This is a genomic window from Herbiconiux sp., assembly GCF_023264895.1.
Taxonomy (GTDB): domain Bacteria; phylum Actinomycetota; class Actinomycetes; order Actinomycetales; family Microbacteriaceae; genus Herbiconiux.
Genome location: NZ_JAHFUY010000016.1, coordinates 57,672 through 102,692 on the forward strand (window position 1 = coordinate 57,672; position 45,021 = coordinate 102,692).

Annotated in this window: 43 protein-coding genes and 1 pseudogene (1 of these 44 cut by a window edge); 22 read left to right on the forward strand and 22 right to left on the reverse strand. The window is 69.7% G+C overall.

Annotation, left to right across the window (positions count from 1 at the left end; all coding sequences use genetic code 11):
• Positions 1-903: the 5' portion of a sodium:proton antiporter gene (locus tag Q0D57_RS01650; RefSeq protein WP_291037084.1), read on the reverse strand. Its footprint begins 780 nt before the window's first position; the window shows 903 of its 1,683 coding nt (coding positions 1-903); its start codon is at positions 901-903; its stop codon lies off the left edge, out of view.
• A 28-nt stretch (positions 904-931) separates the two neighbouring features.
• Between Q0D57_RS01650 and Q0D57_RS01655 the strand changes: the two genes are divergently transcribed.
• Both Q0D57_RS01655 and Q0D57_RS01660 read left to right on the forward strand, forming a co-directional pair.
• Positions 932-1,387 carry a hypothetical protein gene (locus tag Q0D57_RS01655; protein ID WP_291037087.1) on the forward strand — a complete coding sequence of 152 codons (456 nt, stop codon included), beginning with the start codon at positions 932-934 and terminating at the stop codon, positions 1,385-1,387.
• Entirely contained in the window at positions 1,384-2,589 is a 1,206-nt protein-coding gene (locus Q0D57_RS01660) for a low temperature requirement protein A (protein WP_291037090.1), read from the forward strand. Before Q0D57_RS01655 ends, Q0D57_RS01660 begins: the two co-directional genes overlap by 4 nt.
• 30 nt (positions 2,590-2,619) lie before the next feature.
• On the opposite strand, the gene Q0D57_RS01665 is transcribed toward Q0D57_RS01660, so the two are convergent.
• Positions 2,620-4,296 (reverse strand): AMP-binding protein, encoded by a 1,677-nt coding sequence (locus tag Q0D57_RS01665; RefSeq protein ID WP_291037093.1) that lies wholly within the window; start codon positions 4,294-4,296, stop codon positions 2,620-2,622.
• Positions 4,297-4,356: 60 nt separating this feature from the next.
• Between Q0D57_RS01665 and Q0D57_RS01670 the strand changes: the two genes are divergently transcribed.
• Positions 4,357-4,506, forward strand: coding sequence for a hypothetical protein (locus tag Q0D57_RS01670; protein WP_259524926.1), 150 nt, complete (start codon positions 4,357-4,359; stop codon positions 4,504-4,506).
• Positions 4,507-4,512: 6 nt separating this feature from the next.
• Here the strand turns inward: Q0D57_RS01670 and Q0D57_RS01675 are convergent, their stop codons facing one another.
• From Q0D57_RS01675 to Q0D57_RS01690, 4 genes are all read right to left on the reverse strand, one after another.
• Positions 4,513-4,704, reverse strand: coding sequence for a hypothetical protein (locus tag Q0D57_RS01675; RefSeq protein WP_259524927.1), 192 nt, complete (start codon positions 4,702-4,704; stop codon positions 4,513-4,515).
• 27 nt (positions 4,705-4,731) lie between these two features.
• A complete protein-coding gene (locus Q0D57_RS01680; protein ID WP_291037099.1) occupies positions 4,732-5,460 on the reverse strand; it encodes a hypothetical protein in 729 nt (242 codons plus the stop codon).
• Positions 5,461-5,538: 78 nt separating this feature from the next.
• Positions 5,539-6,804, reverse strand: a complete 1,266-nt coding sequence (locus Q0D57_RS01685) for an FAD-dependent oxidoreductase (protein ID WP_291037104.1) — start codon at positions 6,802-6,804, stop codon at positions 5,539-5,541.
• Between the two features lie 75 nt (positions 6,805-6,879).
• Positions 6,880-8,448, reverse strand: a complete 1,569-nt coding sequence (locus tag Q0D57_RS01690; protein ID WP_291037107.1) for a methyltransferase — start codon at positions 8,446-8,448, stop codon at positions 6,880-6,882.
• Between the two features lie 28 nt (positions 8,449-8,476).
• Here Q0D57_RS01690 and Q0D57_RS01695 point away from each other — a divergent pair, with 28 nt between their 5' ends.
• From Q0D57_RS01695 to Q0D57_RS01715, 5 genes are all read left to right on the forward strand, one after another.
• Positions 8,477-10,150: a carboxylesterase/lipase family protein gene (locus Q0D57_RS01695; RefSeq protein ID WP_291037110.1), complete on the forward strand. Its 1,674-nt coding sequence runs from the start codon at positions 8,477-8,479 to the stop codon at positions 10,148-10,150.
• A gap of 172 nt (positions 10,151-10,322) precedes the next feature.
• Complete coding sequence (locus tag Q0D57_RS01700; protein ID WP_291037113.1) at positions 10,323-10,844, forward strand: alternate-type signal peptide domain-containing protein; 522 nt, start codon at positions 10,323-10,325, stop codon at positions 10,842-10,844.
• A 2-nt stretch (positions 10,845-10,846) separates the two neighbouring features.
• Positions 10,847-11,392, forward strand: a complete 546-nt coding sequence (locus Q0D57_RS01705) for a signal peptidase I (protein ID WP_291037116.1) — start codon at positions 10,847-10,849, stop codon at positions 11,390-11,392.
• Positions 11,389-12,012 carry a hypothetical protein gene (locus Q0D57_RS01710; RefSeq protein WP_291037119.1) on the forward strand — a complete coding sequence of 208 codons (624 nt, stop codon included), beginning with the start codon at positions 11,389-11,391 and terminating at the stop codon, positions 12,010-12,012. The genes Q0D57_RS01705 and Q0D57_RS01710 overlap by 4 nt, the downstream gene beginning before the upstream one ends.
• The gene (locus tag Q0D57_RS01715; RefSeq protein WP_291037122.1) at positions 12,005-12,757 is read left to right on the forward strand and encodes an HAD-IIB family hydrolase; all 753 of its coding nucleotides are present in this window, start codon (positions 12,005-12,007) and stop codon (positions 12,755-12,757) included. Before Q0D57_RS01710 ends, Q0D57_RS01715 begins: the two co-directional genes overlap by 8 nt.
• Here Q0D57_RS01715 and Q0D57_RS01720 read toward each other — a convergent pair.
• The 6 genes from Q0D57_RS01720 to Q0D57_RS01745 all read right to left on the reverse strand — a co-directional run bounded on the left by Q0D57_RS01720 (position 12,754) and on the right by Q0D57_RS01745 (position 20,823).
• Positions 12,754-14,370 (reverse strand): cation:proton antiporter, encoded by a 1,617-nt coding sequence (locus tag Q0D57_RS01720; protein WP_291037124.1) that lies wholly within the window; start codon positions 14,368-14,370, stop codon positions 12,754-12,756. The genes Q0D57_RS01715 and Q0D57_RS01720 overlap by 4 nt on opposite strands.
• 39 nt (positions 14,371-14,409) lie before the next feature.
• The gene (locus Q0D57_RS01725; RefSeq protein ID WP_291037127.1) at positions 14,410-15,453 is read right to left on the reverse strand and encodes a LacI family DNA-binding transcriptional regulator; all 1,044 of its coding nucleotides are present in this window, start codon (positions 15,451-15,453) and stop codon (positions 14,410-14,412) included.
• Between the two features lie 40 nt (positions 15,454-15,493).
• A complete protein-coding gene (locus Q0D57_RS01730; RefSeq protein ID WP_291037129.1) occupies positions 15,494-16,339 on the reverse strand; it encodes a carbohydrate ABC transporter permease in 846 nt (281 codons plus the stop codon).
• The gene (locus tag Q0D57_RS01735) at positions 16,339-17,277 is read right to left on the reverse strand and encodes a sugar ABC transporter permease (RefSeq protein WP_291037132.1); all 939 of its coding nucleotides are present in this window, start codon (positions 17,275-17,277) and stop codon (positions 16,339-16,341) included. Before Q0D57_RS01735 ends, Q0D57_RS01730 begins: the two co-directional genes overlap by 1 nt.
• 59 nt (positions 17,278-17,336) lie before the next feature.
• Complete coding sequence (locus tag Q0D57_RS01740; RefSeq protein WP_291037135.1) at positions 17,337-18,650, reverse strand: extracellular solute-binding protein; 1,314 nt, start codon at positions 18,648-18,650, stop codon at positions 17,337-17,339.
• A 61-nt stretch (positions 18,651-18,711) separates the two neighbouring features.
• Positions 18,712-20,823 carry a glycoside hydrolase family 36 protein gene (locus Q0D57_RS01745; RefSeq protein WP_291037138.1) on the reverse strand — a complete coding sequence of 704 codons (2,112 nt, stop codon included), beginning with the start codon at positions 20,821-20,823 and terminating at the stop codon, positions 18,712-18,714.
• A gap of 220 nt (positions 20,824-21,043) precedes the next feature.
• Here Q0D57_RS01745 and Q0D57_RS01750 point away from each other — a divergent pair, with 220 nt between their 5' ends.
• On the forward strand, positions 21,044-24,649 hold the full coding sequence (locus Q0D57_RS01750) for a cell wall-binding repeat-containing protein (RefSeq protein ID WP_291037141.1): 3,606 nt from the start codon (positions 21,044-21,046) through the stop codon (positions 24,647-24,649).
• Positions 24,650-24,732: 83 nt separating this feature from the next.
• Here the strand turns inward: Q0D57_RS01750 and Q0D57_RS01755 are convergent, their stop codons facing one another.
• A complete protein-coding gene (locus Q0D57_RS01755; protein WP_291037144.1) occupies positions 24,733-25,689 on the reverse strand; it encodes a helix-turn-helix domain-containing protein in 957 nt (318 codons plus the stop codon).
• A 145-nt stretch (positions 25,690-25,834) separates the two neighbouring features.
• Here Q0D57_RS01755 and Q0D57_RS01760 point away from each other — a divergent pair, with 145 nt between their 5' ends.
• The gene (locus tag Q0D57_RS01760; protein WP_291037147.1) at positions 25,835-26,464 is read left to right on the forward strand and encodes an isochorismatase family protein; all 630 of its coding nucleotides are present in this window, start codon (positions 25,835-25,837) and stop codon (positions 26,462-26,464) included.
• A gap of 28 nt (positions 26,465-26,492) precedes the next feature.
• Here Q0D57_RS01760 and Q0D57_RS01765 read toward each other — a convergent pair whose 3' ends face one another.
• Entirely contained in the window at positions 26,493-26,828 is a 336-nt protein-coding gene (locus tag Q0D57_RS01765; protein WP_291037149.1) for a helix-turn-helix domain-containing protein, read from the reverse strand.
• Between the two features lie 58 nt (positions 26,829-26,886).
• On the opposite strand from Q0D57_RS01765, the gene Q0D57_RS01770 reads away from it, so the two are divergent.
• The 4 genes from Q0D57_RS01770 (at position 26,887) to Q0D57_RS01785 (ending at position 30,817) form a co-directional block, all read left to right on the forward strand.
• Positions 26,887-27,735 (forward strand): NAD(P)H-binding protein, encoded by an 849-nt coding sequence (locus Q0D57_RS01770; protein ID WP_291037152.1) that lies wholly within the window; start codon positions 26,887-26,889, stop codon positions 27,733-27,735.
• A gap of 56 nt (positions 27,736-27,791) precedes the next feature.
• On the forward strand, positions 27,792-28,823 hold the full coding sequence (locus Q0D57_RS01775) for a LacI family DNA-binding transcriptional regulator (protein WP_291037154.1): 1,032 nt from the start codon (positions 27,792-27,794) through the stop codon (positions 28,821-28,823).
• Between the two features lie 119 nt (positions 28,824-28,942).
• On the forward strand, positions 28,943-29,446 hold the full coding sequence (locus Q0D57_RS01780) for an RpiB/LacA/LacB family sugar-phosphate isomerase (protein WP_291037157.1): 504 nt from the start codon (positions 28,943-28,945) through the stop codon (positions 29,444-29,446).
• A 36-nt stretch (positions 29,447-29,482) separates the two neighbouring features.
• Entirely contained in the window at positions 29,483-30,817 is a 1,335-nt protein-coding gene (locus tag Q0D57_RS01785; protein WP_291037160.1) for an MFS transporter, read from the forward strand.
• A 123-nt stretch (positions 30,818-30,940) separates the two neighbouring features.
• Here the strand turns inward: Q0D57_RS01785 and aceB are convergent, their stop codons facing one another.
• Positions 30,941-32,587, reverse strand: coding sequence for a malate synthase A (gene aceB / locus Q0D57_RS01790; protein ID WP_291037163.1), 1,647 nt, complete (start codon positions 32,585-32,587; stop codon positions 30,941-30,943).
• 173 nt (positions 32,588-32,760) lie between these two features.
• Positions 32,761-33,240: a MarR family transcriptional regulator gene (locus Q0D57_RS01795; protein ID WP_291037166.1), complete on the reverse strand. Its 480-nt coding sequence runs from the start codon at positions 33,238-33,240 to the stop codon at positions 32,761-32,763.
• A 98-nt stretch (positions 33,241-33,338) separates the two neighbouring features.
• On the opposite strand from Q0D57_RS01795, the gene Q0D57_RS01800 reads away from it, so the two are divergent.
• The gene (locus tag Q0D57_RS01800) at positions 33,339-34,337 is read left to right on the forward strand and encodes an alpha/beta hydrolase (RefSeq protein ID WP_291037169.1); all 999 of its coding nucleotides are present in this window, start codon (positions 33,339-33,341) and stop codon (positions 34,335-34,337) included.
• Here the strand turns inward: Q0D57_RS01800 and Q0D57_RS01805 are convergent.
• Positions 34,320-35,594, reverse strand: a complete 1,275-nt coding sequence (locus Q0D57_RS01805; protein WP_291037172.1) for a GNAT family N-acetyltransferase — start codon at positions 35,592-35,594, stop codon at positions 34,320-34,322. The genes Q0D57_RS01800 and Q0D57_RS01805 overlap by 18 nt on opposite strands.
• Positions 35,595-35,778: 184 nt before the next feature.
• On the opposite strand from Q0D57_RS01805, the gene Q0D57_RS01810 reads away from it, so the two are divergent.
• On the forward strand, positions 35,779-37,212 hold the full coding sequence (locus Q0D57_RS01810) for an XRE family transcriptional regulator (protein ID WP_291037175.1): 1,434 nt from the start codon (positions 35,779-35,781) through the stop codon (positions 37,210-37,212).
• Between the two features lie 95 nt (positions 37,213-37,307).
• Here the strand turns inward: Q0D57_RS01810 and Q0D57_RS01815 are convergent, their stop codons facing one another.
• Genes Q0D57_RS01815 through Q0D57_RS01825 form a run of 3 tightly spaced genes read right to left on the reverse strand, consistent with a single transcriptional unit; the run spans position 37,308 to position 38,669 of the window.
• Positions 37,308-37,652 (reverse strand): hypothetical protein, encoded by a 345-nt coding sequence (locus Q0D57_RS01815; protein ID WP_291037178.1) that lies wholly within the window; start codon positions 37,650-37,652, stop codon positions 37,308-37,310.
• Positions 37,652-38,086, reverse strand: a complete 435-nt coding sequence (locus Q0D57_RS01820) for a prevent-host-death protein (RefSeq protein ID WP_291037209.1) — start codon at positions 38,084-38,086, stop codon at positions 37,652-37,654. Before Q0D57_RS01820 ends, Q0D57_RS01815 begins: the two co-directional genes overlap by 1 nt.
• A 58-nt stretch (positions 38,087-38,144) precedes the next feature.
• Complete coding sequence (locus Q0D57_RS01825; RefSeq protein WP_291037181.1) at positions 38,145-38,669, reverse strand: hypothetical protein; 525 nt, start codon at positions 38,667-38,669, stop codon at positions 38,145-38,147.
• A gap of 233 nt (positions 38,670-38,902) precedes the next feature.
• On the opposite strand from Q0D57_RS01825, the gene Q0D57_RS01830 reads away from it, so the two are divergent.
• The gene (locus tag Q0D57_RS01830; protein WP_291037184.1) at positions 38,903-39,175 is read left to right on the forward strand and encodes a hypothetical protein; all 273 of its coding nucleotides are present in this window, start codon (positions 38,903-38,905) and stop codon (positions 39,173-39,175) included.
• A 20-nt stretch (positions 39,176-39,195) separates the two neighbouring features.
• Here the strand turns inward: Q0D57_RS01830 and Q0D57_RS01835 are convergent, their stop codons facing one another.
• Positions 39,196-40,218 (reverse strand): aldo/keto reductase, encoded by a 1,023-nt coding sequence (locus tag Q0D57_RS01835; protein WP_291037187.1) that lies wholly within the window; start codon positions 40,216-40,218, stop codon positions 39,196-39,198.
• Between the two features lie 91 nt (positions 40,219-40,309).
• Between Q0D57_RS01835 and Q0D57_RS01840 the strand changes: the two genes are divergently transcribed.
• Positions 40,310-40,876: a helix-turn-helix domain-containing protein gene (locus Q0D57_RS01840; RefSeq protein WP_291037191.1), complete on the forward strand. Its 567-nt coding sequence runs from the start codon at positions 40,310-40,312 to the stop codon at positions 40,874-40,876.
• A gap of 59 nt (positions 40,877-40,935) precedes the next feature.
• Complete coding sequence (locus tag Q0D57_RS01845; protein WP_291037194.1) at positions 40,936-41,439, forward strand: DinB family protein; 504 nt, start codon at positions 40,936-40,938, stop codon at positions 41,437-41,439.
• Here the strand turns inward: Q0D57_RS01845 and Q0D57_RS19390 are convergent.
• Positions 41,363-41,848, reverse strand: coding sequence for an MFS transporter (locus Q0D57_RS19390; protein ID WP_366518569.1), 486 nt, complete (start codon positions 41,846-41,848; stop codon positions 41,363-41,365). The two genes, Q0D57_RS01845 and Q0D57_RS19390, sit on opposite strands and share 77 nt — an antisense overlap.
• Before the next feature lie 507 nt (positions 41,849-42,355).
• Here Q0D57_RS19390 and Q0D57_RS01850 point away from each other — a divergent pair.
• The 3 genes and pseudogenes from Q0D57_RS01850 to Q0D57_RS01855 all read left to right on the forward strand — a co-directional run.
• Complete coding sequence (locus Q0D57_RS01850) at positions 42,356-44,239, forward strand: P-loop NTPase fold protein (protein ID WP_291037197.1); 1,884 nt, start codon at positions 42,356-42,358, stop codon at positions 44,237-44,239.
• 61 nt (positions 44,240-44,300) lie between these two features.
• Positions 44,301-44,444 (forward strand): annotated as a pseudogene (locus Q0D57_RS19395) (hypothetical protein); the annotation flags it as partial.
• Between the two features lie 42 nt (positions 44,445-44,486).
• Positions 44,487-45,021: helix-turn-helix domain-containing protein (locus Q0D57_RS01855; RefSeq protein WP_291037200.1), on the forward strand; the 535-nt coding region annotated here is incomplete at its 3' end.

A 45,021-nucleotide genomic window follows, 5' to 3' on the forward strand; every position in this document is an offset into this window, starting at 1 on the left:
GAAGACGGCCCAGACCGAGTCGCCGGCGTCGCTGATGTCCTGGATGACGAAGCGCAGCTGCAGCCCCATGTAGGCGAACACGAACGCCTCGAGCAGCACGTCGAGCGACGACCAGACCTGCCGCTCCTGCAGCCGCGTCTCGTAGCCCGTGCGCGCCGACGAGGTGCCCACCGCGAACCCGGCGGCCACCACGGCGAGCACGCCCGAGGCCTCGAACTGCTCCGCGAGGAGGTAGGCCGCGAACGGCACGATCAGCCCGAGCACCGTCTCGAGCCCCGAGTCCTGCAGCAGGCGCCGGATGGCGACGGCCACGACCGCGAGCACGACCCCCACCGCGATCCCCACCACCGATCCGTAGCCGAACAGCAGCAGCGGGTTCTCGAGGAAGGTGTGGGTGCCGGCGACGGCCGCCACCGTGATGCTGAAGAGCGTGAGCGCCGCGGCGTCGTTGACGAGGCTCTCGCCCGTGAGGATCGACATGACCCGCTTGGGGAGGCCGAGCTTGCGGCCGATGGCCACGGCCGTGACGGCATCCGGTGGCGCCACGATGGCGCCGAGCACGAGCGCGGCCCCGAGGGTCAGGGCCGGCACGACCCACGCCGAGAACACCCCCACCACGAGCGCGGTGACCACCACGAGCCCCACACCGAGGCCGAGGATGGGGCGGAGGTTGCGCACGAAGGAGCCGAAGGAGAACTGCAGGGCCGCCGAATAGAGCAGGGGCGGCAGCACGACGCCGAGGATGATCTCGGAGTCGAGCTCGAGCCGGGTGAAGCCCGGGATGAAGGAGGCGGCGAAGCCCACCAGGGTGATGACGAGGGCGGGCTGGAGGCCGCGGCGCTGGGCGAGCCCGGTGACCGCGATGGCCCCGACGATCACGAGGAGGAGCTGCACGCCGTTCACGCCGCCCAGCCTAGCTAGAGTTCTCATCATGGAGCAGGTGACCGGCACAGTGCAGGCGACCGGCACAGTGCAGGCGACCGGCACCGTGGAGTCGATGGACGCCCTCATGCTCATCACCGAGCTCTTCGGCTGGATCGGCATCGGCGCCGGCGTGCTCATGCTCGTGGTGGGCTACGTGCGGGGCGCGTTCTTCCGCGGCTGGCGCGAGACCCTCGGCGTGGTCGTGCTCGACGACGCCGGCCACCGTGCCTACCGCTGGCTCGGCGACGACAACGTGCTCTACCAGGCGCCCGCCCACGAGGACGAGACGCAGTCGCTCGAGCCGGGCGACGAGCTCACGGTCTACGTGAACCCCCGCGACCCCGCGGTGGGCCGCGCCGACGAGCCCACCCACGAGGGCCGCGCCTTCCGCACCACGGGCTGGATCCTCCTCGGCGCCGGCCTCCTGGCGATCGTGCTGCAGATCGTGCTGCTGTTCCTATGACGCGGCAGCTGATCCCGTTCGTGCGCATGCGCGGCCGCGACGTCGACGAGCCCGGCCGGGTGTCGAGCCCGCTCGAGCTGCTCTTCGACCTCACCTTCGTGGTGGCGATCGCCTCGATCGTCACCCAGCTCGCCCACGCCATCGCCGAGGACCACATCGCCACGGCGCTCCCGAACTTCCTGATGGTGTTCTTCGCCATCTGGTGGGCGTGGCTGAACTTCACCTGGTTCGCGTCGGCCTACGACACCGACGACGTGCCCTACCGGCTCCTCACGATGCTGCAGATGGGCGGTGTGCTCGTGCTCGCGGCCGGAGTGCCGAGCGCGTTCGAGCACGGCGACTACCTGCTCATCACCACGGGCTACTTCATCATGCGCATCGCCCTCGTCGTGCAGTGGCTCCGGGCGGCCGCCCAGGATCCGGAAGGCCGGTCGACGGCGCTCCGCTACGCGCTCGGCATCACAGTGGTGCAGGCGCTCTGGATCGTGCGGGTGTTCACCATCGGGGACTGGCCGTTCGCGGCCCAGGTGGCGGTGTTCGCTCTGCTCGCGGTGTGCGAGATGGCCGTGCCGATCTGGGCCGAGCGTCCGCGGACCACGGCGTGGCATCCGCACCACGTCGCCGAGCGCTACGCGCTGTTCACGATCATCCTGCTCGGCGAATCGGTGCTCGCCGCCACCTCCGGCGTGCAGTCGATCATCTCGGCCGGCGCCTCGAGCGGGGAGTTCGTGCTGCTCGCGGCGGCCGGCCTCGCGCTGCTATTCGGGCTCTGGTGGGTGTACTTCCTCGAACCGGCGCACGAGGGGCTCGAGGACAACCGCCGCTGGTCGTACTACTGGGGCTACGGCCACTACCTGATCTTCGTGGCGCTCGCCGCCGTCGGGGCCGGCCTCGAGGTGAGCGTGGAGGCGCTCGCGCACCACGCCGAGACGCCCGTCGTGACGATCGGCTACACGGTCGCCGTGCCGGTCGCGCTGTTCCTCGTGATGATGCGGGTGCTCTACCGGCCGCTGATCGGGCCCACCGTCGTGCCGCCCGCGCTGTCGCTCGGGGGTGCTGCGGTCGTGCTGCTCGTGCCGCTGATCGCGCCCGCCACCTCGCTCGCGGTCGTCGTGCTCGCGATCACGGTGGTGGTGGCCCTCGTCGTGGCGCTCACGATCGTGGTGCGGCGCCCGCGACCGGAGGCGGCGCGGGCCTCCTAGAGCTTCGGGCAGACACCCGGGCGGCCGCTTCTAGAGCAGGTCGCGCAGCTCCCGCCGCAGCACCTTGCCCACGTTCGACTTCGGCAGTTCGTCGCGGAACAGGATGCGGGTGGGCCGCTTGTAGCCGGCGAGCTCGGTCTTGAGGTAGGCGCGCAGCTCGTCCTCGCTGAGCGAGTCGTCGGCCTTCACCGCGAAGAGCACGACGGTCTCCCCGGAGCGGTCGTCGGGCACACCGATCACGCCGGCATCCCGGATCTTGTCGTGGGCCATCGCGACCTCCTCGACCTCGCTCGGGTAGACGTTGAAGCCCGAGACCACCACCATGTCCTTCTTGCGGTCGACGATCGTGATGTAGCCGTCGTCCGACATCGTCGCGACGTCGCCGGTGAGCAGCCAGCCGTCCTTCAGCACCTCGGCCGAGGTCTCGGGCTGGTTCCAGTAGCCCGACATCACCTGGGGGCCGCGCACGCAGAGCTCGCCTCGCTCGCCGAGCGCCACGGGCACGCCCTCCTCGTCGCGCAGCTCGATGTCGGTCGAGGGCAGCGGCAGGCCGATCGTGCCGACGCGGGGCGTGGTCCAGGTGGGGTTCACCGACACCACGGGCGAGGCCTCGGTGAGGCCGTAGCCCTCGAGCACGTCGTTGCCGGTCGCCTCGCGCCAGGCCTTGGCGGTCGCGCCGCGCACGGCCATCCCGCCCGCCACCGCGAGCTTGACGCCCGAGAAGTCGAGCGCACGGAAGCCGGGGTTCTCGAGCAGGGCGCCGGCGAGGGTGCTGACGAGGATGAGCACGCTCGGCTTCGTCTTGCCGAGGGTCTTCACGAGGTCGTCGGTCTCGCGCGGGTTCGTGATGAGCACGTTGTGCGAGCCGTAGGAGAAGAACGCGAGCGCATTCACCGTGAGACTGAAGATGTGGTACAGCGGCAGGGCCGCGATCACGGTCTCCTGCCCCTCGTGCAGCCGCAGGCGCATGGGCGCGAGCATCTGCGCCTGGTTGGCCACGAGGTTGTGGTGCGAGATGACCGCGGCCTTCGTGCCACCGGTGGTGCCGCCGGTGTACTGCAGCAGGGCGGTGTCGGATGCGGCCACGTCCGGACGCGCCAGGTCGGCGTGCCGGGCGCCGGCGGCGAGCGCCGCCCGGAACGAGGTGGCGCCGGTGAGACCGTGCCGGGGCACGAGCTTCTTGACGTGCTTGACCACGAAGTTCGTGACGAGTCGCTGCGCCCCGGGGAGGAGGTCGCCGACATCCGTGAGCACGACGTGCTTGATCGACGTCTCCTCGATCACGGCCGCGAGCTTGTCGGCGAAGTTCTGCAGCACCACGATCGCCGTGGCGCCCGAGTCGATGAACACCTTGCGCATCTCGTGCGCGGTGTAGAGCGGATTGGCGTTGACCACCACGAGACCGGCCTTGAGGGCCCCGTAGAGGGCCACCGGGTACTGCAGCAGATTGGGCATCTGCAGAACGATGCGGTCGCCCTTGCCGAGACCGAGCTCGCCGAGCAGGAAGCCGGCGAACCGGTCGGAGAGCTCGTCGATCTCCTGGAACGACAGCGTCGCCCCCATGTTGGAGAAGGCGGTGGACTCGGCGTGCTTCGCGCACGTCTTGGAGACCAGCTCACCGACCGACCGAAACGGCGGCTCCTCGACGGTGGGGGCCAGCTCGCTCGAGTAGCTCTGCAGCCACGGACGGCTCTCGTATGGATTCATCGCTTCTTCGCTGTCGTACGGGGGTGGGCTGGCCCTTACGCTACCCGCTATCGTCGACCCATGATGAACGACGACGACTACGACGAGCGCCCGAGCGGATTCATCGGCCGGCTCGGCAAGGCGAGAGCGCTGACCTGGATCGTGATCATCGGCCTGGTCGCCCTCAGCATCGGCGCGATCTCCGTGGTGATCGTGCTGCAGAACGCCTGAAAGGCGCTACTGCACGCCGGGCTCGGCGTCGTCGATGAGTTCCTGGTCCCAGTCGCGCTGGGCCTGCTCGGCCTCCTCGCGGGTGGGGAAGGGGCCGAGGTTCGGAGCGTCCGGGAAATCGTCCGGGTTGAGGTCGGTGGTCACGTAGTAGGTGATCACGTCGTCCTGTTCGTGCTCCACGATGCGCAGATCTGACATGCTGCCGACTCTACCGACACCCGCGGGTCAGAAGTCGAAGCCCCCGCCGAAGTCGCCTCCACCGAAGTCGCCTCCGCCGCCGAAGTCGCCGAACCCGCCGCCGTCGGCGTAGCCGCCGTCTGCGCTCACGTCGCCGGCACCCGCATCCGCACTGCCCGCATCCGCACTGCCCGCATCCGCGGCACCGGCGTCGCCGCCCGCGTCCGCTCCACCGTCACCGGAGTCGGCACCCGCCTCGTTGCCGCCCTCGGCACCCATCGGCGGCAGGAACGCGCTCACGAGCGCCGAGCCGATGACGTAGCCGGCCACGGTGCCGAGCAGCGACGAGGCGACCATGCCGCCGAAGCCCATCCCGCCGCCCTGCCCGCCCTGTCCACCCTGGGCGCCGGCGCCGTTGAAGGCGCGTTCCATGGTGCCGGGGTTGCGGATCTCGGAGCGCGTCGCCGACTGCGCGAGCGAGTGCGGGTCGTCGCCGCGCGGGGCGTCGCCGGGCGCGGCATCCTGCGACAGCTGCGTGAAGAGGATCTTGCGCTGCTCGGGCGTGAGCTTCATGAACGCCTCCTCGTGCACCTGCTCGATGGTCTCGGGCGGTGCTGTGCGGAGGAGGTAGCGGTAGCGCTCGACCGCGATCTCGTCGTCGGTGCGCTGCGGCGCCTTCTGCTGCGGCACGGTGTAGCGCGGGTCGTGCTGCTGGGGGCTCTGCGAGGTGCCCTCCTGCGGTTCTTCGCGGCCCAGAAGTCGGTCGAGGAATCCCATGCTGATCGCTCCGATCTCAGGCGCCCTCTGCGCACTGGATCCCAGTCTGACCACCGGGACTGGAGAACGGCTGGATGCTCACCGCGAGCGCGCTATGACCTCGTCGATGCGCTCGGGCCGGAGCCCGTGGCCGATCACGCGCGGCCCGGCACCGCGCACGGCGGGCACGATGAGGTTGAGGGCGGCGCGCTGCACGGCGGTGGGCGGATTCGACAGCAGCGGCCGGTCGAGCGGCCTTGCGATGGCGCGGTGCAGCTGCAGCTGGATCGCCTGCATCGCCTTCACGGCCGGCAGCCGGCGCCGCTGGATGGCCGCGAGGTCGCGGGGAGTCACCCCGAGCGCCGAGCCCGGTCCGCCGATGGCCCGGAGCAGCAGCGGCTCGGCGAGGCGGTTGGCCGTGGCGACGGCATCCTGGATCGCGTACTCGACCCCCACGCCGAACGCGGGCGACATGGCGTGCGCCGCGTCGCCGATGCAGAGCAGCCCCGGCCGGTGCCAGGTCTCCAGCCGCGACAGGCGCACCGAGAGCAGCTTCACGCTCTCCCAGTCGTCGAGCGCGTCCACGACGGGCGCGAGCGGCTTCGCAGCACGCGCGAGCGACTCCTTGAAGGCGCCGAGGCCCTCGGCCCGGATCTCGTCGAAGCGCCCCTTCGCGATGATGCAGCCCGTCTGCAGGCGGTCGCCCCGGTCGATCGTGACCACCGACACCCCGCGGTCGAGGTAGGCCAGGGTGGGCCGGACCACGGCGGGCGGCTTGGGCAGGTCGAACCACAGCACGTCGACCCCCACCCCGAACTCGCGCGGTTCGAGCCCCGTGGCGGCCCGCACGGTGGAGGCGCGGCCGTCGGCGGCCACGGTGAGCCTGGCCACGATCTGGAGCTCGCCCTCGGCATCGACCGCGGTCACGCCCGTGACCGCGGACCCGGCACGCCGCACACCCGTGGCCGCCGCGCCCCTGCGCAGCCGGAAGCTCGGCAGCCGGGCGGCGTGCCCGGCCAGGAAGTCGAGGAAGTCCCACTGCGGCATGAAGGCGAGGAAGTCGTTCGGCGGAGGCAGCTGGGAGAAGTCCATGGCCTTCACGCGGATGCCGTTGACCACCACGTCGAGCGAGCGCACCTCGCTGTGCGGCAGCGTGAGGAACTCCTCGCGGAGCCCGAGGTCGCCGAGCAGCTCGAGGGTCGAGGGGTGCACGGTGTCGCCGCGGAAGTCTCGCAGGAAGTCGTCGTGCTTCTCCAGCACGAGCACGTCGATGCCGATCCGCGCGAGCAGGTAGCCGAGCATGAGGCCGGCCGGGCCCCCGCCCACGATGCAGACCTCGGCGTGCAGGGTGCGCGTGGCGGCCATGCCCCCACCCTAGGGCGACGGGCGGCGTCCAGCGCGGGCACGGATGCAGCCGACACGAACCCAGCAGGCTCAGGCTCAAGCGGGCAGCAGGAACCCGTCGTCGACGAGCGAGCGGATGCGCGGCACGAGCTCGGCCCGCAGCGCCCCGGCATCGACGCTCAGCACGTCGGCGATCGCGTCGACGATCGGGCCCACGGCGAGGTCGCCGTCGCACGCGCCCACGAAGGCGGCGAGGCCGGTGTCGAGCGCCACCCGCCGGCCGAACCCGCCGCCCTGCAGGAGGGCCATCACCACCGGATCCTCGTGGCCCGGCCAGTAGTGCCGCTCCTCGGTGACGTCGGAGGCGTAGACGAGGGTCGACCGGAGCAGCGCGTCGAGGTCGCGGTGCACCTCCCAGTCGTGGCCGGCGAGGCAGCGGGCGAGGTGGTCGCCGAGCCCCGCGGGGTTGTCGCCGAGCCCAGACTCGAGCCGCTCGTAGCGGGCGAGGGTGGGGCTGCTCTCGCGCGGTCGGCGGAGCAGGAGGTAGCCGAAGCCGACCGCGCCCACGCCTCGCGCCTCGAAGTCGTCGAGCCAGGCGGCGTAGAGCTCCTCGAAGCGCTCGCTGCCGGGCTTCGTGCCGCCGTCGCGGATCCACGTCTCGGCGTAGAGGGCCGCGCTCTGCTGCTCGCGCTCGATCACCCAGGCGTCGAGCCCCGAGCCGCCCTCGACCCACGAGCGCACCCGCGCGAGGCCGTCGATCGCGTCGCCGTCCCGCCCCTCGCGATACTCCCAGTTGCCGAGCATCTGCAGGATGCCGCCCGGAGCGAGGTGCTCCGCGGCACCGCGCACGACGGTCTCCACAATCGCGTCGCCCTCGAGCCCGCCGTCGCGGTACTCGTAGAGCGGCACCCCCTCGGTGCGGGGGGTGATGACGAACGGCGGGTTCGACACGATGCGGTCGAACCGCTCCCCCGCCACGGGCTCGAACAGGCTGCCGAAGCGGAACTCGATCGAGTCGATGCCGTTGAGGCGGGCGTTCAGCGCGGCGATCTCGAGGGCTCGCTCGGAGATGTCGGTGGCGACGACCCTGCGGGCGAACCGCGAGGCGTGCATGGCCTGGATGCCGCAGCCGGTTCCGAGGTCGAGCACGGAGTCGGCGGGCGTGGGGATCATGAGGCCCGAGAGCGTGGTGGTGGCCCCGCCGATGCCGAGCACGTGGTCCTCGTCGAGTGCGCGCCCGAGCGCGGCCTCGCCGAGGTCGGAGACGATCCACCAGCTGCCGGCGCCGAGCGAGTCGACGAAGCCGTAGGGGCGGAGGTCGAGGCGCGCGGCCAGGAGGCCCGGGGCCGAGCCCTCGCCCACGAGGCCGAGCCTCTCGGCGCCCTCAGCCGTGAGCCCGGGCAGAGAGGCGTCGAGCTCCTCCCGGCTGACCTGCTGGCCGAGCACGAAGAGGCGTGCGAGCGCGACGACCGGATCGGCGGCCGTCGCCTCGCCCGCACGTTCCGCCTGCCGCTCGCGCTCGGCGAGCACGCGCCGGGCGGGGAGGGTGCGGCCCCGGAAGAGGGCGGCGGCGGCCTCCGCGCCCCAGAGGTCGTCGAGCACCTCCACCCGGTAGCGGGCTCGGGTGAGGTCGTCGCGGAGGAGGTCGATCGAGGCATGGTCCACCCACCCATTCAATCGCTACAGTGGCGTCATGCCGCACACCGAGGGTGATCCGCTCGTCGTCGAGACCGCATCCGGAGCCGTGCGCGGGGTCGCCGGAGAGCACCGGGCAGGGGCGGCGGGGGCCGGCGCCACCGGCTCCGTGCGGCACTGGCGCGGCATCCCCTACGCGGCCGCGCCGGTGGGCGCGCTGCGCTTCCGCCGCCCGCAGCCGGCACCGCCGTGGGAGGGTGTGCGCGACGCCTCGGCCTTCGGGCACGCGGCTCCGCAGCACGAGAACAAGGCCATCACGCTCCCGCCGGGCGTCACGCAGTCGGAGGACTGCCTCACCCTGAACGTGACGGCTCCGGATGCCGAGGGCCCGCATCCGGTGATGGTCTGGGTGCACGGCGGCGCGTACGTCGCCGGCTCGAGCGCCCAGCCCCTCTTCGAGCCGTCGCAGCTCGCCGCGGAGGGCCGCGTGGTGGTCGTGAGCCTGAACTACCGGCTCGGCGCGCTCGGGTTCCTCGACTTCTCGAGCTTCTCGGGGTCCTCTGATTCTCCGGAGGCGTTCGAGGCGAACCTGGGGCTGCACGACATCCTCGCGGGGCTCGCCTGGGTGCAGGAGAACATCGCGGCTTTCGGCGGCGACCCCGGCTCGGTGACGCTGTTCGGCGAGTCGGCGGGCGGCGGATGCGTCACCACCCTGCTCGCGACGCCGACCGCGGAGGGCCTGTTCCACCGCGCGATCGCCGAGAGCTCGCCGGCCACCTCGGTCTCCGACGCCGAGCGGGCCGCGACCGTCGCGGGCCGCTTCCTGCGGCTCGTGGGCCTCGAGCCCGCCGAGGCCGGCCGGTTGCGCGAGCTCGAGCCCGACGTGCTCAGCCAGGCGGCGTTCGACCTCGTGGCGGCCGTCTCGGCCGAGGCACCCGGCACGCTCGCCATCGCCCCCGTGGTCGACGGCGTGCTCGTGCCGGAGCATCCGGTCGACGCCTTCCGCGAGGGCCGGCAGCTGCGGGTGCCGCTCGTCATCGGCACCAACCACGACGAGGCGTCGCTGTTCAAGCTCATGAAGTCGCCGCTCATGCCCATCACGCAGTCCTCGGTGCACGCGATGTTCGAGGCCATCCTCGCCGAGCGGCCCGACCTCGCCACCGCCGTCGCGGCCGAAGCGGCGACCGCCGAGGCCGGCAGCATCCACTCCGGCAGCGCCGAGTCCGGCAGCGCCGCGGTCTCCGTCGATCTCGAGGCGCGCATCGAGGCCGCCTACCCGCGCTTCCCCCGCCACGGCAGCCCCGCCGAGCTCTCACGCGACGCCGGCTTCCGCATGCCCTCCATCTGGCTGGCGGCCGCGCACAGCCGGGTCGCCCCCACCCGCATGTACCGCTTCGACCACGCGCCCGCCATGCTGCGCCTGCTCGGCATCGGCGCCACCCACGGCGCCGAGATCGCCTACGTGTTCGGCACCCTGGACATCGCGAAGAAGGATCCGAGCTTCGACCTCGGCGGGCTGAAAGCGGCGCGCCGGCTCTCGACCGAGATCCGCGGTCGCTGGGCGGCCTTCGCGCACTCGGGCGAGCCCGAGGTCGAGGGCGGCGAGACGTGGCCGCTCTACGACGAGACCACCCGCAGCACCCTCGTCTTCGACGCCCGCGGCACGGTGGTCGACGATCCCGACCCCGAGATCCGCCGCGCGTGGGGCGACGCGGTCATCGCCTTCCGCTGACGCCCAGCGCTCCCTCTCCGCCCCGTCCCACCGCTTCACCCCTGCAGCACCCGTTCCACCTCCGCCCCACCCAAACGGGGGTATGGCTAAGTCGATGATTTCTCATCTATTCTCCGAGAGGTAAGGGCGCTCAGCCGAACGCCCGGTTCTTCCGAGAAGAAACGGGATCATCATGAATGCAGTCACCAAGGGTGCGATCGCGGCGGGTGCCGCCGCCGTGCTCCTCACGAGCGGCCTCGGCACGCTCGCCTACTGGTCGAGCTCCGCCACCGTGGCGGAGGGCACGATCAGCTCGGGCCACCTCGCCCTCGACGTGCAGAACGCGACCTGGACCGATGTCACGGGAGCCGTCGCCGAGCCCTTCGACCCGGCGGTCGACAAAATCGTGCCCGGCGACGTCATCCGCTACACCGCGGAGGCCGTGGTCACGGGCGAAGGGCGCAACCTCGAAGCCACTCTCACCGCCGACACCGCCGACATCGGCGGCGACCTCTTGCCCTACCTGACCGTCGACTTCCTGGTCGACGACACCCTCACCACCGAGCTGAGCTACGACCTCGGCCCGGTCGAGGAGTACCGGATGCTCCCCGTGCAGCTCGTGTTCACGTTCGATCCGGAGACGCCGTACGGGGAGGGCATGGACGCCGACCTCAACCTCGGCGACTTCGAGTTCACCCTCACGCAGAACCCCTGACGATGAGGCGCCGAGCGGTCGGCTGGGCGAGCTGGGCGGGGCGGATCTCGTCGTGGCTCCTCCTCTTCACCGCGGTCGGCGTCCTCGCCGCCGTCGTGGTGGTGCCGAGAGTCTCCGGCAGCACGCCGTACACGGTGCTGACGGGGTCGATGCAGCCCACGCTCCCGCCCGGCGAACTGGTGGTGATGGCCCCGGCCGATCCGGCGTCGATCCGGGTCGGCCAGGTGGCCGCCTACCAGCTCGAGTCCGGCCGGCCGGCGGTCGCCACACACCGGGTGGCCGCCGTGCGGGTCGACGGCCACGGCGAGCGCAGCTTCGTCTTCCGCGGCGACGCCAATTCGGCCGACTATCCCGAGCCGGTGCGGCCGGAGCAGCTTCGCGGGGTGCTCTGGTACCACCTGCCCCTGCTCGGCCACGTCAACGTCTGGCTCACCGGCGAGCAGCGGATGCTCGGGGTCGGCCTCGCGGCGGGCGCCCTGCTTCTCTACGCGGCCGTCGTGTGGATCCAGGCGGCGCGGCGGCGACTGCGCGGCCGGAGCGCGCCATGAGGCGGGCGGTCGGGGTGCTCGCTGCGACTGCGGCGCTGACGGCACTCGCGGCTCTCGCGGGTCTCGGTGCTGATCTCGCCGCCGCCGCACCTGCACCGTCGGATCTCGTCGAGGTCAGCCTCGACGGCGAGACCTGGGCCCCGACTCTCGAACTCGACCCCTTTCCACCCGGCTTCGTCTTCGCACCCGGCGCGTCGTTCGAGGTCGCCCTGCAGCTGCGCGCACCGCACGCGGCGCGCCTGCAGGTCGACGTCATCGACAGCGACGGTGGCGACGACGACCGCGCCGGCGAGCTCTGGCAGGCGCTCGAGATCTCGACCAGCATCACCCCGCCCGCACCGGCCCCGGGCGAGACCGCCGAGCTGCGCGTGCGCTTAACGCTGCCCGCGACGGCCGACGACTCCACCCAGCGGCTCACCGCGCATCCGCGGATCGTCGTGACGGCATCCGGCTCTCCGCGGCACGGGGCCGCCGATCCGCTCGCCGCGACGGGGGCTCACCCGCACCCGATCCGCACCGCCACGGCCGTGGGCGCCCTGCTCCTGATCCTCGCGGGCGTCTCGATCTGTCACAATCGAGGTTCCGCTCCCCCGCCCTCGAAGGAGGAACCCCTTGGCTGAAGTCCGCCTGGTCGCATTCGACCTCGACGACACCCTCGCGCCGTCGAAGGCGCCGCTCGATCCGCGCATGGCCGAGCTCCTGGTGCGCCTGCTCGACGCCGTCGAGGTGTGCGTCATCTCCGGGGGCCAGTTCGGGCAGTTCCAGACCCAGCTCGTGGCGAACCTGCCGCAGACGGCGGAGAACCTCGAGCGCCTGCACCTCATGCCCACCTGCGGCACGCAGTACTACCGGCACGAGGGCGGCGAGTGGCAGCAGGTCTACGCCGAGAACCTCACCGACGACCAGAAGACGCGGGCCCAGGAGGCGCTCGTCGCCTCCGCCAAGGAGCTCGGCCTCTGGGAGACCGAGACCTGGGGCCCCGTGCTCGAGGACCGCGGCTCGCAGATCACCTTCTCGGCCCTCGGCCAGCAGGCGCCCATCGACGCGAAGTCGGCGTGGGATCCGACGGGCGCCAAGAAGGAGTCGCTGCGCGCCGCCGTGGCCCCCCTGCTGCCCGACCTCGAAGTGCGCTCGGGCGGCTCGACCTCGGTCGACATCACGCGCGAGGGCATCGACAAGGCCTACGGCATGAACCGCCTCGCCGAGCTCACCAGCATCCCCCTCGACGCCATGCTCTTCGTGGGCGACCGCCTCGACGAGGGCGGCAACGACTACCCCGTGAAGGCGATGGGCGTGACGACCCACGCGGTCGAGGGCTGGCACGACACGGCCGCCTTCGTGGAGGAGTTCCTGGCGAACCGCTAGCGGGTTCCGCCGCTCGGCCGCTCGGGCTTCGCCACGTCGAGCTCCGTCTCCTCGACGTCGATCTTGGCGAGCACGCGCCGCACCGAGCGCTCCTGGTAGCGCCCCTCGGCACGGGCGGTGAGCACCGCGTTGCGCTCGGCTTCGAGCATGAGCCGCCGCAGCCGGTTGTACGACTTCGGGGCGGGCTCGGCCGTCTCGTCGCCCGGATTCTCGAGGGTGTCGCCGAGGAAGCGCGCGTTGAGCTTGAGGCGGTCGACCACGCGCGGATCGACGGTCTCGGTGCCCTCGTCGTCGAGGCGCTGAAGGCCCGCGCTCTGGGCCTCGGCGAGCAGCTGGTGCACCTCGGTGGCCTCCTGGCTGAAGTCGGGCGGCGGCAGCTTGAGCCGCCGGATGACGAAGGGCAGGAACGCTCCGCCGAGGAGCGTCCCCACCACGATCACGAACGCGAGGAACTGCAGGAACGCCCTCCCCGGGGTCTCCTCGGGAAGCAGGAAGACGGCGGCGAGCGTCACGACGCCCCGGATGCCTGCCACCGACACCGCGATGCCGTTGCGCCAGCTCCAGCCCCGCTCGCGCAGCCACTGCGGCCCGAAGCGGTAGATCGAGGTCGTGATCATCATCCAGACGAACCGGGAGAGGAAGACGGCGAGCAGCAGCACGACCGAGATGCCGACCGTGGGCCAGAGGCCCGGGCCGTCTTCGAGCGCCCCCACGAGGATGCCGGAGAGGCTCAGCCCGATGAAGAGGAACACCGCGTTCTCGAGCAGGAACTGGATGGTGCGCCAGTTCAGCGCCTCGGCGATGCGGGCCTGCGCGGTCTGGATGACGGGGGCGCGGAAGCCGAGGAAGAGGCCGGCCACCACCACCGCGAGCACACCCGATCCGTGCAGCAGCTGAGCCGGGATGAAGGCGACGAACGGGGTGACGAGCGAGAGGCTGGTGTCGAGCACGGGCGAGGTGAGCTGCTTGCGGATGAAGCCGAGCACGACGCCCACGAGCAGCCCGAAGCCCACGCCCACCACCACGGCGACCACGAACTCGAGCACGATCGACCAGGGGGTGAGCGGCTCGCTCTGCGGGGCCGATGCGCTCACGATGGCCGCGATCGCCGCGTTGAGGGCCACGAGGGCCGTCGCGTCGTTGAGCAGGCTCTCGCCCTCGAGCACCGTCACGAGCCGGCGCGGCAGCTTGAGCCGGCCCGCGATCGCCGTGACGGCCACCGCATCCGTCGGTGCCACGACCGCGCCGAAGGCGAAGGCGGCGGCCAGCGAGATGGCGGGCACCACGAGCCAGGCGGTGAGGCCGACGGTCACGACCGTGAACGCGACCAGTCCCACGGAGAGCAGCAGGATGCCGTCGCGCCTGGCCCGCACGTCGGCGAACGAGGTGCGGATGGCCGCGGCGAACAGGAGCGGCGGCAGGAGCCCGTAGAGGATGAGGTCGGGCTCGACGGTGATCGCCGGCACCCCCGGGATGAACGACACCCCGGCGCCCACGATCACGAGCACGATCGGCGCCGACCACCCCACGCGACCGGCGAGCCCGGTCACCGCCACGGTGACGACGACGAACGACACGATCCAGATGATGGTGCCCACGGAGTCGCTGTCCATGCGTGCGAGTTTAGGGCGACGCGCGGCACTGCGGAGGCGTCAGACGGCTTCGTCGCGCTCGGCCACCGAGCCTCGGGCGGCGTTCGGAGCCGCCGTGCTGGCACGGACGATGATCTCGGGGCGGTCCGAGGAGAACCGAGGGCCGGCCTCTCCGCGCAGCTGGGAGACGAGCAGCTGGAAGCCGCGGCCGCCGAGACCCGCGAAGTCCTGGTTCGCCGTGGTGAGCTCGGGGTTCCAGAGCGACGAGAGCGGGTGGTTGTCGAAGCCCGCCACGCTGATGTCCTCGGGCACCCGCAGACCGCGGTCCGCGATGCCCCGGATGACGCCCATCGCGATCTCGTCGTTGCCGCAGAACACGGCGGTCACGCCCGGGTCCTCCGCGAGCGCGTGACCGATCCGGCGGCCGGACTGCGGATCCCACGAGGCGTCGAGTGGCGGCGGGATCTCGCGCTCGGCCTTGCGGAGGGCACGGCGCCAGCCCGTGGTGCGGCCATCCTCCCGGCGGGACGGCGGCACCCGCACGTGGTGGACCGTGCGGTGCCCCTGCTCGAGCAGGTAGCGGGTGAGCTCCTCCCCCGCGCGCGTCTCGTCGATGACCGCCTGGTGCACGCCCGTCTCCCGGATGCCCGACAGCGCCACCACGGGGATGTCACCGGGGATCCGCTTGAGCGCCGCCACCCCGGGCGGGTCGAACTTGAGCACGATCACTCCGGCGAGCGGCTGCGACATGGTCGAGGCGAGGGCCGAGTCGATCTCAGGGCCGTCGGTGGTCTCGACCACCGTGATCATCACGGTGTAGCCGTGCGCCCGTGCGGCCTCCTCGATGCCCCGGATGGTCTCGGCGTAGCCGTACTTCGAGGTGTCGCCGGCCACGATCGAGACCACCTCGGACTTGCGCGAGGCCAGCACGCGAGCGGCGGCGCTCGGCCGGAAGTTCAGCTCGGCGATGGCGGCCATGACCTTGTCGCGGCGCTTCTGGCTCACGTTCGCGGCGCCCGAGAGCACCCGCGAGACCGTCGGCACCGACACCCCGGCGAGCTCGGCCACGTCGGCCATCGTCGACTGGCGTCTCGGCTCGCTCATCCCCTTATGTTGCCACCGCCCGGGCATCTTGCTCACACGCTCACTTGACGGCACCGCTGGTGATGCCCGAGATGATCTTGCGCTGGGCCACGATGAAGGTGATCAGGAGCGGCAGGCTCATCAGGATGATGTAGGCGAAGATCAGGTGCCAGTTCTGCAGATAGAGCCCCGCACTGGCCACCTGGAACAGGTTCAGCGGCAGCGTGTCGAGCCGCCCGCCCACCACGAACAGCGCGTAGAACACGTCGTTCCAGATGTAGAGGCAGATCAGGATCGTGGCGGTCGCGAGCACGGGCATGAGCAGCGGCAGGATGATCTTCACGAACACCCTTACCGGTGAGGCGCCGTCGACGCGCGCGGCCTCCTCGAGCTCGGGCGGGATCGTGCGCACGAAGCCCGTGACGAAGAAGATCACCGTCGAGAGGTACATGCCCATGTAGACGCCGATCATGCCCACGGCCGTACCGGCGAGGCCCAGCTGGCGCAGCAGCAGCACCACGGTCACGACCGCGGGCGGCAGGATGATGCCGCTGATCGCGAGCGCGTAGAGCACGGCGAGACCCTTGCCGCCTCGGCGGCCCAGGATCCACGCGGCCATCGACCCCAGGATGAGCACGCCCAGCACGGCCGGGACCATGACGAGCAGGCTGCCGAGGAAGGCCGGCAGCATGCGGCCGTCGGTGAAGACGGTGCCGAAGTTCTCGAACAGCTGGAACTGCCCGGGCAGGGACAGGTCGGGGCTGAACGCCTCCTCCTGGTTCTTCGAAGCGGTCACGACCACGAGGTAGAACGGCAGGCCGAGCAGCACGACGGCTGCCACGACGGCGCCGACCGGCTGCAGGATGCGCCGCACGAGCGGCGGGCGGTTGAGGGCTGTCGTGGTCATCAGAGCACGTCCTCTCGCTTGCGAAGGAATCGGATGACCGGGAAGGCGAGGATGGCGACCACGAGGAAGAGGATGAGGCTCATCGTGGTGGCCTGGGCGAACAGGCCCTGCCCGAAGGTGCGGAAGATGAAGATGTTGAGCAGCTCCGTTGTGCCTCCAGGGCCGCCCTCGGTGGTGGCCTGCACCACGTCGAAGCCGTTCATGGAGCCCAGGAGCGCGGTGGCCACGTTGAAGGTCACGGCCGGCGCGAGCAGCGGGAACTTGATGCGGAAGAAGGTCGCCCAGTAGCCGGCGCCGTCGAGGCGGGCCGCCTCGAGCATGTCCTGGTCGATGGTCTTGAGGCCGGCGAGGTAGATCAGCATCGACAGCCCCATCCACTTCCACGAGTGGATGAGGGCGACGACCACGATGGTCCAGGTGGTGTCGCCGAGCCAAGCGGTGTCGACCGTCGTGCCGGAGACGGCCGAGAGGATGCCGTTGAGGGCACCATCGGGCTTCAGCAGGGCCTGGAAGATGTAGCCCACCGCGAGGGCCGACATGATGACGGGCACGAAGAACGCCACGCGGACGGCCCGGTTGACGGCGGTGTCGCGCTCGAGCAGCAGCGCGAGCAGGAGGCCGAACAGGTTCTGGAAGATCGCCACCAGCACCGCGTACACGAGGGTCACGCGGAGCGCGGTGAGCAGGGTGCCGCTGTTCAGCAGCGTGACGAAGTTGTCGAAGCCCACGAAGTTGATCGCCGACTTGAAGCTCGACCAGTCGGTGAAGGCGTAGACGAAGTTGAAGACGGTCGGCACGAAGAAGAAGACGATCAGCACGATGAGCGCCGGCACGAGGAACCACAGCGGGTGGTCCTGGCGGGCCCGGCGCCTGGTGCCGGTGGTGCGGATGCCCTCGAGGCGGGCGGCGCCGCGGGAGAGGCCGAGGTTGGTGGTCACGATGGGATGCCTTTCGGAGGCGGTGGTGCCGGTTCGGGCCGGCACCACCGCCGTGCGGATCAGAAGCCGGGGGCTCCCTGGGCTTTGGCGAGCTCGGCGAACTGCGCCTGGGTCGCCTCGGCGACCTCGACCGGTGTCTTCGTGCCCTGGATCATGTCGGCGAGGAAGATGTAGAGGTCGGGGTTGGCGATGGCGAGGGCCTGCATCGAGCCCACCGAGTCGGCGAGCGCGTCGCTCGAGGCGATGAGCGCATCCGGGACCGAGTCGGGCGTGGTCACGTCCGGCTGCAGCGACACCGTGGCCTGGTCGTCCACGAAGTCCTGGTAGCCGTCGCCGAGCCAGTAGGAGAGGAGCTGGCGGGCCCCGGCCTCCTTGGCGGCGTCACCGGTCTTGAAGGCGACGAGCGCGTTGCTCTGGTCGGGGATGAACGTGCCGACGTTGCCCGAGGGCGCGATGGGGAAGAAGCCGATGTTCTCGTTCAGCTCGGCGGTGTCGGCCTTGGCCTGCAGCTGTCCGAAGAACGAGCCCACCTGCACCACGAAGGCGGCGTCGCCGGCGAGCAGGGCGTCGCCCTGGTCCTCGAACGTCGCGGTCTTGATGTCGGAGTTGAACAGGCCCTCCTGGATGAGGCCGTCGTAGGTGTCGATCGCGCCCTGGATGGTCGGGTCGGTGAAGGTCTCCTCCCCCGCGTTCACCCTGTCCCAGAGTCCGTCGGCCGCGGCATCCGCGAGCTGCACCTGCACCCACCACTGGGTGGCCCAGCGGTCGCCGCCCATCTCGTAGAACGGGGTCACGCCCTTGGCCTTCAGGTCGCGGCCGGTCTGGATGAAGGAGTCCCAGTCGGTCGGCAGCTCGGTGATGCCGGCGTCGGCGAGCACCTTCTTGTTGTAGTAGACGCCCTCCACGGCCGGGGTGGAGATGAGGGCCGCGTAGCGGGTGTCGTCGAGGAGCCCCGTGATGTCGCGGAGCGCGGGGTCGTACGAGTCGAGCCAGGGTGCGTCGTCGAGCGGCTGCAGGTTGCTCGGGGCGTTGAGCGCGGTGAGCTGCGACGCGGTCGGCTGCCAGAAGGCGAGGTCGGGCTTGTCTCCCGTGGCCACCTTGGTCTGCACGCCCTGCTCGTAGGGGTCGGGGATCGTGACGACCTCGACCTCGGCGCCCGTGAGCTCCTCGAAGCCGGCGATGACGCTGTCGGGCACGGTGTTGGAGTTCTGGGCCGCCCAGATGGTGAGGGAGGTGCCGGAGAGATCGGCGTCCTGAGCGGGCCAGTCGGCGGGCTCGGAGGAGCCTCCACCGGCGCCGGGGTCGGAGCACCCGGCGAGGGTGAGCGTCGCGGCGACGGCGAGGACCACCGCGCCCTTCAAAGCGTTCTTCATTGAATTGCTCCTATTTTTCTGTGATGGTACGCGACCGGGTGATCGCGGCTGGTGCAGGCCTCTAGTCGTTCGGGTCGAGAGAGCGGAGGCGCAACGTGCGGGCGGCGATCGGGTGGTCGCCGGAGAACACGCTGAGGGTTCCCGTCGCCTTGTCCCAGGCCGTGGGCCAGGGTTCGAGGCGGGTGGGGAAGACGGTGCTGACGGTCACGTCGTGACCGATCAGGTGGGGGAAGGAGAGCTGGACGGCGGGCTCGGCACCGGGGCGGCGCCAGAGCGAGACGAGATCGCCGGCACCCCCGGCCGGGCCACGGAGGGCGAGAGCCACCCAGGCGTCGCTCCACCCCGGGAGGCCGAGCGGCCAGGAGGGCGTGGCGGTGGGGATCTCGGCGCGGAGGGTCTTGGCCGCCTCGACCGCTTCGGCGGTGAGCGCTCGGCTCTCCCCCGACATCCGGTTGATGTAGCCCGAGACGTAGTAGCGGCCGAGCAGCCCGGTCACGAGGGCGAAGGAGGCCTCCTCCTGGCTCATCTCGGGCTGCGGGTAGGCCCAGCTCGCGGCCTGCTCCGGGGTCATCGAGAGGGGCGCGGCCGCGGCGATGGGCGGGAACTTCACGAAGTCCTGCTGATCGGAGGTCGACTGCATGGCGAGTCGGGACAGCATGGCGGAGTCGGCGCGCATGGCTCCCGAGGAGCAGTTCTCGATGACGAGACCGGGATGCCGGTCGAGCAGGCCGTCGAGCCAGCCGAGGTGCGCGCGATTGTGCTGCAGCAGGCCGTCGCCGAGGCTGTCGGAGTCGTGATCGGTGCCGACGCCCGGGTCGATGTTGTAGTCGAACTTGAAGAACTCGACGCCGAAGTCCGCCACGAGACGGTCGACGACGGCATCGAGGTGGGAGACCGCCGCGGGGTGCCGGAGGTCGAGGTGGTAGCGGTCGTGCTCGCGGATGCGCTGGCCGTGCCGGAGGAGGAACGCCTCGAGCGGCAGCTCGCCGACGAGAGGGCTCCGCACCCCCACCACCTCGGGCTCGAGCCAGAGGCCCGGCGCCATTCCGGCGGCCCGGATGGCGTCGATGACCTCGCCGAGACCGTTCGGGAAACGCGTGGTCGAGGGCTTCCACTCGCCCACGCTGTCCCACCAGTCGCCGGTCTCGTCGTACCAGCCGGCGTCGATGCAGAAGATCTCGGCGCCGATCGAGGCCGCCGCCTCGATGAGGGGCAGGAGCTTCTCGGTGGTGGGATCGCCGTCGAGCGTGTTCATGTAGTCGTTGAAGACGACGCGCATGGCGGCGTTGTCGGGGTGCGGGCGGCGGGCGCTCCGGCGGAACTCCGTGAGCTCGGCCACGACCCCCTCGAAGGCCGTGCCGAAGGCGACGACCACGGGGACCGACTCGAACCGCTCACCCCGCCCGAGCACGCGCGTCCATCCGGAGTCGGTCTCGGTGGGGCCCGAGGCCGCGATGTAGCCCCCCGTCGTGTCCTCGCCGATCTCCCAGCGCCACGGGCCGTTGTGCTCGACCTGCCAGGCCCAGGCGAGCTCCTGCTCGTCGTTCACCAGGAAGGCGGTGGGGAGGTGCTTGCCGGTCGACCAGGTGCCGTCCGAGGTGACCTCGATCCCGCTGCGGGGGTTGTGCCCGGTGAGGTGCTCGGCGAGGTCGGGCAGGTCGTGGCCGCGGAGCACCGAGCGCACCCAGCGCCCCTCGCCGAGCCAGTCGTTCGAGCCGGAGACCCGCTCCCAGCCGGCGAGCGCGTCGACGGCGGGCTCGCTGCTCGTGAAGCCGCCCGACCAGCTCGTGACCGAGCGCAGCACGACGACGTCGTCGCCGTCGTTCCGCACCTCGGTGCGGGCCCGCATGGCGGCGATCCCCGCGCGCTGCTCGAGCGTGGTCGAGACGACGATGCCGCCGTCCTTCTGGGTGACGGTGAGCCAGCTGGCACCGTCGGTCTCCCCCTCGACGTGCTCGACGTAGCGCAGTCGGCTTCCGACGACGGTGTGCGCCAGCCGATCGGAGGCGGGGCTCCGGCCATCGGCCGCCGTGAGCACCTCGGCGACGGGCATCGAATGCACGTGTGTGACGACTCCGTCGCGGCTCACGGAGACGAGCCCCACGGGGGCGTCCGGCGAGCGGCTGAAGGCGAGCTGGAATCCTCGGTGACCCCAGGTGATCTTGTCTGACACGGAACTCCTCGACGTTGCGGACGGCACCGAACCGTGGTGCCAGAACACGATGATAGCGCTTTCAGAATGGAGGTCAAGGTCTTACGTCACATTTCTGAAAGCGTTATCAGAACTCTTGTTCCCGCTTTTTGAAAGCGCTATCTTCGTCTCGTCCGGGTCCGTCAGTGACGCTGCAATGTCGCCCTCTCACTCCATCCGCTCACCCATCAGGAAGTCCTCCATGAAGAGAATCGTCCCCGCGGTCGTGTGCTCGATCGCCCTCGCCTCCACCTTCGTCCTGGCCAGCGGCCCTCCCCCCGCGTCGGCCGCCACCGAGACCCTCGCCGTCGACTTCTCCGAGACCACCGGAGACTTCCGCGGCGGCGCATCCGGCACGCTCTACGGCTTCGGCGACGACGGCGTGCCCACGCAGGCGCTCGTGAACGGCGCCCACATCACCAACACCTCGCAGAAGGCGCCTTACGGCACCCAGCACCCCTCGGGCGATTCGCTGAAGATCGAGGACGGCTTCTTCGCCAAGCACGGCACGCAGCTCGACATCTACATCCAGGACTACTACCCCGACTGGGCCTACAACGGCGGGCAGCGCCCCGGCGACACCCGCAGCTACGACCAGGCCGACGGCACGTTCACCGAGACCCCGAACGGCGTCTGGGACTACCTCGAGGTGGTGGAGTTCGTCACCGAGGCCGTGGCCACCCAGTCGGCACACCCCGAGAAGTACGTCTTCATCCCGTTCAACGAACCCGACGCCGGCAACTGGTACGCCGACTGGGACTTCTTCAACTCCACCTTCCTGCCCGACTGGGAGGCCGCCTACGACACGATCCAGGAGGTCTACGCTCGGCACGGTCTCGGCGAGGCCGTGATCGGAGGGCCGGGCGACGCCGCCTGGCGCGCCGACCGCTCCGAGGTGTTCCTGGAGTTCGCGAAGGAGACCGGGACGCTGCCCGACTACTTCATCTGGCACGAGCTCGGCATCTACGGCCTGCAGGACTACCGCGGTCACTACGCGGCGTACCGGGCCATGGAGGAGCGCCTCGGGATCGAGCCGCTCGAGATCAACATCACCGAGTACGGCCTGCTGCGTGACATGGCCGTCCCCGGGCAGCTCGTGCAGTGGTTCTCGATCTTCGAGGACACGAAGGTCGACGCCCAGACCGCCTACTGGAACTACGCGGGCAACTTCTCCGACAACTCCGCTCGCGCTGCAGGAGCGAACGGAGGCTGGTGGATGTTCAAGTGGTACGGCGACCTCGAGGGCAGCCAGACCGCGGAGGTCACTCCTCCGGAGCTCGACGCCGTCGACACCCTGCAGGGCATCGCCGCGATCGACCGCGACGACCGGCGCGCCACCGTGCTCTACGGCGGCTCGGGCGCCTCGACGGTGAACGTGGCTCTCGACGGGCTCGACGCCGCGACGTTCGGCGGATCCGTCGACGTCGAGGTGCGCGAAGCACCGCTCAGCGGAGCTGAGGGGCTGGCGGCGAACCCGCGTGTCGTCACCGCACTCTCGGGTGTGGCCGTGGCAGACGGCGCCCTCGCCGTCGAGGTCCCCAACTACGACCGCTACGCCGGCTACCAGGTGGTCGTCACCCCGCATCAGGACCGCGCGGTGACCACCGACCCGGTGTGGACGACGTCCGTCGAGGCCGAGAACACCCGCCTCACCGCCGCCACCGTCTACAACCAGGACCCGCTCTCCAACGGCGGCTGGATCTTCCTCGCCTCGGGTTCGCGCGACGTGGGGAGCTTCAACAACGCACGCTCTCGGGCCGACTGGACCGTGACCGTGCCGCGCGACGGCGAGTACCGCTTCCAGGTGGTCGGCGGCGCCCCGGGCACCCCGGGCAGGCACGCCCTCTTCGTCGACGCCGCCACCGAGCCCACGACCGTGCAGTACACGGCCGACCTGGCCCTGAACGGCACGAGCAAGTGGAAGTACCGCGGCAGCGCCGAGGTCGTGGTGTCGCTGACCGCGGGCGAGCACACGCTCTCGCTCCGCGCCTCCGCCGACGGCTCCACCGTGCTGCCGAACTCCGACATCACGCTCGACAAGTTCACACTCACCGATGTCACCGACGGCGAGCCCACGAGCTACCCCGCCTCGGCGGCACGTCTCGCCGGCACGGCCGCGCTCGACTTCGGCACCGAGGGCTCGAAGGGATCCGCGGCGCTCGAGGGCGACGGGCGGATCGACTTCTACGCCACCGCGTGGGAGTCGGGTTACTACGACGTCGCGGTGGAGTACACCAGCGCGGCGGCCACCACGCTCGGCCTCGCGGTGAACAGCCGCACCGTCGCGTCACTCGCGGCTGCCGAGGGCGGATCGTGGACCTCCACGGCTCGCGTGCACCTCACTCAGGGCATCAACGAGCTCGAGCTGACGGCTCCGGACGGCGCGCTCGTGCGCTCGCTCACCACCACCCGCGCGGCGGACGCCGACGCAGCCGTGGTGAAGATCGAGGCCGAGAGCGGCACCACCTCGGGTGACGCCGCCGCGGCGACCCTCGCCGACAGCACGGGGACCAACGCCTCCGGACTGGCCTACGTGGGCTACCTCGGCAACGGTGCGGAGAACACGGTGAACCTCGGCCGCCCCGCGGGCACCGAGGCGCCGGGCCTCTACGACGTGACCGTGGCGTTCTCCAACGCCGAGCTGTCAGGGCGGCACGACTACAACCCGCAGGTGGTCGACCGCCGGCTGCAGGTGAGCGAGGGCGCATCCGGTGTCGTCGGCTCGGCGATGTTCCGCTACACCTACGCCTGGGACAGCTTCTGGGAGCGCGCGGTGCCGGTGGAGCTCACGGGCACAGGCGACATCGTGCTCGGCAACGACGGCGGCTTCGCCCCGAACGTCGACTACGTCAAGGTGGCCCCCGCGCTGCTCGGCACGCCGAGCACCGAGGGCACACCCACTCCGGAGCCCGCACCCGTCGTCGACCGCATCGCGGGAGCCGACCGCTACGAGGTCGCGATCAACACGTCGAAGGCCGGGTTCCCGTCGGGTTCCGACACGGTGTACATCGCGTCCGGTGCGGTGTTCCCGGATGCCCTGTCGGCAGCGCCGGCGGCGACCGTGGCCGGTGCGCCCATCCTGCTCACCACCGCCGCGAACCTCCCCGCATCGGTCTCGGCCGAGATCTCGCGGCTCGGTGCCACTGAGATCGTGATCGTCGGTGGGCCCGCCACGGTCTCGCCGGCCGTGGAGTCGGCGCTCTCGGCGCTCGGATCGGTCACCCGGATCGGTGGCGCCGACCGGTACGAGGCCTCGCGGAACATCGCGGCGGCCGCGTTCCCCGACGGCGCACCCACCGCGGTGCTGTCCGCGGGCACGAAGTTCGCCGACGCTCTCTCGGCGGGAGCCGCCCTCGACGGCAGCGGACCGGTCATCCTCGTGAAGGGCACCGACGGCGCGCTCGACCCGGCCACGAAGGCGCTGCTCACCGACCTCGGGGTGACCGAGATCGCGATCGCCGGTGGCGAGGCATCCGTGTCGGCGGGCATCCAGGCGGAGGCCTCGGCCCTCGCCGCCACGGTCCGCCTGGGCGGCGCCGACCGCTACGAGGCCTCGCGCTCGATCAACGCGCACTTCTTCACCGAAGCCCCGCGGGTGCTGCTGGCGACGGGGGAGAAGTTCCCGGATGCGCTGTCCGGCTCGGCGTTCGGCCCCCGGGTCGACGCCCCGCTGTTCACGGTGCTCGGCTCGTGCGTGCCGGCCGACACCCTCGCGCAGATCGAGGCACTCGGCGCCGGCACCGTCACCCTCCTCGGCGGACCGGCCACGCTGAGCGCCGCGGTCGAGAACCTGGAGGCCTGCCAGTAAGCGCACCGCTCCACGCTCGGCGGCGCCGGACCCCTCCTCGGGTCCGGCGTCGTCGTGCGTCAGGGCCGATCCGACCGCTTGCCCTACTCGCCCTGCTCGCCGGCGCGGAAGCGGGAGCGGTAGCGCGAGGGCGACGTGCCGTACTCGGCCTGGAAGCCCTGGCGGAGAGTGACGGCGCTGCCGAAGCCGCAGAGATCCGCGATCCGCTCGACCGGGAGGCCCGTGGTCTCGAGCAGCCTCCGTGCCTCGTTCAGCCGGCGCGACCGGATCCAGGCCGCCGGCGTCGTGCCGGTCGCCGCACGGAACTCGCGAATGAACGTGCGGCGACTCCGGTGTGCACGCGCTGACAGGGTCTCGATCGGCAGCGGCTCGGCGAGGTGCGCCTCCGCCCACTCCAGCACCTCGCCGATCGTGCCCGACGCTGACTCGGCCGCGACCGGGCGCTCGATGTACTGCGCCTGACCGCCCTCGCGGTGCGGCGCGACCACGAGGCTTCGCGCCACCCGGTTCGCTGCCTCCGAGCCGAGCCTCGTGCGCACGATGTGCAGGCAGGCGTCGAGCCCGGATGCCGTGCCGGCGGCGGTGAGCACGTCACCGTGGTCGATGTAGAGCACCGTCTCATCCAGCACCAGGTCGGGGTGGCGCTCGGCGAGGAGTCCGAAGGCCGTCCAGTGCGTCACGGCCGAGCGACCGGCGAGGAGTCCGGCGTCGGCGAGCGGGATCGCGCCCAGGCAGAGGCCGGCGATCGCGGCTCGCCGGCCCTGCGCCTCGGCGAGCACGCGGCGGAGCACGGCGCCGGGCACCCGGCCGTCCTCGTGCCAGGACGGGACGACAACGAGGTCGGCGTCAGCTGCGGCCTCGGGCCCAGCCACCCCCTCGATGCGGAGCCCCTCCGCCGTGCGCACCGGCCCCGCGCGATCGGCGAACAGCACGCAATCCCACTCGCCGAGGCCGAGTCTCCGCACCTCGTCGAAGACCATCTGCGGCACGGCGAGGTGGAACATCGTCACCCCGTCGAACGCGTAGACGGCTATCCGCACGACCTGCTCCGATCTGGCCCGTTTCCATCGCAAGGGTACACTCGTGCCACTCGCGGCCGGGCGACCACCCTGGGACCATCGGTGACGGGCGCATCAGCGCCCGCTCGCCGGCCCGCCGATCCGCCCGCCCTGAAGGAGCTCCCCCATGACGACACCCCGCCGCGCCCTCGTGCTCATCGACGTGCAGCAGCAGTACTTCGACGGCCTCCTCGAGATCCAGTACCCGCCCCACTCCGAATCGCTGCCGCAGATCACGCGGGCCGTCGATGCCGCGGCCTCGGCCGACATCCCGGTCGTGGCGGTCCAGCACTCCTCGGGCAGCGGAGCCCCGGTCTTCGACCCCGACTCGCCCGAGTTCGAGCTGCACCCCGAGATCCGGAGCCGCGCCACCGGCGACTGGAAGCACCTCACGAAGTCGTACGGCTCGGTCTTCGCGGGCACCGACCTCGCCGAGTGGCTCCGCAGCCGCGAGATCGACACCGTCACGCTCGTCGGCTACATGACCAACAACTGCGTGCTCGCCTCCGCGGTCGAGGCCGAGTTCCTGGGCGTCACGGTCGAGGTGCTGTCGGATGCGACGGGGGCGATCCACCTCGAGAACGCGGCCGGATCCGCCGACGCCCGGACGGTGCACGAGACGCTCATGGCGCTCCTGAACTCCAACTGGGCCGCCGTCACCGACACCGGCTCCTGGATCGCCGCGGTCGAGACCGGGGCGCCCGTGGAAGGGAGCGACCTGGGATCGTCGGCGGCCGCCGGCGCGAAGTCGGCCTGAACCGGTCAGTGGTGCGGGCGACCGCGGATCAGTCGTCTTCGGTCGCATCCGGCACGGTCAGTGCCCAGGCGTTCATGGCCTCCAGCACGGGTCGGAGCTCCTGACCCAGCGGCGTCAGCTCGTAGACCACCCGCGGCGGGATCTCCGGGTAGGCCGTGCGCGTCACGAGGCCGTTCTCCTCGAACCGCCGGAGTCTGCTCGTGAGGGTGTGCGCGCTGATGCCGACCAGGTCGTCGCGCAGCTCGCCGAACCGCGCAGGACCGTGCAGGAGGTTGCGGATGATCAGTGTCGCCCAGGGCCCGTCCAGCAGGGTCAGGAACCTCGCGACCCCGCACTCCGGCCACGGCTCACTCGAGAACGCCATGCCGGAAAGCTTATAGTGCATTTGACGTAACTAATGCATCGTGTGCACTAATGGGCGCATGACACTCATCATCCATGGCGCCACCGGCGCCCAAGGCGCCCCCGTGGTCGCCGCTCTGCTCGCTCAGGGCCTCTCCCCTATCGCCGCCGTCCGCGATCCCGACACCTACGCCGGGGGCGGCTCCCCCGTCGCCGTCGACCTCTCCTCGGCCGACTCGCTCGCTGCGGCCTACACCGGCGCGGAAGCCGTCTTCGTTCACCTCCCGATCGGCTCGCCCGAGGTGCAGCAGCAGCACGCCGAGGTGATCGTCGACGCCGTCCGTCGAGCTCGGCCATCCCGCGTGGTCGTGTCGACCAGCGGCTACGCGTTCGGCGTGCCGGGTGCGGAGGGATCGCCGATGGACACGCTCGTCGACGGCCTCCGCTCGACCGGCGTCTCGCTCGCGATCGTGTCGCCGAAGCTCTACCTCGAGAACCTCCTGCTGCCCGTGGTCACCGCCGGCGTCGAGGCCGAGGGCGTTCTCCGCTACCCGATCCGGGACGACTATGCGATCTCGTGGAGCTCGCACCTCGACGTCGCCGACGTGGTCGCTCGCCTGATCCAGCACACCGACGTCACCGGCGTCGTGGGGGTGGGTGCTCTGCCCGGGCTCCTCGGCAGCGACCTGGCCGCCGGCTTCTCCGCCCACCTCGGGAAGGAGATCGCCTTCCGGTCACAGACGCCGGACGAGTTCGGCGCCGCCATCATCCCGATGTTCGGCGAGGCGGGTGCCGCACCCGTCGTCGACTCCTACCGCTGGCGCGCCGGACAGCCGCACGAGGTGATCGAGGAGCCCACGAGCGCCCAGCAGCGGTTGGGGCTCGAACCGCGCACCGTGTCCGCCTGGCTGAGCGCCGTCGGGGCCTGATCCCGGGCGCCGCGGTGTCCTATGCTGGTGAAACGTTTCCACACCGAGGCGGTCCCATGTCCACGATCAAGGATGTCGCGCGGCGCGCGGGCGTCTCGCTCGGCACCGCGTCGCGCGTGCTGAGCGGCAGCGCGAGCACCTCGCCCGAGTCGCGCGCCAAGGTGCAGGCGGCCGCCGCCGAGCTCGGGTACATCACCCACGGGCCCGCGCGCTCGCTCCGGCGCTCGCGCACCGACGTGCTCGGCCTCCTGGTCTCCGACATCCGCAATCCGTTCTTCTCCGAGCTCGCCCACGCGGCCGAGAGCGAGGCGATGAAGCGCGGCTACACGGTGCTGCTCGCGAACGCCAACGAAGACGAGGTGCAGGCCGACGAGTACCTGCGCATCTTCGCCTCGCAGCGCGTCGACGGCCTCCTGCTCTCGCCGCAGGGGCCCGTCACCCCTCGACTGGCAGCACTGCTGGCATCCCGGCTGCCCGTCGTGCTGCTGAACCGCAGCGTCGAGGGTCTCGATGCCCCGCTCTACGCCACCGACAACGCCCAGGGCGTGGGGCTCGTGCTCGACTGGCTCGAGCGGCGGGGGCATCGCGACGTCGCGTTCGTGGGCGGTCCCGTCACCATCTCCACGGGAGCCGAGCGCCAGGCCGCCTACATCGCCGGGCGCGAGGCGCACGGCATCAGCACCGACGACGCCTTCGTCGACGCGGGCGACTTCCTCGCCGAGGGGGCCGCGGCAGCCATGATCCGGATCCTCGACCGGGGCGTGATCCCGACGGCCGTCTTCGGCGCGAACGGCCCCACCACGCTCGGCGCGCTGCGCGGGCTCCGTGAGCGCCTGGGCGTCGAGGCCGCCTCGCGCATCGAGGTGATCTCGTTCGACGACCTCGAGTGGTTCGAGTTCGTCTCTCCGCCGATCACCTCAGTGCGGAACGACGCCGCGGCCATCGGCCGGCTCGGAGTCGCCGGGTTGATCGACCTGATCGAGGGTCGCGAGGCCGTGTCGGCGCGCATCGCGATGTCGCTGGTCGACCGGTCGCTGATGTCTGGCCCACTGGTGGATCGCCCGCAGACGGGTCACCGCGTTCCCTGACCCCTCCGGATCCGGCGTTTGCCAAACGTCGCCTCCTGGAGCATGATGGTCCCCATCGCCCGTGGAATCGTTTCCATGGAAACGTTCACACGCCCCGCTCCCCTCGAAAGGACCACCGCATGCGCGTCGCCGTCGGAGCCGATCACGCTGGCTTCCCCGTGAAGCAGCGCGTCATCGACGCGATCGAGAAGCTCGGCCACACGGTCATCGACCGAGGCACCGACAGCACCGACCCCGTCGACTTCCCCGACATCACCGAGGCCACCTGCGCTCCCGTGCTCGACGGCACCGCGGATCGCGCCGTGCTCGTCTGCGGCACGGGCGCCGGAGCGATCATGGCCGCGAACAAGATCCCCGGCATCCGCTGCGGGCTGGCGAACGAGACCTACTCGGCGCACCAGGCCGTGGAGCACGACGACGCGAACGTGATCGCGCTCGGCGCCTGGCTCGTGCCGCCCGCGTTCATCGACGACATCGTGGCCGAGTTCCTGGCTGCGACCTTCGACGATGACGAGGACACCCGCCGCCGTGTGGCGAAGCTCAACGCGCTCGACGAGCTGATGCCGGGCACCGGCTCGGCGACCACCGGGCCGGCCGCCGCCGATCCGGTCGCCACCCCCTGACCCACCCCTCCCCCACACGATCAAAGGAGATCCCCCGTGACCACCACCGCGACACCTCCGCAGAAGTCTGCGCTGGGTTCGAAGGACCGCAACAAGACCGCGATCGCGGCCGCCTTCGGCACGAGCGTCGAGAACTACGACTTCATCGCCTACGGCACCGCCTCGGCCCTCTACTTCGGCGCCGTCTTCTTCCCCGAGAGCGACCGCTTCGTGGGCACCCTGCTCTCGTTCGCCACGCTCGCCGTCGGCTTCCTGATGCGACCGCTCGGCGGCGCAGTGGGCGGCTACCTCGCCGACCGCTTCGGCCGGAAGCCCGTGCTCGTCGGCGCGATGATCGTGATGGGGGCGGCGACGTTCCTGATCGGACTGCTCCCCACCTACGCGCAGATCGGTGTCGTGGCGCCGATCCTGCTCGTGGTCATCCGGATGATCCAGGGCCTCGCGTTCGGTGCCGAGTGGGGCGGGGCCATCACGATGGCCTACGAGCACGCGCCGTGGAACCGTCGCGGCATGTACGCCGCCATCCCGCAGGCCGGCAACCCCGTGGGCATCGCGCTCGCGAGCGCCATGTTCCTCGTGTGCGCCAACCTCGAGGGCGACTGGCGCTGGCGCATCCCGTTCCTGCTCAGCGCCGTGCTCGTGATCGTGGCGCTCATCGTGCGCTCGCGACTGTCGGAGTCGCCCGAGTTCATCGACGCCAAGGTGGAGGGGAGGATCGAGAAGAACCCGTTCCTCACGACCATCCGCCGCGACTGGAGGAGCATCCTCCGCGTGATCGGCCTGCGCATCGTGGAGTCGTTCGCCTACTACTCGACCGCCACCTACCTGCTGAACTACCTCACCGAGCGGTTCCCCGACATCCGTCCCACCGCCCTCGGCGCCATCACGGCGGCGAGCATCGTGGCGGTGTTCGTGACCTTCCTGGCGGGCTCGCTCACGGATCGCGTGGGCCGGAGACCCCTCTACATCGGGGCGTGCATCGCCGCGATCCTGTTCGCGTTCCCGATGTACCTGCTCACGAACGACGGCACGCCCGCCCTCGTCATAGCGGTCTTCATCTTCGGCATCGGCTTCATCCACGCCACCCTCACCGGCAATCAGGGCTCGCTCCTCACCGAGCAGTTCGGCACCTCCACCCGCACCTCGGGCGCCTCGCTCGGCTACCAGATCGCGGCAGCCCTCGGTGGCTTCGCGCCGCTGCTCGCCGCCGCGCTCGTCGGCTGGATCGGCTGGCCCGGAGCGTCGCTGCTCTACATGACGGCCGCGGTCGTGGGGCTCATCGCCATCCTCGTGACCCGCGAGACCTACGGCCGCGCCGAGCGTGCCCGCATCAACGCGCTCGTCGCAGAAGAGAAGTCGCGCGCCGCGTAGTCGCTTCGGCACACTCCGCCGCTGACGGAGGAACTCCCGCCAACGGAGGAAGTTCCGTCCAACTCGCGCGAACGGAGGAGATTCCGTCCCCATCCGGACGAAACCTCCTCCGTTGTCGCGTGCCTACGCGGCGACGGGCTCCCGCGCCGGCACCACGTCGACGAGGTAGTGCGCGTACGCCGGGATCGTGAGGAACGTCGGGAAGTCGTCCTCGAGGGCCACCATGCGCAGGATGTTCTCCGCGTCGTCGAACCGGTCGTCGAGCGAGCGGTCGAGACCGCGGATGACGTCGTGCAGCTCCGCCTCCACGTGGGCCCGCGTGATCGCCGTGCCCTCCGACGTCACGATGCCCTGGTGGATCCACTGCCACAGCTGGGAGCGCGAGATCTCCGCCGTCGCCGCATCCTCCATGAGGTTGTCGAGCGCCGCCGCGCCGACCCCGCGCAGCCAGCTCTCGATGTAGCGGAGCGCCACCGACACGTTCGACCGCACTCCCGCATCCGTCACCGCGTGCGTGATGCCCGAGAGGTCGGTCAGCTGCGCCGCCGTCACGTGCACCTCGGGCCGCTGCCGCTCGACCTGGTTCGGCCGGTCGCCGAGCACCGCGTCGAACTCGGCGCGGGCGGTGGGGATGAGATCCGGATGCGCCACCCACGTGCCGTCGAAGCCGTCGCCGGCCTCGCGCCGCTTGTCATCCGACACCTTCGCGAGCGCCTGCGCCGTGATCTCCGGATCGCGCCGGTTCGGGATGAACGCGCTCATGCCTCCGATGGCATGTGCGCCTCGCTTGTGGCAGGTCTGCACGAGCAGCTCGGTGTAGGCGCGCATGAACGGCACCGTCATCGTGATCTCGGAGCGGTCGGGCAGCACGTAGCTCCGCCCCCGGTCGCGGTAGTTCTTGATCAGGCTGAAGATGTAGTCCCAGCGGCCGGCGTTCAGGCCCGCCGCGTGGTGGCGCAGCTCGTAGAGGATCTCGTCCATCTCGAACGCCGCCGAGATCGTCTCGATCAGCACGGTGGCGCGCACGGTGCCGTGCGGGATGCGCAGGGCGTTCTCCGAGAACGTGAACACGTCGTCCCAGAGCCGCGCCTCGAGGTGGTTCTCGAGCTTGGGCAGGTAGAAGTACGGCCCGCGGCCCTTCTCGATCAGCGCGGTCGCGTTGTGGAAGAAGTAGAGCCCGAAGTCGACGAGGCTCGCCGAGGCGGGGCGCGTGTGACCCGCCCGATCCGTGTAGCAGAGGTGCTTCTCCACGAGGTGCCAGCCCCGCGGGCGCATCACGATGGTCGGGGTTTCGTCAGCCGTGACCCGGTAGGTGCGGCCGGCGTCGTTCGTGAACTCGATCCGGTCGCGGATGGCGTCGAGGAGACTCAGCTGCCCGCCGATGACGTTCGACCAGGTGGGGCTCGTGGCGTCCTCGAGATCGGCGAGCCAGGCCTTCGCGCCCGAGTTGAGCGCGTTGATCGTCATCTTCGCATCGGTCGGGCCCGTGATCTCGACCCGGCGGTCCTCGAGACCCGGGCCCGGGCCCGCGACGCGCCACGAGGCGTCGTCGCGCACGGCCGACGTCTCGGGCAGGAACCGCAGGTCGCGGCCGTTCTCGATGGCCTTGCGGGCGCGCATCCGCTCGGCCAGCCGCTCCTGACGGCGGCCGGCGAACTGGTCGTGCAGGCGGGCGAGGAACTGCAGCGCCTCCGGGGTGAGGATCTCGTCGAAGCGCTCGTGCAGCTCGGCCGCGACGGTGATCCTGGAGGGGATGGGGTGGGGAGACATGGTCGGTGGGTCCCTTCGTGCGGTCGAATTCTGCGTGCGAGATCGACTCTGCCGCCCGGAGAGGCCGTCTTCACCACCTGGTCGCGCAGAAGATCGCGACTATTTCTGACCGCCAGAAGAACGGAGCGCGCTCGGCGGCGTCGGCACGCCGACGACCGCGGCGACCGCTCGGATCACTCGTCCCCGTCGACCCCGCCCGCCGACCAGCCCGGCGAGTCGAGCCGCACCGCGTTCTCCCCCACGAGCGTCTGCAGCACCGCCTCCGCCTGCTCCAGGGCCTCGGCTCCCACGTCGAGCTCGAGCTGGTTGCGCAGTTCCTCGAAGACCGCCTCCCCCTCGCTCATGAGCGAGTGCCCCCTCTCGGTGATCATCAGGCGCATCTTGCGGCGGTCCGCCGGATCGACCTGGCGAGAGACGTAGCCCCGCTGCTCGAGGGTCGCGATGGTCCTCGCCGCGGCCTGCTTCGTCACCGAGGTGGCGCGCCCGAGCTCCGAGGCGTTCTGGGCGCCCGAGCGGATCGCGTGGAGCGCGAAGTCGTGCACGGGCCGGACATCGGGATAGCCGCGCCGCCCGAGCTCGATCGTCGCTCGATCGGCGAGCGTGCGGAAGCCGGCCAGCATCAGGAGCGCAAGGTCTCCGCCGCGACGAGTCATGGGTCGAGTCTAGAGACGGCTTGATATCGACAACCGTGTTGTCTATTCTAGAAAGACAACATAGTTGTCGAATCGTACCGTCGAATCAAGGAGAGATCATGACCGTCGTCGAACCCGCGGGCGCCACCATCCCCGGCGTCACCCACCACCGCACCCGCCTCAACGGAGTGGATCTGCACTACATCACGGCCGGATCCGGTGGCGTCACCGGGTCAAGCGAGTCCGGCGGCGTCACCGGATCCACGATCCTCCTCGTGCACGGCTGGCCCGAGACCTGGTGGGCCTTCCGCGCCCTCATCCCCCTGCTGGCGGAGAGCCACCACGTCGTCGCGGTCGACCTCCGAGGCTTCGGCGACTCCGGCACCAGCAACGGCACCGGCACCGGCACCGGCACCGGCAACACCGCCGACTTCACCGAGCAGGCCTTCGCCGACGACCTCCACGAACTCGTCGCCCACCTCGGCGGCAGACCCGTGCACCTCGTCACCCAGGACATCAGCGGCGGCCTGGCCTTCCGCTTCGCCGCCACGCACCCGGATGAGGTGCTCAGCTTCACGGCGATCGAATCGTCCCTGGCCGGGTTCGGCCTCGAGGCCCTCGCCGACGTGAACGCCCACGGCTCGTGGCACGTCGGGTTCCTCGGAACACCGGGCATCCCCTCCCTGCTCCTCCCCGGCCGGGAGCGCGAGCTCCTGGCCGAGTGGGCGTACCCGATGATGAACGCCACCGACGGAGCGATCCTCCCCGCCGACCTCGACGAGTTCCTGCGCACCTACTCACGACTCGGCGCCTGGCGGGGAACCGAGGGGCTCTACCGCTCGCTCTTCACCGACGCCGGTGCCACGAAGGCTCTCGCGGAGGCGAGCCCGCTGGCCGTCCCCGTGCTCACGATCGACGGCGCCAACGCCCCGTTCACGGAGCTGTCGTTCCGCCCGGTGGCGGCGGGCGACTTCACCGCGATCCGCATCGACGGCGTCGGCCACCTCGTGGCGCAGGAGGCACCCGCGGCTCTGGCCGAGGCGCTCCTCGGCTTCGCGGGCGGCATCGATCGTGGTGACCGGATCAGCGGATCCAGGGGATCAGACCCGCGCCAGTGACCGGATGTCGTCGAGGAAGAACTCCGCGTCGTCGCGCGACACCGTCGCCCGGGTGCCCGAGATCGCCGTGAGGTAGTGCTCGAGCTCGGGGCCGGCCGTCGACGGCACGGACTCGTCGTCGAACAGGGCCGTCTCGAGCGCCGACTGCGAGGCCTTGCGCGCGGCGAACTCGATGTCGGCGGGCGAGAAGCCGTCGGAGTGCTCCACGAGCGAGGCGACGTCCACGTCGCGCGACGCCTCCGGGAGGTAGCGCGACCAGATGGAGGCGCGGGCCTGCGCATCCGGGAGCCCGATCGGGATGACGTAGTCGAAGCGGCCGTGCCGGAGGAAGGCCGTGTCGAGCGCGCGGATGAAGTTGGTGGCGCAGACGAGCAGCCGGTTGGGCTTGTCGCGGAAGGCGGGGATGATCTTGAGGAGCTCGTTCGTGACCCCCTGCAGCGCGGAGGGCGGTTCGCCGCCGCGCTGCACGGCGATCTCCTCCACCTCGTCGATGAACACCACGGCGTGCTCGAGCTCGTCTATCTTCACGAAGGTCTCGCGGAGCGCGCCGGCCAGCCCCGCCGGATCCGCGGCTAGGCGCGAGGGGAACACCTCCACGAACGACCACTCGAGCCGCGAGGCGATGGCCCGCGCGAAGGTGGTCTTGCCGGTGCCGGGCGGGCCGAAGAGCACGACCGCGCTCGGCGGCACGACGCCGAACTGCGCGGCCAGGTCGGCGTTGGCGAGCGGCGCCACGAGTCGTCGCTCGAGCAGCTCCTTCTCGGCCTGCATGCCGCCGATCCCCTCCCACAGGTCGCGCGGCAGGATGCGCCCGCCGAGCTCGGAGAGGGTGTCGAGCTCCTTGCGCTGCACCGGCAGCTGGCGCTCGAAGTAGCGCAGGTTCTTCTTGGCCACGAAGCCCTGGTCGCTGAAGGCGTCGGTGCGCACGGCCGACTCCGGCAGCAGCACCGAGAGCTTCTGCAGGCCGAGCCCGGCCATCCGCTTCTCGAGAGCGGCGAGCATCCGCTTGCCCACTCCCCTGTCCTGCCACTCGGCCTGGGTGGCGACGAACACGATCCAGCCCTGCGCGTGGGCGGCGCGGCCCACGGCGGCTCCGATCACGCGGTCGTCCTGCACGGCGACCACGGCGTGGTCCTCCTGGCACGACGAGATGACCTCGGAGAGGCCGTAGACGGGGTCACTGTCGATGCGGGTCTCCTCCCAGAGCCGCAGGACGGCGTCGATGTCCTCGGGGTGGAAGTCTCGGACGCGGAACATGACGTTCCTCCTCGGGTCGGTCGCGGTCGAAATGTTGCTGTCGTTCGACTCTGGGGCCGTTGTGGGCGATCTTCCGGGTCTTTCCGGTCAGAAATTCGGCGCTTCTTCTGTTTTCAGAAAGATGAGGCGATGAAACACTGCCGGTATGCCCTCCACGCCGCACGCCCCGTTCGATGATGAGTCCATGCTCGATTCCCTCACCATCGGCCGCCGCATCCGCCAGCTGCGCACGGAGCGCGGCCTCACCCTCGACGCCCTCGGCACGGCCATCGGGCGAGCACCCTCCCAGGTCTCGGTGATCGAGAACGGCAAGCGCGAGCTCAAGCTCGGCGAGCTGCAGCGGTTCGCGACGGTGTTCGACATCAGCGTCGACCAGCTGCTCTCGGCCGAGCCGCCGTCACGGCGCGCGGCACTCGAGATCGCGCTCGAGCGGGCGCAGCGCGGTCCGCTCTTCGCGACCCTCAGCCTGCCGCCCCTGCCCGTGCGCAAGTCGCTCTCCGACGAGGCGATCGAGACCATCCTGGGCCTGCACCGCGAGCTCGAGCGCGTGCACAACGAGCGTGCGGCGACGCCCGAGGAGGCGCGGCGCGCGAACACGTCGCTCCGGAAGGCCATGCGCGAGCGTCACAACTACTTCGCCGAGCTCGAGCAGACGGCGGCGTCGCTGCACGCGGCCGTCGGGCACACGGGTGGTCCGTTGTCGCAGCGGGTGGCCTCCGACCTGGCGTCGCACCTCGGCTTCACGCTGCACTACGTGGGTGACCTGCCGGGTTCGACCCGCTCGGTCACCGACCTCCGCAACGGCCGCATCTACGTGCCGCTCGGTCAGTCTCCGGATGCCGACCCGCGCTCGGTCGTGCTGCAGGCGCTCTCGTCGCACGTGCTGCAGCTCGGCGAGCCGCACGACTACGCCGAGTTCCTGCAGCAGCGGGTGCAGACGAACTACCTCGCGGCCGCCCTCCTCATCCCCGAGAAGGGTGCCGTCGACATCCTCTCGGCGGCGAAGGATGCGCGCGAGCTGTCGGTCGAGGACCTGCGGGATGCGTTCGGTGTGAGCTACGAGACGGCGGCGCACCGCTTCACGAACCTCGCCACTCAGCACCTCGGCATCCCGGTGCACTTCCTCAAGGTGCACGAGTCGGGCACCATCTCGAAGGCCTACGAGAACGACAGCGTGATGTTCCCGACGGATGCGCTGGGTGCGGTCGAGGGGCAGACCGTCTGCCGGTTCTGGAGCGCGCGCCGCGTGTTCGACGTCGAGGACCGCTTCAGCCCCTACCACCAGTACACCGACAAGCCGGCGGGCACCTACTGGTGCACGTCGCGCATCCAGCCCTCGGCCCGCGGCCAGTTCTCGGTCTCGGTGGGCACGGCGTTCGCGCACGCGAAGTGGTTCCGAGGTCGCGACACCCCCAACCGCTTCCACTCCGGATGCCCCGACGAGTCGTGCTGCCGCCGGCCCCCGGAAGGCCTCGCCTCCCGGTGGTCGGGCCACGCCTACCCCTCGGCCCGCCTCAACTCGTCGCTGCACGCAGCCATGCCCACGTCGGGCTTCACGGGGGTCGACACCACGGAGGTCTTCGAGTTCCTGGAGCGGCACGCCCCGGCGGCGCTCTGAGCGCGACCTACCGCCGGATTCCCTGCGATCGCAGCGCTGGCAGGGAGGACCCGGCTTCGGTCTACCCAACCGCCGATTGCGCCGCACCGCAGGCTCTACTTGGTGGCGTTCGGGTGATGCGTTTGCACCCGCTCGAGGTACACCACCTGCCCCGACACGAAGAACCAGATACGGGCGTCGCCCTGCCTCGAGGGCTTGAGCTGCCATCGCACATGCTCTGCTCCCCCGCGCAGGACGATCCCGAGCTCCCCCTTCAACGGGTAGTTCGTCGGTGTCACGTCGAGCGGTGTGCGCGTCAGGAAATCCCACGCGTCGACGAGCACATTTCGACTCGTGGCGCGAAGGTCAGACCAGCCCCTCTGCGCCTGGACCGATGCGAAGCGGATCTCGTACTCGCTCTTCTTCGTCGGACGCTCGACCTTCGCCTCCTTGCCTGGCATCAGGGGCGGTCGACCAGAAGCTCATCGTCGAGCCAGTCGACGGGTGAGTCGTGCAGTCCGGCGGCGAGCGCCGACGCTGTCTCGCGCCATGAGGTCAGCTCTGCGGCGATCAGGTGGTGGTGCCCGGTCGCGAACGACGCCCGCGCAGCATCCACGAGATCCCGAGCACACCGCTCGCGATCGGCCGGGCTCAGAGCGAGCATCCAGGGATAGGCGTTGGCCATCCGCTCGGCGAGAGTCCCCCGCTCATCGATGGCCACCGCAATGAGCTGTGCCGCGAACTGGAGCAGCTGCTCGCGGGCGTCCGCATCCCGCTGCGACATCAGAACGAGGTTCTCGCCATCGCGCCGGGTCACGCTGATCGGACCCTCCTCGGCTGCCGCGAAGAGACGTGGGGCATTCCGGCTGAGGTCGGACGAGGGGTACGCACGCATGAATTCATCGTACTTCAGAACATGATCTGAAGTACGTCGAGCGATCGCGCCCATCGAGTCAACCGCCGTGAAGGCACGACCCCATGTCGACCCCGGCTTCGGAGAGCGCCGTGACCTTCTCATGCCGTGTCTCGGGGACGGCGAGTCCGTTCTCGCGCAGGCAAGCATCGAGCAGGGCTCCATCGGTCTGCTCGTCCTGGTGAGCGACCTGCCACGACTCGTCCACATCCCTGAACTCGGTGTCGTAGCAGCGAGCGTCCGTCCCATCGTCGGTCGCCTCTGACAGGCACCGGGCATCGATGATCGTCCCGCTGTCATCCAGAACGTCGACCGTGTAGCCGCTCTCCGCCATGCACGCCCGAAACCTCTCGAAGCCCGCGCGGTACTCAGCGCGATCGACCAGCCCATCCGCCATCGCCGCTGCCTGGGCCGCAGAGGGCGAGTACTCGGGGCTCGCTCCCGCGTCGGCAACTGCCGCGGTGGTGGCGCATCCCGACAGTCCGGCAGCGACGATCCCCAGTGTTCCCGCAACGACGACCAGACGATTACTGCTGCTTCTGCGGCGCACATTCAGCAACATCATCGCGGCCATTCTCGCTCGAAGTTCATCCGTTGCATCGACCGTAGGACTCGGCAGGGCACCCGTCTATGAGTAATTGACAATGGACGTTCCCGCAGGGTGACGGCCGTGGGCCTGACGTTCCGGTGGAGCCATAGTCCCCTCGCCCGCTTCGCGGTCTCCCGCCAGGCCCGATGCCGATGGCTCCACCGGAACGTCAGGCCCACGGCCTCCGGTTGTTCCGCGAGGATTGAGGCATGGGAGACGACGGTTCGTTCGAGGTCGAATCTCGGTGGAAGGAGCAGGTCTTCTACTGGGAGGGTGAGCGCGGGTATCTGTTCGACGCCGGGTGGGGTGTCTCGCCGCCTGTGCTGTATGTGCCGCCGGCCGAGGAGTGGGATGCGAGCACGCCGGTCTGGATGCACGGACGGCGGGACCTCATCTTGTCACGGCTCGAAGCGCGCTCCCGTCACCGGATCGAAGAAGGGCCGTACCCGCACTCGCAGGGGGAACTCACCCGGGAGGTGTGAGGGGCGGGCGCCCTCGAGCGTTACCGCGCAGACCTCGACGAGGCGGGGCGCCGACGCAGCGCCGCATCCTCGACCTCGGGCCCCCGGTAGACCATGTCCATCGCGCCGATGCTCTCGCCAGGGGGAACGATGGCGTCGATGCGGTCGAGGATCTCGTTCGAGAGCGAGACCTCGGCACCGGCGAGGGTGTCTTCGAGCTGCTCCATGGTGCGAGGCCCCGCGATCGCCGAGGTGACTCCCGGATGCGCGATCGTGAACGCCATCGCCAGGTGCGTCAGCGGGATGCCGACCTCCTGTGACAGCTCCACCAGCTGTTCGATGGCAGCGAGCCGGCGCTCATCCCGGAAGTGCCGCATCCCGGTGCCGGCCCGGAAGTTGTCGTTCGTCTGCCCCGCGCGGTACTTGCCCGTCAGCGCACCACCGGCGAGCGGGCTGTAGACGAGCGTGCCCATGCCGTAGCGCTCGGTGACGGGCAAGATCTCCCGCTCGATCTCGCGGTCGAGGATGGAGTAGTTCGGCTGCTCGGTGCGGAACCGCTCGAACCCGCGTCGCTCGGAGACCCACTGCGCCTCGACGATCTCGGATCCGCGCATCGACGACGTGCCGATCGCCCGCACCTTGCCCTGCCGCACGAGGTCGGTGAGGGCCGAGAGCGTCTCGTCGATGTCGGTCTCGGGGTCGGGCCGGTGCAGCTGGTAGAGGTCGATGTGGTCGGTGCGCAGAGCACGGAGGGAGCGTTCGACGGCCTGCATGATCCAGCGGCGGGAGGCGCCGCGGTGGTTCACGTCGTCGTCGACGGGGCCCCAGAACTTCGTGGCGAGCACGACCTGGTCGCGCCGGCCGGCGAGCGCTTCGCCGACCACCTCCTCGGAGTCCCCGTAGCGGTCGGCGGTGTCGATGAAGTTGATGCCGGCGTCGAGGGCGCGGTGGATGATGCGCACGCCCTCCTGGCGATTGGGGTTGCCGAACGAGCCGAGCATCATGGCGCCCAGTGCGTATGGAGTCACCTTGATTCCGGTGCGGCCGAGGGTTCGATACTGCATGGGGTCCTCCTGTTAGGATCAGATACGGAACACCTTTCCGCTACGTCATTCACTATACGGAACATTGTTCCGCTTAAGCAAGGGGGGCTTTGTGACGGCATCGACCGAACCGCGCAAGGTGCGAGCGGATGCCCGCCAGAATCTCGACGCACTCCTCACCGCAGCGCGGACGGTGTTCGCCCACTCAGGGGTGGATGCGCCGGCTCGCGAGATCGCCACGGAGGCCGGCGTGGGCGTCGGCACCCTCTACCGCCACTTTCCCAACCGGGCCGAGCTCGTCGCGGCCGTCTTCACCACCGAGATCGATGCGACCGCCGCGGCCGCGGCCGAGCTGCTGGAGTCGCATCCGCCCAAAGAGGCACTCGACCTCTGGATCACCCGCTTCACCCGCTTCGTCGCCACCAAGCAGGGGCTCTCGGCGGCGCTGCGGTCAGGGGATCCGGCGTTCGACGCCCTTCCTGCGCTCCTCATCGGAAAGCTGGGGCCTGCGCTGACCGCGTTGCTCGACGCAGCTGCGGCGACTGGCGACATCCGCGAAGACGTCGACCCCCTCGAACTCCTCCAGGCCGTCGGCGACCTGAGCCATCGCGCCCCCTCCCCCGACGGCTCACCGAACCCGATGGTGCGCCTCCTCCTCGACGGCCTCCGCACCCGGTAGAAGTGGCGCGCGAGGCCCGCACGAGTGCGCTCGCGGACCCGCTCGGAGATACTCGATGCATGGAACGCACCGATCACCCCAAGGCCTGGGACGAACGATCGACCCTGCTCACGATGCTGCAGTACACCCGCGACACCGCCATCAAGAAGTCGACGGGTCTGACGGATGCGCAGGCCGCAGCCGCCCCGATCGCCACGTCGCCGCTGATGAGCGTCGGTGGCGTGCTCAATCACATGCGCTGGGTCGAGCACTCCTGGATCGAGAACCGCTTCGTCGGCGGCCCCGACCTGGGGCCGTGGACCGACGAGTCCCCCGACCAGGAGTTCGTCGACGGCTCCATCCTGCCCTTGCAGACCGTGATCGACGGCTACCGCGCGCAGGCAGCCACGACCGACGAGATCATCGCCCGCCTGCAGCTCGACGACCGTTCACTGACGGCATTCCGCTCGGGCGACCATCCGACGCTCCGCTGGGTGATCCTGCACCTCATCGAGGAGAACGCCCGCCACAACGGCCACCTCGACATCCTCCGCGAGCTGGCCGATGGCACCACGGGCGACTGACCGCGCCTAGAGCGACAGGTAAAAGCGCATCGCATGGTCGACCTGCTGCATTCCCCAGCCGGGCGCTCCCCCGCGGGCGCCGAGTGGCTCGATCGCTGATCAGCAGCACCTCTAGGCAGGCCTGAGCGAGCACGAGACCACCGACGATCGTGGTGGCCTGGAACGAGGCGAAGAATCCGCGGTGGCCCCGCGTGCCCGGCTCCGACAACAACACGGCGGCCACGTACTCACCCCCGATGGCGATGACCTGGAGGATGCTCGCGACCACGAGGATCACGGCCGCCCACGCCCCGACCGGGCGTGCGGTCGGGGCAATCGCGAGAGCGACGGATCCGGCCGACATCATCGTGGCCGCCGCAACGAGTGCCCGTTGCCTGCCTCGCGTGTCGCGAGTCGGCCGAAGAGCCAGGGGCCGAGCGGGCGAACCACAAAGGTCAGGGCGAAGAGCCCATCAACGTAGAACAGTGAATCGGGCGAATCGGGATCGAAGAACTCGGAACGGAAGTACGCAGCAAAGGTGGCGTAGAGGTAGAGGTTGAACTACTGCACGAAATTGGGCACTGAACGCCGCCCTATTTCACGAATTCATTCCGAACGAGTCCCGCCCCGAGCACCGATACGGGAGAAACCGACACGGTCGCCTAGGCCTACAAGAACGTACGCTAGGCCTTCCGCAGCGCCCCTATTGGCGCCGGCGCAGGACAGTCCTCGGTCCTCCTTGAGCGCCCGCCGCGTCTTCGAGGTCGGGGGTCCTCTTCATATACTGGGCGTCCCCCTTAGATCCGCTTGAAAGCACTTACGGTCAGCACGACCTTCTCGAACATGAAGGAGCGACGGATGGGCTCAGAATCCTGGTTCTCAGATGATGCGTCTCCCTCCGTGGCCCCGCTACGGTCGTAAGACCTTTCTTGAGCGGATGTGGGAGATCATCCGCTACGCGCAAGGGGTGCGCTCTTCCACGGTGTTCGGCCTTGTGGGTCCGTGGGGAACCGGAAAAACATCAATGATCGACTGGATCAAGTCAGCAGCCGAGACCAATCCCGACAAACCTAAGTGGTCAACCGTCACTTTCAATCCTTGGGATTATCAGGACGCGGCATCACTGCAGGCGGGCTTCTTCGCAGAACTAACCGAGGTGTTCGGAGGCCCATCACGACCCGACGAGGTGCGCCGCCGAATATCGGCTTTTGGCCGCAGCGTGGCCCCATTCGCATCGCTCGGCGCGATCGTCGGATTCGACCTGAGTTCCAGCGTAGACGCGGCGGCCAAGTTGTTGGATGTCGACCGCAGCGTTGCTGTCACGCGTTCCAGACTCGAGTCGAGCCTTGAGGCAGCCAAGACACCCGTGCTTGTGATTATCGATGATCTAGATCGCGTGTCGGCAGAGGAGCTCCTCCTTACCCTCAAGCTCGTGCGTCAGCTTGGACGGCTCCCGTACGTTCACTATCTGCTCTCTTACGACGAGACGACGATTCTCGACGTGTTGACGAGAACCTCCCTGATTGGGGAAGGTTCGCTAGGTCGCGCACGCGACTACATGGAGAAGGTCGTTCAGGTGAGGTTTGATGTTCCGGCGCTTCGACCCTCTGACGCTGTGCGCCTCACGAACCAGGGACTTTCGGACCTCGCTGAGGACGGCCGGATGCAACTCAGCCAGGAAGATTCGAACCGATTCAGCTCGGCATACTTTGGCTTCATCGCGGCACGGTTGGACACACCGCGTGCAATAAAGCGCTACTTTTCCCAACTTCGCCTCCTGGCGCCAGCAATGGGGTCGGAACTGGACCTCGTCGATTTCCTCGTTCTCACGTGGCTACGAACCGCCGAACCAGCTGTGTATCAGCTTCTCCAACGGAAGCGGGCCGACTTGATTGGATCCCCAAGATCGTCGACGTCATATGGACGGAGCAACCGCGACCATCTGGAGAACCAGGGTGCGGAATGGCGGCGCCAAATCTCAGATTCGGGGACTCGACCTGAAGATATTGAAGGCGTCGGCTTGGCTATCGGGTTCTTGTTCCCGAAGTTTAGGGAAGCCTGGTCGACCAAACCAACTGATGCCTACCGACCACGCACGCTGGGCATCGCTCAGGACGTTTATTTCGACAGGTATTTTAGCGTTGGTGTGCCCGAGGATGACATAGCGGACGACACAATTCGCGATGCGTTGAACGCTTACTCGACCGGAAACGAGGAGCGAAGCTCTGCTGTGATGCTGGTACGAATTGCGCTTGAAAGAAACCCTGAGTTGGTGGTCGGCAAGATCTCTCGAGAACTCGATGCACGAAGGCCGACGGAGCCCGGAGTGTTCCAATGGGTAGCCACAATTCACAAAGACCTGCCACTCGACAACACCTTCCTCCCGCCGGCACAACAGCTTGAAGCAGCGGTCGCCCTGCTATTGCGAAGCATGAACGAGGAGCAGATTTCCGCCGCTGTCGACTCACTGGTGGCGTCAGGAAACAGCGAGTTTCTGGTTGGCGTCCTTTATCGGGCTACTCACGAATACTCCGCCGAACCAACCCCATCGATAGCGCTGACTGAGAGGCAACTCGAGAGGGCACGCAGTCTCATGGTTCATGAATTGGCGGATTCAGACCCCCAGCGCATGTCGACCTCCGCTAGGAGTGCGGCTTGGAGCTGGTCAAGCGTCGACCCCGTGGGGTTCCGCGACTGGATCGAGTCGCTGCGAACGCGTAGAGGAGAGATTGAAGCCCTTTGCTTCTTTGTGAACTCAGGGGTATCACTTGGCACCCGGACTCCGATTTCACGGCTCAGTGTCGGCAACGCTCGAATCTGAGGCCGATGCGACGCGGTGGTTTCCATCCATCGTTGCAACGTGAATCCCACTGTTGGAGGTCATGTTGTCTACTCGTCGCATTCCAAAGGGTCCTGGGCGTCGCCCGAAGTCGCTTGCGCGTCAGCAGTTCATGGAGATGATTGCGCATGGCTGGGGAGTTCGTGCTGCCTGTCGCGAGCTCGGCATCAGTCGCGCATCGGGACAGAGGTGGAAAAACGGCGGGACGGTGCGAATGAAGAATGGCACGGTGAAATTCGTGCCGCCGCTCGACCCGCTTGCAGTTCGGGTCATCTCGCCCCGGTTCCTGTCCGAGGACGAACGAATCCAGATCGCTGACCTGGCCAGTCGCGGTGCCGGCCCCACCGCGATCGCAGCCATCCTCGGGCGCGCCCCATCGACGATCAGCAGAGAGCTGCGCCGCAACTTGCACTCGTCGGGGCAGTATCGGCCATTCCACGCGCAGCGTCAGGCCGCACTCCGCCGTCGTCGGCCTCGGACATCGAAACTGATGAGCTCGACGGCGCTTCACGCGTTCGTGAAGTCCAAACTCAGCGCCCGGTGGAGTCCGCAACAGATCAGCCGGGCTCTGACGACAGAGTTCCCCTCCGACCCGACCATGAGGGCCTCGACAGAGACCATCTATCTGGCGATCTACCGCCCGGGAGCGAGGCTGCTACGAAGGCCGGACCCATCGCCGCTGCGCACAGGGCGGGACCATCGCCGCGCTCATACCCGGCAGGTCCGATCTCGTCGGAGGTTCGCGCAACCGATGCTCAGCGTCC

Bases quoted from the DNA above. Each gene is read 5' to 3' on its own strand.
- Q0D57_RS01655 (WP_291037087.1), top strand. From the start codon at position 932: ATGGAGCAGGTGACCGGCACAGTGCAGGCGACCGGCACAGTGCAGGCG.
- Q0D57_RS01750 (WP_291037141.1), top strand. From the start codon at position 21,044: ATGAAGAGAATCGTCCCCGCGGTCGTGTGCTCGATCGCCCTCGCCTCC.
- Q0D57_RS01675 (WP_259524927.1), bottom strand. From the start codon at position 4,704: ATGTCAGATCTGCGCATCGTGGAGCACGAACAGGACGACGTGATCACC.
- Q0D57_RS01685 (WP_291037104.1), bottom strand. From the start codon at position 6,804: ATGGCCGCCACGCGCACCCTGCACGCCGAGGTCTGCATCGTGGGCGGG.
- Q0D57_RS01795 (WP_291037166.1), bottom strand. From the start codon at position 33,240: ATGACTCGTCGCGGCGGAGACCTTGCGCTCCTGATGCTGGCCGGCTTC.
- Q0D57_RS01845 (WP_291037194.1), top strand. From the start codon at position 40,936: ATGGAACGCACCGATCACCCCAAGGCCTGGGACGAACGATCGACCCTG.
- Q0D57_RS01820 (WP_291037209.1), bottom strand. From the start codon at position 38,086: ATGCGTGCGTACCCCTCGTCCGACCTCAGCCGGAATGCCCCACGTCTC.
- Q0D57_RS01765 (WP_291037149.1), bottom strand. From the start codon at position 26,828: ATGGCGTTCTCGAGTGAGCCGTGGCCGGAGTGCGGGGTCGCGAGGTTC.
- Q0D57_RS01705 (WP_291037116.1), top strand. From the start codon at position 10,847: ATGAGGCGCCGAGCGGTCGGCTGGGCGAGCTGGGCGGGGCGGATCTCG.
- Q0D57_RS01740 (WP_291037135.1), bottom strand. From the start codon at position 18,650: ATGAAGAACGCTTTGAAGGGCGCGGTGGTCCTCGCCGTCGCCGCGACG.
- Q0D57_RS01730 (WP_291037129.1), bottom strand. From the start codon at position 16,339: ATGACCACGACAGCCCTCAACCGCCCGCCGCTCGTGCGGCGCATCCTG.
- Q0D57_RS01720 (WP_291037124.1), bottom strand. From the start codon at position 14,370: ATGGACAGCGACTCCGTGGGCACCATCATCTGGATCGTGTCGTTCGTC.
- Q0D57_RS01770 (WP_291037152.1), top strand. From the start codon at position 26,887: ATGACACTCATCATCCATGGCGCCACCGGCGCCCAAGGCGCCCCCGTG.
- Q0D57_RS01725 (WP_291037127.1), bottom strand. From the start codon at position 15,453: ATGAGCGAGCCGAGACGCCAGTCGACGATGGCCGACGTGGCCGAGCTC.
- Q0D57_RS01700 (WP_291037113.1), top strand. From the start codon at position 10,323: ATGAATGCAGTCACCAAGGGTGCGATCGCGGCGGGTGCCGCCGCCGTG.
- Q0D57_RS01810 (WP_291037175.1), top strand. From the start codon at position 35,779: ATGCTCGATTCCCTCACCATCGGCCGCCGCATCCGCCAGCTGCGCACG.
- aceB (WP_291037163.1), bottom strand. From the start codon at position 32,587: ATGTCTCCCCACCCCATCCCCTCCAGGATCACCGTCGCGGCCGAGCTG.
- Q0D57_RS01680 (WP_291037099.1), bottom strand. From the start codon at position 5,460: ATGGGATTCCTCGACCGACTTCTGGGCCGCGAAGAACCGCAGGAGGGC.
- Q0D57_RS01805 (WP_291037172.1), bottom strand. From the start codon at position 35,594: ATGTTCCGCGTCCGAGACTTCCACCCCGAGGACATCGACGCCGTCCTG.
- Q0D57_RS01835 (WP_291037187.1), bottom strand. From the start codon at position 40,218: ATGCAGTATCGAACCCTCGGCCGCACCGGAATCAAGGTGACTCCATAC.
- Q0D57_RS01825 (WP_291037181.1), bottom strand. From the start codon at position 38,669: ATGATGTTGCTGAATGTGCGCCGCAGAAGCAGCAGTAATCGTCTGGTC.
- Q0D57_RS01760 (WP_291037147.1), top strand. From the start codon at position 25,835: ATGACGACACCCCGCCGCGCCCTCGTGCTCATCGACGTGCAGCAGCAG.
- Q0D57_RS01665 (WP_291037093.1), bottom strand. From the start codon at position 4,296: ATGAATCCATACGAGAGCCGTCCGTGGCTGCAGAGCTACTCGAGCGAG.
- Q0D57_RS01695 (WP_291037110.1), top strand. From the start codon at position 8,477: ATGCCGCACACCGAGGGTGATCCGCTCGTCGTCGAGACCGCATCCGGA.
- Q0D57_RS01710 (WP_291037119.1), top strand. From the start codon at position 11,389: ATGAGGCGGGCGGTCGGGGTGCTCGCTGCGACTGCGGCGCTGACGGCA.
- Q0D57_RS01850 (WP_291037197.1), top strand. From the start codon at position 42,356: ATGTGGGAGATCATCCGCTACGCGCAAGGGGTGCGCTCTTCCACGGTG.
- Q0D57_RS01660 (WP_291037090.1), top strand. From the start codon at position 1,384: ATGACGCGGCAGCTGATCCCGTTCGTGCGCATGCGCGGCCGCGACGTC.
- Q0D57_RS01775 (WP_291037154.1), top strand. From the start codon at position 27,792: ATGTCCACGATCAAGGATGTCGCGCGGCGCGCGGGCGTCTCGCTCGGC.
- Q0D57_RS01815 (WP_291037178.1), bottom strand. From the start codon at position 37,652: ATGCCAGGCAAGGAGGCGAAGGTCGAGCGTCCGACGAAGAAGAGCGAG.
- Q0D57_RS01780 (WP_291037157.1), top strand. From the start codon at position 28,943: ATGCGCGTCGCCGTCGGAGCCGATCACGCTGGCTTCCCCGTGAAGCAG.
- Q0D57_RS01670 (WP_259524926.1), top strand. From the start codon at position 4,357: ATGATGAACGACGACGACTACGACGAGCGCCCGAGCGGATTCATCGGC.
- Q0D57_RS01830 (WP_291037184.1), top strand. From the start codon at position 38,903: ATGGGAGACGACGGTTCGTTCGAGGTCGAATCTCGGTGGAAGGAGCAG.
- Q0D57_RS01800 (WP_291037169.1), top strand. From the start codon at position 33,339: ATGACCGTCGTCGAACCCGCGGGCGCCACCATCCCCGGCGTCACCCAC.